The following is a 56,380-nucleotide window of genomic DNA, read 5'->3' as shown; positions in this document are numbered from 1 at the left end:
ACGGCACCGGGGGTTGACCCGGGAGAACGTCGACTCCCTCGGCCTCGTCTCGCAGGAGCGGGCCGCCGTGGCCTGGGCCGAGGAGCGGTTCAAGCGCGAGACGTTCGCCGTGCAGGTGCCGACCACCGAGGACGAGCAGCGGGCGGGCCAGGGCATGTGGCGGCTCGTGGACCGGGACGAGGGGCTGCGCGACACGTCCATGGAGGCGCTGGCGAGGCTGAAGCCGGTCATGCCCACGGCCGTTCACACGGCGGGCAACTCGTCCCAGATCAGCGACGGGGCGGCGGCCATCATGTGGGCCTCGAAACGGATGGCGCGAGCGCTGAAGCTACGGCCCCGGGCGCGGATCGTGGCGCAGGCGCTGGTGGGCTCCGACCCGCACTTCCACCTGGACGGGCCGATCGACGCGACCAAGACGGTGCTGGGCAAGGCCGGGATGTCCCTGAAGGACATCGACCTGGTCGAGATCAACGAGGCCTTCGCATCCGTCGTGCTGAGCTGGACCCAGGTCTTCGAGCAGAGCCTGGAGAAGGTCAACGTCAACGGCGGTGGTATCGCACTCGGACACCCGGTGGGGGCCACCGGGGCCCGGCTCATCACGACGGCGCTGCATGAACTGGAGCGCGCGGACAAGGAGTTCGCGCTGGTGACCATGTGCGCCGGGGGCGGACTGGCCACCGGCACGATCATTCAGCGGTTGTAGTCGACGTCCAGTTGATGAAGGTGGTGAAGGCGGCGGGGTCGAGGGTGAGGATCGGTCCCGCCGGGGTCTTGGAGTCGCGGATGGCGACGGTGGTGGCGCCTTCGGCGATCTCGACGCAATCGCCGCCCTGGTCACCGCTGTAGCTCGACTTACGCCAGTTGCTCTCCATAGCGGTCCTCCATTACGCGCCGGATCAACTCCGCCGAGTCCTTGAGGGAGAGCGCGGCGGCTTGAAGATGATCGTAACGGAGTGAGCAGTCCCTGACGGTGTCCGGGTTGGCGGTCGGATGCCCACTGCCGTAACCCTCGGTGTAGACGATGGTCGGATCGCTGGGGAAGCGGTAGACGTTGAACGAGCCTTGGAGCCCCGCGTGCGCGCCCGCCGTGAACGGCAGCACCTGGATGTTGATCCGCGGGTTGTTCTCGAAGGAGACCAGGTGGGCGAGTTGGTCCCGCATGACCTCGTGGCTGCCGACCTGCTGGTGCAGCGCGGCCTCGCTGAGGATCATCCACAGGACCGGCGGCTCCTCCTTCTCGAAGATGCGCTGGCGGGCCAGTCGTACCGCGGTGCGGTCGTCGAGGTTGGTCTCGTCGAGGACGCCGAGAACTGCGCGGACGTAGCCCTCGGTCTGGAGGAGGCCGTGGATCATGTGGGTCTGGAAGGTGCAGATCTCCGTCGCCCGCGCCTCCAGCTCGGCCACCTGCTGGAACCAGGCCGGAAGTTGACTGCGCATCACCAGCGCGACCAGGCGGGACAGTAAACCGCCGGTGTCCAGGGCCGCGTCCGCGCGTTGGCTGAACTCGACCGTGGGGAGCTTGCGGGCGGTCTCGATCTGCCCCACGAGGGAGCCGGTGTAGTTGAGGACCTCGCCCAACTGGCGCTGAGTGAGGCCGGCGGCCTCGCGGTACCGGCGGAGTTCGAAGCCGTAGTAGTCGAGAGGCGAGGCTCCCGGATCCAGCACGTTGATGTTCGTCACGAACTGCCTCCACACACACTTGAACGCGTTGTGTTCGCCCCATGGCAAACGGTAGTAGCGCGAGGTCAGGCTCGTACCGTGAACGAATACATTCCCCCCGGGTACTCCATGAACATCACGGTCGGCGAGCACTCGGCGCGGCACATCCGCCGGATCGTCCGCTCGCTGCTCACCGACTGGGAGGTGCCCGAACTGTATGACTCGGTCGCGCTCGGCATGACCGAATTGGTGGCGAACGTCGTACGCCATGTCCCGGACCGGCGCTGCCGGTTGCTGGTGCTGCGGCAGGAGACGGGGGTCCGGGTGGAGGTGGCGGACGGGTGTGCCGAAGTCCCGTGCATGGACGGCGGGTTGCCGCTGGACTCGGAGGGCGGCCGGGGGCTCGTGCTGCTCAGTGAGGTGGCCGACAAGTGGGGGGTCGACCGGCGGAGCGGGGGTGGGAAGACGGTGTGGTTCGAGTGCGGCGAGCGGTCGCCGTGAGGAGGAAGGCGAGCAGGTCGGCGAGGGCGAGGGCGCCCTCGGGGTCGTCGGCTCGGCGGGCGATCCGGCGGAGGGGGCCGACCTGGTCGAGGGTGACGCCGGCGCGGGCGAGGACGTAGGTGAGGGTCAGGAAGGCGCTGCGGGCGTTGCCGTCGTCGAAGGGGTGGAAGAAGCAGACGTCGAGGTAGGCGCGGGCGGCACGGGCGGGGAGGGGGAGGTCGTCGGCCTCCGCTTCTCCGAGGCAGGCGTCGAGGCGGGCGGGGAGGTCCGCGCCGGTGCCGTAGCGCTCGCGGCCTGCCTTGGCGTAGGCGGGGTGGGTGCGGAAGGGGGCCTCGGGGACGTTTAGGACCAGGCGTTGCCAGGAGCTGAGGCGCGCGAAGGTGAGGGGGGTGCCGGAGGCGGTGTCGGCGGCGTCGGCGCGGGTGCGGTCGAGGGCGGCGAGGAGGGCGGCGGCGCGGCGGGGGTCGCGGGCGTGGTCGTGGGTGCGGATGTCGTGGGCGGGGCCGTCGCGGAGGGGGGCGCCGGTGGGGAGTTCGGGGGTGCGGGCCTGGTGCCAGGGGACTTCGGAGCGGAGGGTGAGCCAGGTGCGCAGGTGGTCGGGGGTGGGCTCGGTCATTCGTCGAGGTAGGAGTGGAGGCGGGAGGAGGTGTAGGTGTAGCGGGGCTTGTTGATCGTGCCCGGTGGTGCGAGGGCGGCGGCGAGGCGTTCGGACACCTCGGACACCTCGGTGGTCTCCGGTGCGCTCCAGCTCTTGAAGTCGCCGCCGATCGCCTCCCTGACGAGGTTCCAGGCGGTGTCCCGGTCCACGTTCCAGCGGGTGAGGAACCAGGTCAGGACGTGGGCGGCGTGCGCGTACCAGGCGTCTCCCGAGCCTGTGCGGTCGAGGGAGTGCAGGATCAGCTGCTGGGTGGCGCGCTCCCAGATCTCGACGCGGTCCTCGTCGGTCTCGGCGGTGTCGAGGGGGTAGCGGTCGAAGCACTCGGCGAGGAACTCCAGCCAGTCCCGCCACTCGCAGAGCGCTCTGGCGACCCGCTCCAGGGTTTCCTCGGGGGTGGAGATGGAGTGATTGGCGCAGCACCAGGCGCCGACGGGTCCGCCGCTGAGGTCACCCTCGTCGTGCGACCAGCGCCACCCGGAGCTCCACGCCCCGTACCGCTCGACGAGGGCCTCGGTGATTTCCCTCGTCCACGCCCAGCCCTCCGAGTGGGCCCAGCGGACTTGCTTGGTGTACTCGGCGGAGGCCTCGTCCGGGTGGGAGGTCTTCTTCCGCTCCGGCCGGATCGGAACGCGTGCGGCGGGCTCCAGACTCCGGATGACAGCGAGGGCCTCGGCGCTGTCGAAGGGGTGCGCGGCGGGGTCGAGCTCGGGCCAGGTGAGGTCGTAGGGGTCCGGTTCCAAGGAGGTCATCGGACGGATGTTCCCATGGGGTGGGGGTGCGCGCGCAACGGAAAAAGGACCGCACTGTGTGCGGTCCTTTCGCTGCTCGCCGGGAGCTGGTGGCTCGGCTCAGTACCAGCCGTTGGCCTGCCAGAAGTTCCAGGCGCCGCAGGGGCTGCCGTAGCGGTCCTTCATGTAGTCCACGCCCCACTCGATCTGGGTGGCGGCGTTGGTCTTCCAGTCGGAGCCGGCGGAGGACATCTTCGAGGCCGGGAGGGCCTGGACGAGACCGTAGGCGCCGGAGGAGGCGTTGGTGGCGTTCACGTCCCAACCGCTCTCGTGCTCGACGATCTTGGAGAAGCACTGGTACTGGGCCGAGTCGCCGATCATCTTCTTGGCGGTCGCCTGAGCGGAGGCCCCGGTCGTGGCGGCCTGTGCGGGCGCCGCGGCGAAAATCGCACCGGCGGCGGCAGCGGCCACGGCGGTACCGGCGAGAGCCTTCTTCGGAGTGGCGATGCTGCGGATGAAAGAAGCGGCGGACAAGGCGGTGACCTTTCGTCGGGGACGTGGCGGTCGCGGCGAGTCGGAACCACGCGATGCGCGGCGGTGACATGCGGCGGCGCCGAGGCCCGGGGGGGCTCGTCGGCGCCGTGCGACGTCATCCAGAGAAACAGGCCCGGCAGGCGTCCGCAATGACCGGTTTTGCTAGTTGTGGTCGTATGTGGGGTACATGCTTCTCGTGTGACGTGGCTCTCAATGTGCAGGTCAGGGCGGCTTTTGGCGTGGGCATGGCGTCCGATATGCACCACTAGGTCGGGTCGTAGGTGATGTGGGTCATGTGGGGTGCTTCACCGTGGACCTGACGGGCGGTTCGCAGGGGGCTACGGAGTGGTGTCCTTCACGGGGTCCTCGAATGTGATCGGGGCCTCGAAAGCGGCCCTGCGGGTGGCCCGGCGGAGGGACTTGAGGATCGCCGGGCCGAGGGTCAGGGTCAGGACGACCGTCGTGATGGCTCGGCCGAGGTCCCAGCCGAGGGAGGTGGCCAGGCAGTACGTGATGAAGCGGGCCAGGTTCTCCGGGGCGGGGGCGTGCGGGTCGAAGGCGATGTTCGAGGCGAGCTGGTCGATGAAGGGCCAGCCGGCGAGGTTGGTGGCGGTGCCGTAGGCGAAGGCGGCGAGGAATCCGTAGGCCGCGATCATCAGGCGTTCCCTGGTGCCACGGATGCTCTCCGGGCCGGGGAGGAGGCCCGCGCCCATCGTGAACCAGCCCATCGACAGCATCTGGAACGGCATCCAGGGGCCGACCCCGCCGGTGAGCAGGGCGGACGCGAACAGGCTGAGCGCGCCGAGGACGAATCCGAAGCCCGGACCGAGGACGCGACCGCTGAGCAGCATCAGGAAGAACATCGGCTCGATGCCCGCGGTGCCGCCGCCGAGCGGGCGCAGGGCGGCGCCGGTCGCCGCGAGCACGCCGAGCATGGCCACGGCCTTCGGGCCGAGGCCCGACTCCGAGATCGTCGCCGCGACGACGGCGATGAGGAGGACGAGGAGTCCCGCGAAGAGCCAGGGGGCGTCCTGGGCGTGCTCGGTCGCCTGAGAGGTGGGCGGCGAGAAGAAGGGCCAGGTCAGGGCGGCGAGGCCGATGGCGCTGACGAGGGTGAGGGTGAGGAGGGAACGGGGGCCCAGGCGGATGGGGCGGGCCGTGTCCTTGACTGCGGGACGGCTCATCGCAGGGCCTGCCTGACCTCGGTGACCGTGAGCCAGTGCTGGGGCGCCAGGATCTTGGTGACCTGGGGGGCGAAGGAGGGGGAGGAGACGACCACGTCCGCCGTCGGGCCGTCGGCGATGATCTCGCCCTCGGCCAGGAGGATCACCCGGTGGGCCAGCTCGGCGGCCAGTTCCACGTCATGGGTGGCCAGGACGATGGCGTGGCCTTCCGCCGCGAGGTCTCTCAGGACCGTGACCAGACGGGCCTTCGCCGCGTAGTCCAGGCCTCTGGTCGGTTCGTCGAGGAGGAGCAGGGGCGGGCGGGCCGTGAGGATGACGGCGAGCGCGAGGGCGAGGCGCTGGCCCTCGGAGAGGTCTCTCGGGTGGGTGTCGTCCTGGACACCGGGGAGCAGGTCGTGCACGAGGGCGCGGCAGGTGCCGGGTTCCGCTCCGGCGTCGGCGTCCGCGGCCGTGCATTCGGCGGCGACCGTGTCGGCGTAGAGGAGGTCCAGGGGTTGCTGGGGGACCAGGCCCACGTGGCGGATCAGGTCGCGGGGGCGGGTGCGGTGGGGGGTGACGCCGTCGACCTCCACGGTGCCGGAGGTGGGGGTGAGCAGGCCTACGAGGGTGTTGAGGAGGGTGGACTTTCCGGCGCCGTTGCGGCCCATGAGGGCGATGGTTTCGCCGGGGGTGATGGTGAGGGTCGCGTTGTGGAGGGCGCGGATGTGGTCTCGGGTGACGGTCAGGCGGTTCGTTTCGCCCAGTAGCTCGGAGGGTGCGGAGCGTCGGCGGGTGCGGGGTGTCTGTGCCTGGTCGCGCCCCGCGGCGGAGCCGCACGTAGACGCAGACCCGCGCCCCTGGGCGGCGCTGCTGTCCCGTGCGCTGAGTCGCTCCCTGAGATCTGCGGCTCGGCGCCGTGCGTCTCGGACCGTCAGTGGCAGAGGTGACCAGCCCGCCAGGCGGCCCAGGTCCACCACCGGTGGGGTGACCGGGGAGATGGCCATCATCTCGGACGGGGGGCCCAGTAGCGGGGTGGCGCCCGGGGCGCTGAGCAGGGCTACCTGGTCCGCGTACTGGATGACGCGCTCCAGGCGGTGCTCGGCCATCAGGACCGTCGTGCCCAGGTCGTGGACCAGGCGCTGGAGGACCGCCAGGACCTCCTCGGCCGCTGCGGGGTCCAGGGCGGACGTCGGCTCGTCGAGGATCAGGACGCTGGGGTGGGGGGTGAGGACCGAGCCGATGGCCACTCGTTGCTGTTGGCCGCCGGAGAGGGTGGCGATCGGGCGGTCGCGCAGGGGGGCCAGGCCCAGGAGGTCGAGGGTTTCCTCCACTCGGCGGCGCATGACGTCCGGTGCCAGGCCCAGGGACTCCATGCCGTACGCGAGTTCGTCCTCCACCGTGTCCGTCACGAAGTGGGACAGCGGGTCCTGGCCCACCGTGCCGACCACGTCGGCCAGTTCCCGGGGCTTGTGGGTCCGGGTGTCCCGGCCCGCCACCGTGACGCGGCCGCGCAGGGTGCCGCCCGTGAAGTGGGGGACCAGGCCGCTCACCGCGTTGAGGATCGTGGACTTGCCCACGCCGGACGGGCCGACCAGGAGGACGAGTTCGCCTTCCGGAACCTCGAAGTCGACGTTCTGGACGGTCGGTTCGGTGCGGCCGTCGTAGGTGACCGAGACGTTCTCGAAGCGGATCACGACGGGTCCTTCGGGGTCGGGCTTGTGGGGCTCTTCGGGGTCTTCGGGCTTGTCGGGTTCTTCGGGCTTTTCGGGGTGGGGGCGAGGACGCTGGGGAGCAGGCCCAGCAGGATCGCCGCGGCCGGCCAGAGGGGGAGGGCCGGGGCCGTCAGGGGGATCACGCCCGGTTCCAGCGCCGCCGGGACCTGGGCCGCGGCCACGAACATCAGCGCCGCGACCGCCACACCGGAGGCCGTGACCAGCCACGCCTTCGCGTCCCAGGGGTCCGGACGGTAGCGCGTGCGGGCGGCTCGGCGGCCACCCAGGCGCAGGCCCACGAGGGCGGTGGCGAGACCGGCGAGGAGGACGGGCAGGCCATAGGCGCCGCCTTCCGCCGTGAGGACTCCGTACGTTCCGGCGCAGACGCCGAGCAGGCCGCCGACGGTGAGCGCGGCGGTGGTACGGCGTACGGCGGGCGGGACGTCGGCGGTACGGCCGTAGCCGCGGGCGTCCATGGCGGCGGCGAGGGCGACGGAGCGTTCGAGGGCGCCTTCCAGTACGGGGAGGGCGACTTGGAGGAGGCCGCGGATGCCGTTGTCCGGGCGGCCTCGGAGGCGGCGGGCGGAGCGCAGGCGTTGGACGTCCGCGATGAGGTTCGGGGCGAAGGTGAGGGCGACGACCACCGCGACGCCCATCTCGTACAGGGCGCCCGGGAGGCATTTGAGGAGGCGGGTGGGGTTGGCGAGGGCGTTCGCGGCGCCTACGCAGATGAGCAGCGTGGCGAGTCTGAGGGCGTCGTAGAACGCGAAGACGAGGCCTTCCGCGTGCACCCTTCCGCCGAGGCGGATGCCCTGGGCCCAGGAGGGGAGGGGGATCTCGGGGAGGGTGACGAGGGTGTGCGTGCCGGGGATGGGGGAGCCGAGGAAGGTCGTGAAGGCGAGGCGGATGAGGAGTACGGCGAGGGCGAGCTTGAGGAAGGCGGAGTAGGAGCGGGACCAGGGGGTGTTCTGGCGGCAGGTCGCCACGACGTACGCGGACGTCGCTATGAGGAGGGTGAGGAGGAGGGGGTTGGTGGTGCGGGTCGCGGCGGTGCCGAGGGCCAGGGCCCAGAGCCACCAGGCGCCGGGGTGCAGTTGTGCGCGGCGCGGGGGCTGGACCGGGATGGGTTCCGCTTGCCCGCGCCGGCGGGGTGCCGCCTTCGTTGGTTGCGGGGGCCGCCCCAGCGGCACGACTGCCCGCAGGCCGCGCGAGCTACGCATTCCGGCGTCGGCGTGCTTGCCAGACTGCCGCCGCTCCCAGTACCGCTACTCCCGCCGCCCCTGCCCACAGGCCCACGGACGGGTTGTCGTCGTCGTTCGTGTTCTTGTTGGCCGGCTTGGTGATCTCGTCGCCGCAGCCCGCGCTCGGGTAGCCGCCGATCGCGCACAGGAGGGCGTTGGAGTCGTAGCGCAGGGGCTTGGCCACCTTCGCCAGGGCCTCGGCCGTCGTGGCGTCCTCGGGCACGCTGACGCAGGCCGTGCGCTGCTGGGGCGGGGTTTCCGAGGACGGGGCGTCCGACTTCGTGCCGAAGTCGATGACCAGGGCCACTCGCTTGTTGCCCTTCTGCTCCGGCGTCCTCGCGCAGATCGTGCCGAAGGTCGCCGTGCCGCGCGGCTGGGCCGCCTCCGACGAGTCCTCGCTCACGGTGAAGCGGAAGCCCTGGACGTCGCCGTCCGAGGGGACGCTCGTGGAGGGGCCCTGGGTGGCGTAGATCCACGACGAGCCCTGCCGGTCCCAGAAGGACCAGTACCGGTAGGTCGCCGCCTGCGCCGGGGGCGCCGCGCACAGTGCCAGGGCCGCGAGCAGGAGTGCGGCGCAGACCCGCCGTATCACAGCTGCTGCCCCTTGTTGCGGCCGCTGATCAGGAAGCCGACGCCGATGCCCGCGACCAGGCCGACGCCGATGATCCACCAGACGCTGACGCCACCGTCCTCGTCCTTCTCCTGGTCCTTGTCGGCGGCGGCCGTCGTCCGGGTCTGCGGCTCCGGGCCGGTCTCGTTCAGCAGCTTCACCAGGTCCGTGCCGCCGAAGTCACGCGGGTCGGCGCCCGCCGCGTCCGCCGCGAGGATCAGCTGGGCGTAGGCGGCCGGGCCGTTCTGCTTCGCCCAGTCCGCGGAGTTCTTCTCCAGCCAGGTCAGCGGCTGCTGCGCCGCCTTCGGGCCGCCCGTGACGGCCAGCGCGACGACCGCGTCGGCCGTGTTGCCGTAGTCGGGCTGGTCCTCGGCGCCGGCGAGGGCGGACATGAGGTGGCCGTCCTTCTTCATGGTCTCGGCGAGGTAGGACGCGCCGTTGGCGGCGGACTGGTCCGGGTCGGGCTTGGCGGTGTCGGCGCAGGAGAGGTCCGTGTCGGCGGCGGCCTTCACCGACGCCATGCTCATGCCCTTCATACCGAGCACGGCCGCGGCGGTCGCGTCCGCGTTGGCGGCCAGCTTGCCCTTCTTGTCGGGCTGGTAGGCGAAGGCGCCGTCCTCGGAGCAGGGGAGGGCGAGGTCGCGCAGGGCGTCGTAGGGGGACTTGCCGCCGACCACCACGGTGTCGGGGTCCTGGCCGACGGCGTTGAGCGCGCCGATGACGACCGAGGTGGAGTTGGCGTCGCTCGGGCCGCCGGGCATGTAGCCCCAGCCGCCGTCCTTGTTCTGCACGCTCTTCAGCCACTTGACGGCCTTGAGGGCGTCGTCCATGTGGTCGCCGTCGCCGGCCAGCGACAGGGCCTGGGCCGCGGCGGCCGTGCTGTTGCTGTCGACCATGACCTTGGCGTCGCAGGCCTTGGCGGGCTCGGCGCGGAAGGCCGCGAAGGCGCCGTTCGCGCACTGCTGGCCGAGCAGCCAGTCGACGGCCTTGTCGGCGGGCACGACGTCCGACTTGCTCTGGGCGATCAGCGCGAGGGACTGACGCCAGACGCCGTCGTACGTCGGGTCGTGGTCGCCGTAGAGGCCGGAGGGGATCGCCACGGACGGCGAGGGGGACGGAGACGCGGCCACGGCGGGCGTGGCCAGGCCGATCACGGCGGTGGCGGCAAGGACCGCGGCGCTGCGGCGGACGTTCATGATCGGCGGGTGCCTCTCCCTGAAGGGAGCCGGGCAGCACGGGACGACCCCGGGCGGCTCGGCTCCGTAGACCTCGACGGTGCCGTACGCCGACGGCTGCCGGCGCGCGTGAGCCGTTCACTTGCCGTGCGGGGCAGTCCGGCTCGCGGCTTGTTCGGCCGCTTACGGTTGCGGGTCAGCGCCGGATTTGCACCGGCTTCCCCCCGTACGGGTGTGATGACGACGCCGCCACTCTACCGGCCCGTAGCGGAAGGGCTGAGGGGAGGCTGTGGGCGCGGGTGGCTTCGGCCCACGACGATCTTGGGGAGGCCGGCCCGGCTGATCGGCTCGGGGCGGGCGTCGGATGTGCACGAGCTGGGCGAGGGGTGGGTGCTGCGCCGGGACCGGGAGGGGTACGAGGACGGGGTGGCGGAGGCCGCCCTGATGGAACGGCTGCACGGGCCGACGATGCTGGAGGCCTTCGGGGTGGGCCGGATCGGTCCGAGGGAGGCCGGGGAGACATTGACCCGCCTGCTACGGCAGTTGCACGCCGTCCCCGGGCGCGTGATCCACCTGGACCTCCACGCCGACAACGTCATGTTCACCCCGCGCGGCCCCTACGTCATCGACTGGACGAACGCCGAGGAAGGCGACCCGGGCCTGGACTGGGGCATGTCCCGCGTTGGGCGCGGGGGCATGGGTCAGGCGTGGGGGGGTCGGTCCGGCGAAGGCCAGGTGCAGGGTGCGGGAGAAGAGGAGCCAGGAGCCGTCGGGTTGCCTGCGGAACCTGTCCTCGTAGGGGCCCACCTGCACCGGCGGGCCCGGCGGGACCAGGCCGCCCGCGTAGCCGTCGACCCGGTACGTCGTGAAGTACGAGGTCGCCTTCGCCGTGTCCGGAGTCGTCACCGTGACGAGGATGTTGGACATCAGGCGGCGCGAGAGACGGTCGGCGGGGCGGGCGCCGAAGTACTCCCGCAGTGCCTCGCGGCCCTTGATGAGGCGGTCGCCCGCGGGCCACTGCCAGAAGCCGTCCTCGGTGAACAGCTCGGCCACGGAGGACGGTTCGCCGAGATCGAGGCGGTGGACGAAGTCGATGACGAGACGCTCGCAGGCGCGCTCGGCGACGGGGTGGGGTTCGAGGTCGGGAGAGGTTTCCATGATCCCCGACCGTACTCACACCGCCACGTACGTCACCGGATCGCTCCCCGGCACCGCCTCCGCCCTGCCCAGCTTCACCAGGCGGCGCAGGTGGGACTCGGCCTCGGAGACCGCGATGTTCCGCGAGCCGTAGGGGATTTGGGGCCAGGGGCGGTTCCACTCCATCCGCTCGGCCAGTTGCCAGGGGGTGAGGGGGGTGGAGAGGAGGGTGAGGAGGCCGGTCAGGCGGTTCTCGTGGTGGGTCAGCAAGTCGGCCACGCGCGCCGGGGCGTTCGTGAACGCGTGCTGGTGGGCCGGGAGGATCTCGGCGGGGGACAGCCGGGCCACTCGTTCCAGGGAGTCCAGGTAGTCGCCCAGGGGGTCGGTGACCGTGGCGTCGTCGGGGTCCTCGTACAGGCCGATGTGGGGGGTGATCTCCGGGAGCACGTGGTCGCCGGAGAACAGGCGGCCGTTGCCCTCCAGTCCCGCCGGGTGGGTCTCCTCCAGGTGCAGGCAGACGTGGCCCGGGGTGTGGCCCGGCGTCCAGATCGCGCGCAGGCGGCGGCCGGGGAGGGGGAGCGGTTCGCCGGGGACGATCTCCCGGTCCGGCAGGGCCGGGGTCAGGCCGGGGAGGGTGCGGCGGCGGGCGGTGCGCAGGGGTGCCACGTGGTCCTCGGGGGCGCCGGCCGCCGTCAGCTTCGCCGCCATGTACGTGAACCAGCGCTCCGGTTCGGCCGACCGTGTGCGGCGCACGATCGCCGCGTCCGCCTCGTGCATCGCGATCCAGGCGCCGGAGGACTCGCGGACCTTGCCGGACAGGCCGTGGTGGTCGGGGTGGTGGTGGGTCACGACCACGCCGTGGATCTCGGAGGGCGCGGTGCCGCAGCCTCGTAGGCCCTCCGACAGGGTGTCCCAGGACTCGGGGTCGTCCCAGCCCGTGTCGATCAGCACCGGGCCCCGGTCGGTGTCGACGACGTACACCAGGGTGTGGCCGAGGGGGTTGTCCGGGATGGGCACCTTCAGGGACCGGACGCCGCCGCCATGGTCGTACACCTGCGTCATGGGCTCCCCCAATCACCGCACCCGCCACCGGCCTCGGCCACTATAACTAGAACGAGTTCCGATGGGAGCCCGAGTCATCGATCCGGGGTCGTCGGGCCGGGGCGCCGGTCCGTGGTGCCGTGCTCGACGGCAGGTGCGATCGCGGGCGCGAATGGTGTGCGTGCCGTGGACTCCCCAGGGTGGAACTGGTATCAGTTCCGTGTATCTGATGGTTCGTCAGAGTTGCGCTCCGGGGAGGCAGTCGGCCATGACCGAGCTCGTGGAACACGGACAGCTGATCATCGGCGGGGAGTTGACCGACCCCCTCGGCAAGGACGTCATCGAAGTGATCTCGCCGCACACGGAGGAGGTCATCGGGCGGGTGCCGCACGCGTCCAACGGGGATGTCGACCGGGCCGTCGCCGTCGCGCGGAAGGCCTTCGACGAGGGTCCCTGGCCCCGGACCTCCCTCGATGAGCGGATCGCCGTCGTCTCCCGGATCAAGGACGCCATCGCCGTGCGGCACGAGGAGATCGCCCGGGTCATCTCCTCCGAGAACGGCTCGCCCTACTCCTGGAGCGTCCTCGCCCAGGCCCTCGGCGCGATGATGGTGTGGGACTCGGCGATCACCGTCGCGCGGAACTTCACCTACGAGGAACAGCGGGACGGCGTGCTCGGGAAGATCCTCGTCCGGCGCGAGCCCGTCGGGGTCGTGGCGGCCGTGGTCCCCTGGAACGTGCCGCAGTTCGTCGCCGCCGCCAAGCTCGCGCCCGCGCTGCTCACCGGCTGCACGGTCATCCTCAAGCCCTCGCCCGAGTCGCCCCTCGACGCCTATCTCCTCGCGGACATAGCGCGCGAGGCCGGTCTTCCCGAAGGCGTGCTGTCCATCCTGCCCGCCGACCGGGAGGTCAGCGAGTACCTCGTCGGGCATCCCGGCGTCGACAAGGTCTCCTTCACGGGGTCCGTCGCCGCGGGCAAGCGGGTCATGGAGGTCGCCGCCCGCCATCTCACCCGCGTGACGCTCGAGTTGGGCGGCAAGTCGGCGGCCGTCGTCCTGCCCGACGCCGATGTCGACGCGGCCGTCGCGGGCATCGTCCCCGCGGCCTGGATGAACAACGGACAGGCCTGCGTGGCCCAGACCCGCATCCTCCTGCCCCGCTCCCGCTACGACGAGTTCGCCGAGGCCCTCGCCGCCGCCGCGAACGCCCTCGTCGTCGGCGACCCGCTGGACCCGGCGACCCAGGTCGGCCCCCTCGTCGCGCGCCGCCAGCAGCAGCGCAACCTCGACTACATCCGCATCGGCCAGGAGGAGGGCGCCAAGATCCTCGCCGGCGGCGGGCGTCCGCACGGCATCGACCGGGGGTGGTACGTCGAGCCGACCCTCTTCGGCGACGTCGACAACTCCATGCGCATCGCGCGCGAGGAGATCTTCGGGCCGGTCATCTGCCTGCTGCCCTACGGCGACGAGGCCGAGGCCGTGAAGATCGCCAACGACTCGGACTACGGGCTCAGCGGCAGCGTCTGGACCGCCGACGTCGAGCGCGGGATCGAGGTCGCCCGGCATGTCCGTACCGGCACCTACTCCGTCAACACCTTCAGCCTCGACATGCTCGGCCCCTTCGGCGGCTACAAGAACTCCGGTCTGGGGCGGGAGTTCGGGCCCGAGGGGTACGGGGAGTACCTCGAGCACAAGATGATCCATCTTCCGGCCGGCTGGGAGGCGTAGGGAGGATGGGAGACCGCTGGCACGTCGAGGTCGACCGGTCGGTGTGCATCGGCTCGGCCCAGTGCGTCCACCGCGCCCCCGACGGCTTCCGCCTCGACACCGCCCGCCAGTCCCACCCGGTCGACGCCGACATGGACGCGGGCGAGGGTGTGCTCGCGGCGGCGGAGAACTGCCCCGTGGAGGCGATCTCGATCACGCTGCTGGGGAGCGGGGAGCCCGTGTTCCCGCCCGAGGAATAGGCGCGGAATGGGGGTGTATGCCCCTTTTCATCCACGTACGGGCGTTCTATTATGGGAGGTGGCCTACGGGACGAGCAGTCAGCACCGACTCCCAACCGGAGTAGCCGACTCAGGCGAGACCCCAGATGGGTGTGGGATCCGCCGGAGCCGACGTCGACGGTCGGAATCGGAGTCCGTCTCGTAGGTCCTTCATGTGTCCTTGAGTGCCCTGAGTGCCCTGAGTGCCCTGAGTGCCCTGAGTGCCTTGCGTGCCCTGGGGTGCCTCAGGTGTCCTTGGGTGCCGTGAGGTCGATCAGGCGGCAGACCGTCTCGATGTCGATCTTCACCTGGGCGATCGAGGCCCGGCCGGACAGCCAGGTGATCAGCGCCGAGTGCCAGGTGTGCTCGATGACCCGCACCGCGGACAACTGCTCCGGCGTCGGGTTCTCCTGGCCCATCGCGTCCAGGATGATCACGGTCGTCTGCCGGGACACCTGGTCCACCTCGGGAGACACGCTGCGGTCCGCGAAGGTCAGCGCCCGGACCATGGCGTCGGCCAGATGCGGCTCGCGCTGGAGGGCGCGGAAGGCGCGCATCAGCGTCTCGGCGACCCGCTCCGCGGCCGTGTCGCCCGCGGGCGGCTTCTTCCGCAGGGTCCCGTGCATGTGCTCCAACTGGTCCTGCATCGTGGCGACCAGCAGATGGATCTTGGACGGGAAGTAGCGGTACAGGGTGCCGAGGGCCACCTGGGAGGACTCGGCGACCTCCCGCATCTGTACGGCGTCGAAACCGCCCCGGCTGGCGAGCTGCGCGCTGGCGTGCAGGATGCGACGGCGACGGGCCTCCTGGCGCTCGGTGAGCGGCGGCGAGGCGGGGCTTGCGCTACTGGCTTCCGCGGGCATGGATCCCGTTCCGTGACAGTCGGTGAGGAGAGGTGATCGGACAGAGCATGCCAGCTCGCCGGCCGTGGCGTGAATCACCTGATCCACCGCTCACAGGGGCGCTACCTGCCGGTAGATTCGGAGCCTCTTGAACGATCAAGTCTGTAACTTGTTCTAGATTAGCGTCCCGGCGTAATCTCGCGGGACAGTGCAGGCAGAAGGGGGCCCCGGAGTGACCGCTGAGGCCAGTCGGACGGGTTCCCCCACGGAGCCCGCCGCGGACGGCGGGCGACCGCTCGACATCGCGCTCCTCACCTACAAAGGGAACCCGTTCTGCGGCGGCCAGGGCGTCTACGTCCGGCACCTCTCCCGCGAACTGGCCCGCCTCGGCCACCGCGTCGAGGTCATCGGCGCCCAGCCGTACCCGGTGCTCGACGAGGGCGTCACGCTGACCGAGCTGCCCAGCCTCGACCTGTACCGCCAGCCCGACCCCTTTCGCACGCCCGGGCGCGGCGAGTACCGCGACTGGATCGACGCGCTGGAAGTGGGCACCATGTGGACCGGCGGCTTTCCCGAGCCGCTGACCTTCTCCCTGCGCGCCCGCCGCCATCTGCGGGCCAGGCGCGGGCAGTTCGACGTCGTCCACGACAACCAGACGCTCGGCTACGGCCTGCTGGGCGACGTGGGCGCGCCCCTGGTCACCACCATCCACCACCCCATCACCGTGGACCGGCAGTTGGAGCTGGACGCGGCCGAGGGCTGGCAGCGGCGGTACTCGGTGCGCCGCTGGTACGCCTTCACCCGGATGCAGAAGCGGGTCGCGCGCCGGCTCCCGTCCGTCCTCACCGTCTCCGGCACCTCCCGCGCCGAGATCGTCGAGCACCTCGGCGTGCGCGAGGAGCGGGTCCACGTCGTGCACATCGGCGCCGACACCGACCTGTTCAAGCCGGATCCGTCCGTGCCGGTCGTACCGGGACGGATCGTCACGACCTCCAGCGCCGACGTCCCCCTCAAGGGCCTCGTCTTCCTCGTCGAGGCGCTCGCGAAGGTGCGCACCGAGCACCTGGACGCCCATCTCGTCGTCGTCGGCAAGAAACCCGGCGAGGGCCCGGTCGCGAGCGCGATCGAGCGGTACGGCCTCGAAGGCGCCGTCGAGTTCGTCAAGGGCATCTCCGACGCGGAACTGGTCGACCTGGTCCGCTCGGCGCAGGTCGCCTGTGTGCCGTCCCTGTACGAGGGGTTCTCCCTCCCGGCGGCCGAGGCCATGGCGACCGGCACGCCCCTGCTCGCCACGACGGGCGGCGCGATTCCCGAGGTCGCCGGCCGGGACGGGGAGACCTGTCTGGCCGTGCCCCCGGGGGATCCGGGGGCACTGGCGGCCGGTCTGAGCCGACTTCTGGGTGACGCCGGGCTGAGAGCACGGCTGGGGCACGCCGGACGTGAGCGGGTACTGGCCAAGTTCACCTGGGCCCGGGCGGCAGAGGGCACGGTGGCCCACTACCGACAGGCCCTGACCGGCACCGCGCCCTCCCTCGCCGCCGCACCCCTCACCGTGAACGACGCCCATCTCAACCCCGAAAGCAGGGCCACGTGCTGACCGTCGACTTCTCCCGGTTCCCGCTCGCCCCGGGCGACCGTGTGCTGGATCTCGGCTGCGGTGCCGGCCGGCACGCCTTCGAGTGCTACCGGCGCGGCGCCCAGGTCGTCGCGCTGGACCAGAACGCCGAGGAGATCCGCGAGGTCGCGAAGTGGTTCGCGGCGATGAAGGAGGCGGGCGAGGCGCCGGAGGGGGCCACCGCGACCGCGATGGAGGGCGACGCCCTGGCGCTGCCCTTCCCCGACGAGTCCTTCGACGTCGTCATCATCTCCGAGGTCATGGAGCACATCCCGGACGACAAGGGCGTCCTCGCCGAGATGGTCCGGGTCCTCAGGCCCGGTGGCCGGATCGCCATCACCGTCCCGCGCTACGGCCCCGAGAAGGTCTGCTGGGCGCTGTCCGACGCCTACCACGAGGTCGAGGGCGGCCACATCCGCATCTACAAGGCGGACGAACTGCTCGCGAAGATACGCGAGGCGGGCCTCAAGCCGTACGGCACCCATCACGCGCACGCGCTGCACGCGCCGTACTGGTGGCTGAAGTGCGCGTTCGGCGTCGACAACGACAAGGCGCTGCCGGTGCGGGCGTACCACAAGCTGCTGGTCTGGGACATCATGAAGAAGCCGCTGGCGACGCGGGTCGCCGAGCAGGCCCTGAACCCGCTGATCGGCAAGAGCTTCGTGGCGTACGCGACCAAGCCCCACCTCCCCCAGGTGGCCGGCTCGTGACCACGCCCCGGACAGAACACCTCGTCCTGCCCGGGGTCCTCACCGCCGAGCAGGCCGCCGCGACCGTCGCCGGACTGCTCGCCGTACAGCGGGAGGACGGCGCCATCCCGTGGTTCCGGGGCCACCACCTGGACCCCTGGGACCACGTCGAGGCCGCGATGGGCCTGGACGCGGCGGGTGAGCACGACGCGGCCGAGCGGGCGTACGAGTGGCTCGCCCGGCACCAGAACGAGGACGGTTCCTGGTACGCCGCGTACCAGGACGGAGCGTTCGACGAGGTCACCGACCGCGGCCGGGAGACCAACTTCGTCGCCTACATAGCCGTGGGTGTGTGGCACCACTACCTCTCCACGGGCGACGACACGTTCCTGGACCGCATGTGGCCGAGCGTGTACGCGGCGACGGAGTTCGTGCTGCGGCTGCAGCAGCCGGGCGGACAGATCGGGTGGCGGCGGGACGACGACGGCACTCCTACGACGGACGCGCTGCTGACCGGGTCCTCGTCGATCCACCACGCGCTGCGCTGCGCGCTCGCCATCGCCGAGCAGCGCGAAGAGCCCCAGCCCGACTGGGAGTTGGCGGTGGGAGCCCTGCGGCACGCGATCCGCCGGCACCCCGAGCGGTTCCTGGACAAGGACCGCTACTCGATGGACTGGTACTACCCGGTGCTGGGTGGCGCGCTGACCGGCACGGAGGCCAAGGCCCGCATCGAGGAGTCCTGGGAGCGGTTCGTCGTGCCCGGCCTCGGTGTGCGGTGCGTGGTCCCCAACCCCTGGGTGACGGGCGGGGAATCGGCCGAACTCGCCCTGGCCCTGTGGGCGATGGGCGAGTCCGACCGGGCGCTGGACATCCTGCAGTCGATCCAGCATCTGCGCGATGACGAGACGGGCCTGTACTGGACGGGTTACGTCTTCGACGAGGGCGCGATCTGGCCGAGGGAACTGACCACGTGGACGGCGGGGTCGCTGCTGCTCGCGGTGGCCGCGCTGGGGGGACACGAGGCCACCTGCCAGGTGTTCGGCGGCGAGCAGCTGCCTACCGGCCTGGACCCCGACTGCTGCGGCTGAACCTCAGTGGCGGTGGACGCGGTTCGCGATGGCGTGTCCGACGAACAGGTAGACCACCGCCGCGAGACCGTACCCCGCCACGACCCTGGCCCACTGCTCGTCGAACGTGAACAGGTCGTGGGACCAGCCGGCCAGCCAGCGGGCGACGTCGTGCACGAACTGCACGAAGTCGTTGCCGGGGTTGGCGTCCAGCAGGTACATCAGGATCCACAGGCCGAGGATGAAGGCCATGACATCGGCGACGATCGCTATGACCGTGCCGGCCTGATTGGCACCGTTGCGATATCGAGGGGACATGACCCACGGGTTGCCCCTCAAACGCGTCCGAAACCCGCCCAGGAGTCGAAGCCTAGGAGTTCAACTCGGCGAGCACGCGCAGGGACTCCGGGTCGGGGGCGAGGGCCAGCAGGTCGGTGACCGGGCCCTTGCGCCACAACTCCAGGCGCTCGGCGATGCGTTCGCGGGGGCCGACGAGGGAGATCTCGTCGGCGAAGGCGTCGGGGACGGCCAGGACGGCTTCCTCGCGGTGGCCTTCGAGGAACAGCCGCTGGATTCTGCGGGCCTCCTCCTCGTACCCCATGCGGGCCATGAGGTCCGCGTGGAAGTTGCGGCGCGCGTGGCCCATCCCGCCGATGTAGAAGCCGAGCATCGCCTTCACGGGGAGCAGGCCTTCGGTGACGTCGTCGCAGACCTTCACCCGGGCCATGGGGGCGATGCGGAAGCCGTCCGGGAGTTCGGCGGGGAGCGCATAGGCCTGGGGGCGGGTCGGCGACCAGTACAGGGGGAGCCAGCCGTCGGCTATGCGGGTCGTCTGGGCCACGTTCTTCGGGCCCTCGGCGCCCAGGAGGACGGGGAGGCCGGGGCGCAGGGGGTGCGTGATGGGTTTGAGGGGCTTGCCCAGGCCGGTGGCGTCCGCGTGCCGGTAGGGGAGGGGGTGATAGCGGCCGTCCAGTTCCACGGGGGCCTCGCGCCTGAGGACCTGCCGTACGACATCGACGTACTCCCTCGTCGCCGTCAGCGGCGACTTCGGGAACGGGCGGCCGTACCAGCCCTCCACCACCTGCGGGCCGGACAGGCCGAGGCCGAGCATCATGCGGCCGCCGGAGAGGTGGTCGAGGGTGAGGGCGTGCATGGCGGTGGTGGTGGGGGAGCGGGCGGCCATCTGGGCAATCGCCGTACCCAGCTTGATGGTTGTGGTCCGCGCGGCGATCCAGGTGAGGGGGGTGAAGGCGTCCGAGCCCCAGCTCTCCGCCGTCCAGACCGAGTCGTATCCCAGACGTTCGGCCTCCCGCGCCAGCGGGACGTGGGCCGGGGAGGGGCCGCGGCCCCAGTAGCCGAGCGCCAGACCTAGCCGCATACCTGCCTCCTGACGGTGCGTCAGCCGAGGGTGGCGACTGTACGACAACGGCCCCTCACCGGGAAGGGTGAGGGGCCGTCGTACGGCTGTTGCCGATTGATCAGCCGCGCTGGATGCCGCTGGTGTCCTGGAGGACGCCTCGACGGCCGTCCTGCGTCTGCGCGATCAGGGACGGGCCGCGCTGCTCCACCGCCAGGTACCAGGTGCCGGGGGCCAGTTCGGCGATCGGCGTGGGCGAACCGTCCTCCGCGAACAGCGGGCGGGCCACCGGAACGGCGAACCAGAACGGGGAGAAGTCCCCGGCCGGCTGCGGCGCGGGCGGCTGACCCTGCTGCGGGCCCGGGCCGCCGAAGGGCTGCCCCGCCTGCGGCTGGCCGGGCTGCGGCTGACCGCCGAACGGCTGGCCCGGCTGCGGCTGCGGCTGCTGGGCGCCGGGGTAGCCGTAACCACCCTGCGGCTGACCGCCGTAGGGCTGCGGGGTGGCGGGACGGGGGGCCGGGATCAGGGCGCCCTGGAGGGCGGGGACGAGCGGGCCCGCGACCGCGCCGGCGGCCAGCAGGAGGGCGGCGATCAGGCCGAGGATCAGGCCGGCTCCGGCGCCCACGTCGGCGGCGCCGAAGGTGTCGCTGAACGCGCCCAGCGGGTCGAAGATCGTCCAGAGCGCGGTCCACGCCGAGAAGATCGTGAGCGCGACGCCCAGCGGGCCGAGGTCGAGTCCGCCGACCTTGCGCGGCTGCGGCAGCGCACGGGCGACAACGATCAGGACCGCACCGATGATGCCGCCGACATACATGCTCATCACCAGGCCGAGGTTGTCCCAGGCGTTGGGGATGTCATCGCCGTCGCCGTCGAACGTGGCGAGGAACGACGCGACGAAGAGCAACACCGCTGCTCCGATCACCACGCCGTCGCCTCGAGTGAGGGAGCGGATATTCACTTCAGGTCCTTCGTAGGTCGTCTCGTCGTCGGTAGAGGCGTCGCTGTCACCATGTCGCCGTCAGGCCCCGGTGTGAAGCGCGGGGGTGGCCCCTCATCGTAAGGACGACCTTATCGTCCACACGATCAGGCTGTCCGCCGGGATCAGCGCGCTGATCACTACCCGCGCAGGAAACTCACGATTCCGCCAGAGATCCCTTGCGCCGCCTTCTGTCGCCAGGCACCGCTGGTCAGCTGTGCCGCGTCCTTGCTATCGCGCATGTTGCCGCACTCGATGAACACCTTGGGAACCGTTGACAGATTGAGACCGCCCAGGTCCTCACGCGTGACGAGACCGGAGCCGTCGCCCACGTAGTTGGAGGGCGCGCTGCCGGTGGCGCGGACGAAGTTGCCCGCGATGCGCTCGCCGAGGTCGCGGGAGGGGGCGACGATCGGACGGGTGTCGGCGGCCCCGGAGTTCACCGAGCCGGGGAGGATGACGTGGAAGCCGCGGTTGCCGGTTCCGGCGCCGTCCGCGTGGATCGACACCACCGCGTCGGCCTCGGCCTTGTTGCCGATGCGCGCCCGCTCGTCGATGCACGGGCCGTACTTCCGGTCCCCGTCCTGCGTCAGCTTCACCGTGGCGCCCTGCTGTTCCAGCAGCGTGCGCAGCCGGTGGGCGACGTCGAGAGTGAACTCGGCCTCGGTGTAGCCGGAGTTGGTGGCCGTGCCGGTGGTGTCGCACTCCTTGTACCCGCTGCCGATGTCCACCTTGCGGTTGATCTCGGCGGTGTGCTGGAAGTTGCTCGGGTTGTGGCCGGGGTCGATGACGACGACCTTGCCCTCGAGGGTGGCGGCCGTGGAGTCCGCGGTGGGGCTCGGGCTCGGGCTCGGCTTCTCGTCGTCCGCGGGCGAGTCGGTGACGGAGGCCGTCGGCGTCGCCGCCGCGGTACGGTCCGCGCCGCCGCCTCCGTCGCCCGCGGGGCCCACCGCCTCGTACACCACCCATCCGAGCAGCGCGCCGGGGACGAGCGCGGCGAGCGCGACCGTCAGGGGGCTTCGGCGGGGGCGGCGGGGCTGGGGATCGAATTCAGGGCCTGCGTACGACACGTCTGCGACTCTAACCGTGCCCTCAGATCCCCGCCCCCACTCGCCGCAGCACCCGCAGCGAGTCGGTCGCCGAGACCTCGGTGAAGGCGCCGGAGGCCAGGGCCCTGAGATAGACGCGGTACGGGGCCTGGCCGGTGAACTCGTCCACCGGGTCCGGGAAGACGTCGTGGATCACCAGGAGGCCGCCCTCGGCCACATGGGGGGCCCAGCCCTCGTAGTCGGCCGTGGCGTGCTCGTCGGTGTGGCCGCCGTCGATGAAGACCAGGCCGAGGGGGGTGCCCCAGACCTTCGCCACCTGCGGGGAACGGCCGACCAGGGCGATCACGTGGTCCTCCAGGCCCGCCTTGTGCAGGGTGCGGCGGAAGGTCGGCAGCGTGTCCATCAGGCCGATCTCGGGGTCGACCGTCTCGGGGTCGTGGTAGTCCCAGCCGGGCTGCTGCTCCTCGCTGCCGCGGTGGTGGTCGACCGTGAGGGCCGTCACTCCGGCGGCGCGGGCCGCGTCGGCGAGGAGGATCGTGGAGCGTCCGCAGTACGTGCCGACCTCCAGGAGCGGCAGGCCCAGCGCGCCCGCCTCCCGGGCCGCCGCGTACAGGGCCAGGCCCTCGCCCGCGGGCATGAACCCCTTCGCCGCCTCGAACGCGGCCAGGATCTCGGGCTTGGGCTCCGGGGGCATGAGGCACCTGGCCTTTCGGTCGTACGACGGTCTTGGTGGTCTTGGTGGTCTTGGTGGTTCCGGCGATCGGCGATCTCGGTGGTCTCGGCGCCCCATGCTGCCGTACCCCCCGGTGGGGGAGCTACCGGGGGGTACGGCGGGGTGGATCAAGACGTGGCTCGGGCTCGAGGTGCGGCTCGGTCGCCTGGATGGGGGAGACGGACACGCTCGACGCGCCCGCGGCGGAGGTCGGCGAACGCGAGCGCCAGGAGCAGGAGTGCCTCAGCCAAATCGGTCGGCGTGGTGCGGTACATCTGTCGGTCAAGTTGCCCTGACGTTCGCACTCGGCAGCGCCAGGTCCACGGCCACCTCGCCGTCGTCGCCCGCGTGGGTCGCCGACGAGGCGTGCGGGCCGTGGCCGTCGGCCTTCGCGGCGAGGACGTACGCGCCCTGCGCCGGGACCGTGAGCGCGTAACTGCCGTCCTCCGCCGAGAGGGTGGCGCCCGCCTGGCGGCCCCGGCGGTCGATCAGCGTCACCTTGGCGCGGGCGACCGGGGTTCCGGCGGCGTCCAGGACCCGGCCGCGGAAGCCGCGCAGCGCCTCCTCGGCACGGGCCAGGTTGGCCTCCTCCTCGCTGCTGGCGCGCAGTTGGGGCGCCCGGTTCGGCTTCGGCAGGAACAGGGCGAGGAGCAGTCCGATCGCCACCGCGCCGGTCGCGATCAGGAAGGAGACCCGGAAGCCGTGCATGGTCGGGACCTCGACGCCGTTCACGGTGTTCGCCGTGTTGGCCAGCACCATGCCGATGACGGCGCTGGAGACGGACGTACCGATGGACCGCATCAGGGTGTTGAGACCGTTGGCCGCGCCCGTCTCCGAGGCCGGGACCGCGCCGACGATCAGCGCGGGCAGCGAGGAGTAGGCGAGGCCGATGCCCGCGCCGAGCAGGACCGCGATGACGAGGGACTGCCAGGCGGCGCTCATCAGGCCGAGGCCGGCGCCGTAGCCGATCGCGATGATCAACAGGCCGAGGATCAGGGTGAACTTGGGGCCGTGCTGTGCCGAGAGGCGGGCGTAGACGGGTGCCGTGAACATCATCGTCAGGCCCAGCGGGGCGACCAGCAGGCCCGCGACGACCATCGACTGGCCGAGGCCGTAGCCGGTGCTGGTGGGGAGCTGGAGGAGTTGGGGGAGGACCAGGGAGACGACGTAGAAGGAGACGCCGACCATGATCGAGGCGAGGTTGGTGAACAGCACGGCCGGGCGGGCGGTGGTGCGCAGGTCCACGAGGGGGGCCTTGGTGCGCAGCTCGTAGACGCCCCACAGGAGGAGGACGACCGCCGAGGCGGCGAACAGGCCGAGCGTGGTGGTGGAGGTCCAGCCCCAGTCGCTGCCCTTGGTGATCGGCAGCAGGAAGAGCACGAGTCCGGCGGACAGGCCCAGCGCGCCGGGCAGGTCGAAGGAGCCCTCGGCGCGCATCGGGGACTCCGGTACGACGAGGAGGGTGAGGGCGATGGCGAGGACGCCGAGGCCGGCGGCGCCGTAGAAGAGGGCGTGCCAGTCGCTGTTCTGGGCGACCAGGGCGGCGGCAGGCAGCGCGAGTCCGCCTCCGACGCCGATGGAGGAGCTCATCAGGGCCATCGCCGAGCCGAGCTTCTCGCGGGGCAGCATGTCGCGCATCAGGCCGATGCCGAGCGGGATGGCGCCCATCGCGAAGCCCTGGAGGGTACGGCCGACGATCATCGGGACGAGGGCGCTGGTGACGGCGCTGACCAGGGCGCCGACCACCATGACGGCGAGGCTGAGCACCAGCATCCGCCGCTTGCCGTACAGGTCACCGAGGCGGCCCATGATCGGCGTGGCCACGGCGCCGGACAGCAGGGTGGAGGTGAGGACCCAGGTGGCGTTGCTGGGGGAGGTGTCCAGCAGCAGCGGCAGGTCCTTGATGACCGGCACGAGCAGTGTCTGCATCACCGCGACCACGATGCCCGCGAAGGCGAGGACGGGGACGAGGGTTCCCTTGGCTGTTCTTCCGGTGGGCTGCTCGTTCGGCGTGCGTGTCATGTGTAGCTTGAACTCGGTGCGCCGGGGCAACTATTCCGATGCTTTGGCTCACTAACAAAACCTTGACCTTCTCTTGGGAAACCCTGATCTTCAGGGCGGTGGCGCCACGTACGCTCGGCCCGGCGTACGCACGGTCATGGCGGTCGAAGGGGAGCGGTGACATGCCGAGGACGGTTGTGGTGAGCGGCGGGGCCACGGGCATCGGACGGGCGGTCTGCGCCGCCTTCGCGTCGGAGGGTGCCGAGGTCGTCGCCGTCGGCAGGCGAGCCGAGCTGCTGGAGCGCACCGCGGCCGAACTCACGGCCGACTGCGCCGACGCCGGGGGCCGGGTCCACGCCTGCCCCGCCGACCTCAGCTCCCCTGCGGAGGCGGAGCGGATCAAGGACCACCTCGTCGAGCGGTACGGCACCGTGGACGTCCTGGTGAACGCCGCCGGCGGCAACGTGCTCATCGGCGCGGACGACAAGGAGGGGACCGAGGCGGAACGCGCCGCCTGGCACTGGACGGAGAACTTCCGCTCCAACGTGCTGACCGCCGTGGTCCTGACCGAGGCGCTCCGCGACCATCTGACCTCCCCGTCCGGCCGGGTGATCATGATCAGCTCGATCGCCGCCTACCGCGGCTCCGGCGCGGGTTCGTACGCCGGCGCCAAGGCGGCCCTGCACCCGTACGTCTTCGACCTGGCCGCCCAGCTCGGCCCGCGCGGAATCACGGTGAACGCGGTGGCGCCGGGCTACGTCGAGGACACCGAGTTCTTCGGCGCCACCGGCCCCGCCCCCGACCGCCGCGCGACCCTGATCGCCCAGACCGCCACGGGCCGCGCGAGCAGGCCCGAGGACGTCGCCTCCCTGGTCCGCTGGCTGGCCTCGCCCGAGGCCGCGCAGATCACGGCGCAGATCGTCCAGATCAATGGCGGGGCGGAGAAGGGGCGGTGAGGGGTGTCTGAGGCCTGGGGTGCTGAGCGGTGTCTTCGTGCTCGGGCGGTGAGGGGTGTCTGAGTCCCCGGGCACTGTGCGGTGCCTACGTCCCGGGGCCTAGGTCCAGTGGCCGAGCGGGGTAGCTGCCAAATCCTGATGCCAGGGGCGTAACCGGGTTGAGAGCATGGCACCCATGCTCGATGCCGCCGAAGTCACCCACGCACCCCGCCGTACCGCGCCGCCCGCCTGGCTGGTGGTCGCGCTCGCCTGCGCGGGGCAGTTCCTGGTCGTGCTCGACGTGTCCGTGGTGAACACCGCGCTGCCGTCGATGCGGACCGGGCTCGGGCTGAGCGAGCAAGGCCTGCAGTGGGTGGTGAACGCCTACGCCATCGCCTTCGCCGGGTTCATGCTGCTCGGCGGCCGGGCCGGGGACCTGTACGGGCGCAAGCGGATGTTCCTGGTCGGGCTCGGCCTGTTCACGCTGGCCTCGCTCGGCGGCGGGCTCGCCCAGGACGACTGGCAGCTGCTGCTCGCGCGGGCGGTGCAGGGCCTCGGCGCGGCCGTACTCGCGCCCTCCACCCTGACCATCCTCACCTCTGCCGTGCCGGAGGGCCCGGCGCGGGCGCGGGCCATAGCCACCTGGACCGCGGTGGGCGCGGGCGGCGGCGCGGCGGGTGGACTGGTCGGCGGGCTGCTGGTCGAGGTGCTGTCCTGGCGGTGGGTGCTGCTGATCAACGTGCCGATCGGCGCGGTCGTGCTGTTCGGGGCCGCCCGCTACCTGGCCGAGAGCCGCGCGGGGGACCGGCGCCGGCTCGATCTGCCGGGCGCGGTGCTGGTGACGGCGGGGCTGGCGACGCTCGCGTACGGGATCTCGCAGACCGAGGCGGACGGGTGGACGGCGAGCGCGACGCTGGTGCCGCTGATCGCCGGGCTCGTCATGATCGGGCTCTTCCTCGTCGTGGAGGCGCGGACGGCGGCGCCGCTGATGCCGCTCGGGCTGATCGCGCGGCGCTCGGTGTCCTCGGCGAACGTGTCGATGTTCCTGTGCGGCTCCGCGATGTTCTGCATGTGGTTCTTCATGACGCTGTACCTGCAGAACGTCCTGGGCTACTCCCCGCTGGAGGCGGGCCTCGCGCTCGTGCCCAGCTCGCTGGCGGTGGTCGTCGGCTCCAAGCTCGCGCCCCGCTTCATGCCGGGGCTCGGGGCGCGGAACGTGGCGGCGCTGGGGACGGTGGTGGCGGCGGTCGGGTTCGGGTGGCAGTCGCTGATGGACGTGGACAGTCCGTACGTCACGGCGATCATGTTCCCCGGGATCCTGATGATGCTGGGCGCGGGCCTGACGGCGACGCCGCTGGCGTCCCTGGCCATCTCGGGGGCGCCGGCGCAGGAGGCGGGGCTGGTGTCGGGACTGGTCAACACCTCGCGGGTGATGGGCGGTTCGCTGGGGCTCGCGGTGATGTCGACGATCGCGGCGGCCCGGACGGAGGGCAGCTCCGGCTCTACGGCCCATGCGCTGACGGAGGGGTACGCGCTGGTGTTCCGGACGGGGACCGCGGTGCTGGCGGCGGGGGCGCTGCTGATGCTGGTGTGGCTGCCGCGCAAAATCTCGGCGGAGTGAGGCAACGCTTTTCGGGGCTCATGGACTCCTTTGTTCATCAAGGAGGTGCCCATGGGGGAACGGACACGGGCTCGGGACGAGGAGTTCCAGAGCTTCGTCACCGGCCGCTGGCCGCGGCTGATGCGTACGGCATTTCTCCTCACGGGGGAGCAGCACGCCGCGGAGGACCTGGTCCAGACGACGCTCGAACAGGTCTACGTGGCCTGGCGCAAGGTCGGCACGGCCGACGAACCGGACGCGTATGTACGGCGCGTGATGGTCAACGCCCACGCGCGCAAGCACCGCAGAAGGCTCCGGGAGTTCCTGGCGCCGAAGGACGACTCGGGCCTGGTGCGCGAGGTCCCGGACACCGGTGACCGCATCGCCCAGGCCGACGACCGCAACGCCCTGCTCACCGCGCTGGCTCAACTCCCGCCCCGGCAGCGGGAGGCGGTCGTGCTGCGCTACTGGGAGGACCTGACCGAGGTCCAGACGGCGGAGGCGATGGGCTGTTCCGTCGGCGCGGTGAAGAGCAACGCGGCCAAGGGGATCGCGAAGCTGCGCGCCATACCGGGACTGGCGGAGACGGTGGCGTACGGAGGGCGGACGTGATGAGCGCGGACCGGGAGAGGAACGTCGACATGACACACAGGGACATCGCCCTCCTGCTGGCGGAGGCGGCGGACGGGGTGGAGGTCGGCACAGCGCCCACGCAGTCCGTGATCAGGGGCGGGCGTCGGCGCAGGGCGCGGCGGTGGACGGTGGCGGCGGTCGCGGCGGTGGTGCTCGGCGGGGGCACGGGGGCGCTCGCGGTCACGGGACTGCCGGGCGGCGGCGGGGACCGGGGCGGGGTGGTGGCGACGACGCCGACTGAGGCCGCGCTGCTGAAGATACTGACACCGCAGTCGACCTCGCTCGCGGCCGGCCGGGAGGACGGCAAGCCGTGGAGCGTGACCGTGGACGTGTGGGCGGCACCGCGGGACGAGGTCCAGGCGCAGGCGCAGCTGCAGGCGATGCATGAGTACGGGGTGCGGCCCAACGGCGTCGACTCGCCGTCCGAACTGATCGGCAAGAGCTCGTACTTCGTGGGCCGGTCCTACGGATCCACCTACTCGGAGATCATGCAGAACGCCTTCGACGACCAATCGTCGAAGTGGGGTGCCGCCACCGCGGCGGTTCCCCTGAAGCCGGACTCGGACGGGCCCGAGCGGCTGGTGGTTGGTCAGGTCGCCAAGACCGCCTCGATGGTCACCTGCAACTGGAAGGACGGCACGAGCACGGACGTCCACCGCGAGTCCTACGAGGAGCCGTCCGCCACCGACCAGGCCACGCTCACCCACGTCCCGGGCTCTCCTGTGGACTGGTTCGTGTGCCTGGCACCGAAGGGGACGGAGTTTCAGGAGTCGGGGGCCAAGGTGCCGCCGCTGCCGGAGGACGCCTGGAAGTCCTAGCGACGGCGGTCGGCCGTACCCGGCGCCTGCCATGGACCAGTGCCAGGCATCAGGCCTTGGTCTCAGACCCGTCAGCGAGCGCCGGATCGATCACCGTCTCCCCGGTCAGCACCCGGCGGATCGCGGCGGCCAGCTCCCGCACCGGGCCGTCCTTGACCAGGAAGCCCGCCGCTCCCGCGGCCAGGGCCTGCCGCAGATACCCCGGGCGGGCGGAGGTGGCCAGGATCAGCACCCGGCAGTCCGGGACCTGTTCGCGGAGTTCGGCGGCCGCTTCCAGTCCGCTCAGGCCGGGCAGGTCGACGTCGAGCAGCGCGACATCGGGCCGGTACATGAGCGCCGCGTCCACAACGGCGTCCCCCCGTCCCACCTGGGCCACGACCACCAGGTCCGGCTCCATCCCGAGCAACACCGCCAGCGCGCCCCGCACGGTCCCCCGGTCCTCCGCGAGCAGCACCCTGATGGACTTGGCGGGGCGGTGGTCGCGGGGCATCTCGTTCACGGCCCAAGGGTAGGGCGGACGGGCGGAATCGGCGCGCCGGGGGAGCTGACGCGGCGTCAGGAGTCTTCACAAGTTCGGGGGGCTCGGCTATAACGAGGGCGCCGGACTGGAACGCGTTCTAGGCCCTGCCGTCACATTGCCCGTCCGGCGGCGACAGGATCCTGGTCCGCCCATGCGCGACCTCGGCGCGGCCGACGGTGCGGACGACCGCGCCGAGGTCTCAGACCCGTCAGGAGCCCCATGCCCATCGACGCAGCGAAGGCCCTAGCAGCCGAGCCCCGGTCCGGGGAGATCTCCTGGACCACCAAGGACGTGCAGCTGTACCACCTCGGGATCGGCGCCGGCGTCCCGGCCACCGACCCCGGCGAGCTGCGCTACACCCTGGAGTCCCGGTTGCAGGTGCTGCCCAGCTTCGCCACCGTCGCCGGCTCCGGCGCCCCCGGTGTGATCAGCGGTCTGTCCATGCCGGGCGTCGAGGTCGAACTGGCCCGCGTCCTGCACGGCGGGCAGAGCCTGGAGATCCACCGCCCCCTGCCAGTCGAGGGCACCGCGATCACCACCTCGCGGATCGCCGCCGTGTACGACAAGGGCAAGGCGGCCGTCCTCGTCCTGCGCACCGAAGTGTCCGACGCGGACGGGCCGTTGTGGACCAACGACTCGCAGATCTTCATCAAGGGCGAAGGCGGCTTCGGCGGCGACCGGGGACCCTCCGCACGGCTCGAGCCGCCCTCCGGTGAGCCCGACAAGGTCGTCGAGCGCACCCTGCGCGAGGACCAGGCGCTGCTCTACCGCCTCTCCGGCGACTGGAACCCCCTGCACGCCGACCCCGACTTCGCCGCGAAGGCCGGATTCGAGCGGCCCATCCTGCACGGCCTGTGCACCTACGGCGTCACCCTCAAGGCCGTCGTCGACACCCTGCTCGGCGGCGACGCGAGCCGCGTGCGGTCCTACGCCACCCGCTTCGCCGGGGTCGTGTACCCGGGGGAGACCCTGCGCATCCGGATGTGGGACCAGGGCGAGACCGTCCGGGTCGAAGTGACCGCCGTCGAACGGGACGATGCCTCCGCCCTCACCGACACCGTCGTCCGCCACTCCTGAGCCCAGCCCATTGTTCGAGGGGAGCCGCACCATGCGCGCAGCCGTACTGCACGAGACCGGCCAGGACAAGCTGGAGGTCCTCGACGACGTCGAGGCGGTGGGCTTCGGCCCCGGCCGGGTGAGGATCCGGATCCGCGCCACCGGGCTGTGCCACTCCGACCTGTCCGCGATGAACGGCGTCCTGCCCCAGCCGGTCCCGTTCGTGCCCGGTCACGAGGGCGCGGGGGAGATCGTCGAGGTCGGCGAGGGCGTCACGAGCCTGAAGCCCGGCGACCGGGTCGTCGTCTGCTGGCTGCCCGCCTGCGGAGCCTGCCCCGCCTGCAAGCGCGGCCAGACCGAGCTGTGCCTGGCCGGGTTCATGAACGCCGGCACGCCCAACTTCAAGCGCCCCGGCGGCGATGTCTTCGGCTTCGCCGGCACCGGAACCTTCGCCGAGGAGGTCGTCGTGGACGCCGGCTGCGCGGTGCCGATGCCGGAGGACGTGCCCTTCGACATAGCCGCCCTCATCGGCTGCGGGGTCACCACGGGTCTCGGCGCCGCGATCAACACCGCCGAGGTGGAGGCCGGTTCCTCGGTCGCCGTTATCGGCTGCGGCGGCGTCGGCATCTCCGCGATCCAGGGCGCCCGGCTCCAGGGCGCCGCCGAGATCGTCGCCGTCGACCCGGTCGCCAGCCGCCGCGAGGCCGCGCTGAAGTTCGGCGCCACACAGGCCGTCTCGCCCGACGAACTCCCCGACGCCAAACAGCGCGTCACCGCGGGCGAGGGCTTCGACTACGTCTTCGAGGTCGTCGGCAAGTCCGCCACCGCCCGCACCGCCTACGAGAACACCCGGCGCGGCGGCACCCTCGTGATCGTCGGGGCGGGCGCCATGGACGACTTCCTCCAGCTCAACATGTTCGAGCTGTTCTTCGACGAGAAGCGGATCCTGCCGTCCCTGTACGGCGGCGGCGACGTGCTGCGCTCCTACGAGCGGACCATCGCCCTGTGGCGGGCGGGCCGGGTCGACCTGGCCGGACTGATCACCCACCGGGTGCCGCTGGCGGAGATCAACGAGGCGCTGGACCAGATGCGCACGGGCAGCGCGCTGCGCACCTGCATAGAGCTGTGATGGACAGGCCGATGGACAGGCCCGTGGACAGGCCGATGGACAGGCCCCTGGAAGGGCTTACCGCGATCGTCACCGGTGCGGGCCGCGGCCTGGGCCGCGCCGAGGCGCTGGAACTGGCCCGGCTCGGGGCGGCCGTCGTCGTCAACGACTACGGTCGGCCCGGCCGGGACGGCTCCGGCGCGTCCTCCGCCGGGCCCGCGGAGGAGACGGCCGCCGAGATCCGCGCGGCGGGCGGCCGGGCGCTGGCGCACGCCGGGGACGTCGCCGACTTCCAACAGGCGGCCCGGTTGGTGGGGTTGGCGGTGCAGGAGTTCGGCAGGCTGGACATCCTCGTCAACAACGCGGGCATCCTGCGCGACCGTATGGTCTTCTCGATGACCGAGGACGAGTGGGACTCGGTGATCCGGGTCCATCTCAAGGGCCACTTCAACACCACCCGTTTCGCGGCGGCGCACTGGCGGGAGCGGTCCAAGGCCGGGGGCGGGCCGGTGTACGGGCGGATCGTGAACACCTCCTCGGAGGCGTTCCTGGCCGGATCGGCCGGGCAGCCCAACTACGCGGCCGCCAAGGGCGGGATCGTCGGGCTGACCACCTCCACGGCCCTCGCGCTCGCCAAGTACGGCGTCACCGCGAACGCCATCTGCCCGCGCGCCCGCACCCGCATGACCGAGGACGTGTTCGGCGAGGCGACCGCCGACGGCCTCGACCCGCTCGCGCCCGAGCATGTCTCCCCGCTCGTCGGCTATCTGGCCTCACCCGCCGCCGCCCGGATCAACGGCCAGCTGCTCGTCGTGCACGGTGGCATGGTCGCGGTGGTGGAACGGCCCCGGGTGCGGGCGCAGTTCGACAGCAAGCAGGAGACCTTCAGCTACGACGAGCTGGACGCCGTACTCACTCCGCACTACGCGGACCGGCCGCCGGGGGAGTCGTTCGCGGCAGCGGAGGTGCTGGGGCTGAAGCGGGCGTAGACACGGAACAGCCCCGCCTCCTTGTGAGGGGCGGGGCTGTTGTCGTCGGTTCAGGCCGCCGTTCCGGTCTGCTCCACCGGCTTGCGGTGACGGCCGCGGGGGGCCGCCTCGCCTTCGTGGGACGAGACCGGACCTCGGTGCTTGCCGTGACCTGAGTCGTCCTGGGTCTCGGCGTGCGGCTGGGTCATAGTGGCGTCGCTCATCGGAAGAAATTCACCCCGTCAACATGATCTTTCAGACAGCCGGGCGAGTTTAACCGGCACACCTCGGGCCGAATCCAGCCGCACACGCCAACCGCCACTACTTCGTTACAAGACGCCCCAACGGCGCCTGTTGCAACGGCACCGGACGGGCCACGACAGGCTCCGGGGGATCCGTGTCCGACGGCGCGTCAGGGGGCGGCGAGGCCTCCTCCGACGCAGCCGCACCGTCGCGGACCGGATCCCCCGAAGCGGTCTCACCCGGGGGCCGGGCCGGATCCCCCGAAGCGGTCTGTCCCAGGGGTCCGACCGGTTCCCCCGGAGCGGTCTCACCCGCGGGCAGGTGCAGCACGCCGCAGGGAGTCTCGGCGGTGGAGTACGGCAGGCGCAGCTCCCCGTCCAGCGTCCACAGCCCGGCGCCCGCCAACCACCCTTCCGGCGCCGGTAGGTGACGCATCTGCTTCTGCGCGGGCCGCCACACCCCGACCCAGCCGCCGAGCGGACCGTCCACCCGCAGCGCCACCCCGCAGGCCTCCGGCATCAGCACCTGCCCCGGCTGGATGGCGAACGGCGTCACCGTGCAGTCCGCGACCCGGAGGCACTCCGGGAACCGCACCGGCAGCGTGCTGCCCAGCACCCCCCACCCCAGCCGCGGCGGCTGCCCCGGCGCCGGCGCGTCCGAGCCGATCAGGAGCAGCCCGCTGTCCGGGTCGGCGAGCAGCAGCCGGTCGTCGCTCTCCGCCGCGATCTGCAGCAGCGGGGACACCTCACCGCCCCGTTCCAGGTCCACCACGATCGCCTTGGTCCGCCCGCCGACCTCCCGGTCCAGCGCCAGCATCCGCCCGGTGCGGTCCAGCCACACCCCGCCCGAGCAGCGCCCCGGCAGCTCGGCGACGTGCTCGGGCCCGAAGGCGCCGCCCGCCACCAGCCAGATGTCGCTGGTGTGCCGGCCGACGGCGAGGGCGTACGCCTTGAGTCCGCACGGCGCCGGGGGCAGCAGCCGCAGCCGGGTGTCGGCGTCGGGGCACTCCACCGCGCCGATCAGCAGCTCGCCGGTGCCGGGGCCGGTCGGGTACAGCAGCGTGAAGACATGCCGTCCGTCGGTGGGCCGGCAGATCAGGACCCGTCCGTCGCTCATCGGCTGCACCTCGGTACCCGGCTCCTCGGGCTGGTTGCCGGGCAGCGGCACGGCGTACGGCTCGGGTCCGGACAGCGTCCAGCGCTCCGGGAACCAGCAGTCGCCGTTCAGCGCGAGGCGGGCGCCGTAGGCGCCGTCCGCCGTGATCGCGCACGCGGCCCGCGGCGCCTCGGAGTCGGCGGCGGGGGGTTCGATGGCACAGGCCGTCATCGTCTGGTCACCTCCGGCGACGAAGCTAGTTTTCGTACGCACAGACGTGGGACCGGCATGCACCCGCTTCACACAAAGGGGTGGCCCAGGAACGATTCGCCTGAGGAAACGGGGACGGGTGTGCTGCACGGGAGCCGTGACGCCCCACGGGCCCCCGCGACGGTTCCACGGCACAGACCAGGGGCGCTTGCATGGCACGGCACAGGGACGGTTCTACGGCGCAGAACAGGCAGGTAGCCTTTTCCCCGTGCCCCGTCTGTCTGAAGTCATCGCCGCGCTGGAGACCCTGTGGCCCGCCGAGCGGGCCGAGTCCTGGGACGCGGTCGGCACCGTGGTGGGCGACCCCGACCAGGAGGTCGCCCGGGTCCTGTTCGCGGTCGACCCGGTCCAGGAGATCGTCGACGAGGCCGTGAAGCTGGACGCCGACCTGCTCGTCACCCACCACCCGCTCTATCTGCGCGGTACGACGACGGTCGCGGCCTCGCACTTCAAGGGCCGCGTCGTGCACACGCTGATCAAGAACGACATCGCGCTGCACGTCGCCCACACCAACGCCGACACCGCCGACCCCGGGGTGAGCGACGCCCTCGCCGGCGCGCTGGACCTCAGGGTCGTGGGGCCGCTGGTGCCGGACGCGAGCGACTCGACCGGACGCCGCGGCCTCGGCCGTATCTGCGAACTCGACCACCCGGTGACCGTCCGCGAGCTGGCCGACCGCGCCGCAGCCCGGCTGCCCGCCACCGCGCAGGGCATCCGCGTCGCCGGCGACCCCGACGCGACCGTCCGCAGGATCGCCGTGAGCGGTGGCTCCGGCGACAGCCTGTTCGACGTCGTGCGCGCCGCTGGCGTCGACGCCTTCCTCACCGCGGACCTGCGCCACCACCCGGCCTCCGAGGCCGTCGCCCAAACACCTCTCGCGCTGCTCGATGCGGCGCACTGGGCCACCGAGTGGCCCTGGTGCGAGCTGGCCGCCGCCCAGCTCGACGAGATTTCCGACCGCCATGGCTGGGACCTTCGCGTCCACGTCTCGAAGACGGTCACCGACCCCTGGACCAGTCACTCCCCTTCACCTGGAGCCCCCAACTGAACGCCGCGCCCGCCGACCAGATCCGACTTCTCGACGTCCAGGCCCTCGACGTCCGCCTCCAGCAGCTCGCGCACAAGCGCAAGTCGCTGCCCGAGCACGCCGAGATCGAGTCGCTGAGCAAGGACCTCACGCAGCTGCGCGACCTGCTGGTGGCCGCGCAGACCGAGGAGAGCGACACCGCCCGCGAGCAGACCAAGGCCGAGCAGGACGTCGACCAGGTCCGCCAGCGCGCCGTCCGCGACCAGCAGCGCCTCGACTCCGGCGCCATCACCTCCCCGAAGGACCTGGAGAACCTCCAGCGCGAGATCGCCTCCCTCGCCAAGCGCCAGGGCGACCTGGAGGACGTGGTCCTGGAGGTCATGGAGCGCCGTGAGTCCGCGCAGGAGCGGGTCGCCGAGCTGACCGAGCGGGTCGGCTCGGTGCAGGGCAGGATCGACGACGCGACCGCCCGCCGGGACGCGTCGTTCGAGTCCCTGGACTCCGAAGCGGCCACGGTCACGAAGGAGCGCGAGGTCATCGCGGGTGCCATCCCGGCCGACCTCCTCAAGCTCTACGACAAGCTGCGCGGGCAGCAGGGCGGCATCGGGGCGGCGAAGCTGTACCAGCGCACCTGCCAGGGCTGCCGCCAGGAGCTGTCGATCACCGACATCAACGAGATCCGCGCGGCGGCGCCCGACACCGTGGTGCGCTGCGAGAACTGCCGACGCATCCTGGTGCGTACGTCCGAGTCGGGCCTGTAGGAGCTTTTCCGGTGCGGGAGTTCATCGTCGAGGCGGACGGCGGGTCACGGGGCAACCCGGGGCCTGCGGGCTACGGAGCGGTGGTCTGCGACGCCGCGACGGGGGAGACCCTGGCGGAACGCTCCGAGTTCCTGGGCGTGGTCACGAACAACGTGGCCGAGTACCGAGGACTGGTCGCGGGCCTGCGCGCGGCCCACGAACTGGACCCCACGGCCAAGGTCCACGTCCGCATGGACTCCAAGCTGGTGGTCGAGCAGATGTCGGGTCGCTGGAAGATCAAACACCCCGACATGAAGCCGCTGGCGATGGAGGCTTCCCGGGTGTTCCCGGCGGAGCGGGTGACGTACGAGTGGATTCCCCGGGAGCAGAACAAGCGGGCGGATCGGCTGGCGAATGTGGCGATGGACGCGGGCACCGCTGGAACGCCGGCGGCTGTGACGGCCGAGGCTGAGGTGGGGGCCACGAGGGCCGAGGACGCTGATGTGCGGGCCGCGAAGACCGAGGTCGATGTCCGGGCCGCCAAGGCCAACGCCGATGTGCGGGCCGCGAAGGCCGTCGCCGCCCCCGGTTGGGCTCCCGCCGACATGGGGGCGCCCGCCACCTTCGTACTGCTGCGGCACGGGGAGACCGCGCTCACCCCGCAGAAGCGGTTCTCGGGAAGCGGGGGCAGCGATCCGGCCCTGTCCGAGGTGGGCCGGGACCAGGCAGAGCGGGTCGCTGTCGCGCTCGCCAGGCGGGGGACCGTACAGGCAATCGTGGCGTCCCCCCTCGCTCGTACCCGGCAGACCGCCCAGGCCGTAGCCGACCGCCTTGGCCTCGAGGTGACCCTCGAAGAGGGCCTGCGGGAGACGGACTTCGGTGCCTGGGAGGGCCTCACCTTCGGCGAGGTCCGCGACCGCTACCCGGACGACCTCAACGCCTGGCTGGCCGACCCCGAGGCCCGCCCCACCGGCCAGGGCGAAAGCTTCGCCGAGACCGCCACCCGCATCGCCGCCACCCGCGACAAGCTGGTCGCCGCCTACGCGGGCCGCACGGTCCTCCTGGTCAGCCACGTCACACCGATCAAGACCTTCCTACGGCTGGCCCTGGGCGCCCCGCCCGAGTCCCTGTTCCGCATGGAACTCTCGGCGGCCTCTCTGTCGGCGGTGGCGTACTACGCCGACGGCAACGCGAGCGTACGGCTCTTCAACGACACCTCGCACCTGCGCTGAGCCCCGCCGCCGCCCGGGCCAGCGCCTCGACACGCGCCCAGTCCCGCGCGGCGACGGCGTCCGCGGGAAGCATCCAACTCCCGCCGACGCAGCCGACGTTGGGCAGGGCCAGATACTCCGACGCGGAATCGGGCCCGATCCCCCCGGTAGGACAGAACCGCGCCTGCGGCAGGGGCCCGGCCAGCGACTTCAGGTAGGCGGTCCCACCGGCGGCCTGCGCCGGGAAGAACTTCATCTCCCGCACCCCACGCTCCAACAGCGCGACAACCTCGGACGTAGTGGAAACCCCCGGCAGGAAGGGCACCCCGGACGCCCGCATCGCCTCCAGCAGTACGTCCGTCCAGCCCGGGCTGACGAGGAACCGCGCCCCGGCCCCGACCGCCGCAGCCACCTGCTCCGGCGTGATGACGGTCCCCGCGCCGACGACGGCGTCCGGCACTTCGCCGCTGATGGCCCGTATCGCGTCGAGCGCTCCCGGCGTCCGCAGGGTCACCTCGATCGCGGGCAACCCCCCGGCGACGAGCGCCCGCGCGAGGGGTACGGCGTCGGCGGGGTCCTCGATCACGACGACGGGCACGACGGGGGCAAGGTCAAGCACGGAGGTCATGCGGACATCCTGCCGCTGCGATGCAAGGTGCGCAAAGACCGTTGCACATCTTGCAATAACCCGGCTTTGGACTCAGTGGATCTCGTCCACCAGGACATCCAGCGACCAGGCGGTACCCGACTTCTTAGGGGCCTCGGCCTCCACCACGTACCCGAGATCCCGCAACGCCTCCACCAGCTCGGCGGGCCCGCCCGGCCGCACCCCGCCCGCCAGCAGACTCCGTACGATCCGCCCCTTGGTCGCCTTGTTGAAGTGGCTGACGACCTTGCGGGTCGGCGCGTGCAGCACCCGCACGCTCGCCGTTCGCCCGGCAACCTCACCCTTGGGCTTCCAGGCAGCCGCGTAAGCCGCAGACCGCAGATCGAGCACCAGGCCGTCCCCCGCGACCTCGGGAAGCGTCGCCGCCATGGCCGTACGCCAATGAGCACCCAGCGCACCAAGCCCCGGCAGCTTCACGCCCATCGAGCAGCGATATGAGGGAATCTTGTCGTTGACGTGGACCGCACCCCACAGTCCGGAGAAGACGAGCAGCGACCGAGCGGCCCGCTTCTTCGCGGCGGCGTCGAGGGAGGAGAGCCCGAGGGCGTCGTAGAGGACACCGGTGTAAATCTCCCCGGCAGGCCGCGCCCCGGCGGTTCGGAGCCCGCCATTCTTGGCGACCTCTCCCCGCAGCCCCTCACTCAGCCCGAGCACCTCGCGCGCCTTCTCCTCGTCCCCGAGGCACAGCTCGACGAGCTCGTCGAGGACGGCCGCACGCGCCTCGGTGAGCCCCGGCAGCGACAACGACTCCAGCTTCAGCGGTGCGCCACGGCCGGAGGACGCCTTGCCTTCGGAGGGCGGCAGCAGGACAAGCACGGGTGGATCTCCTTCTGTAGAGCTCGGCCACAGCGTACGGCGTGCCACCCGAGGCCCCCCGCCCTACGCTCGCTGTATGCCCCGCCGCCACATCCGCGTGACCGGCGCCCCCGAAGCCCCCCTCCGGGCCGCCCTCACCGCGCTGCGCACCGAACTCGACATCGCCGAGACCTTCCCACCGGAGGCCCTGGCGGAGGCCGAACGCACAGCGAGGGACCCCTCCCTCCCCCTGGACGACGCGACGGACGTCCCTCTCTTCACGATCGACCCACCCACCTCCACGGACCTCGACCAGGCGATGCACCTGTCCCGGAAGGGCACGGGCTACCGGATCCGGTACGCCATCGCGGACGTAGCGGCCTTCGTAGTACCGGGCTCCTCACTGGACGCGGAGACCCACCGCCGAGTACTGACCCTGTACTTCCCGGACACCCGCATCCCGCTCCACCCGGCCCTGCTGAGCGAGGGCGCGGCGAGCCTGCTGCCAGGCCAGACGCGCCCGGCGGTGCTATGGACTCTCGACCTGGACGCGGAGGGCCGCCCGCTCGCCGTGGACGTCCGTCGCTCCCTGGTCCGCAGCCGCGCGAAGCTCGACTACGCGGGCGTACAGAAGGAGATTGACGACGGTACGGCGGAGGAGCCGCTGGCGCTGCTGGCGGAGGTCGGCCGGCTGAGGGAGGGCCTGGAGGTGGCGAGGGGCGGAATCTCTCTCAACGTCCCCGAGCAGGAGGTGGTGGAGCGGAACGGCGGCTACGAACTGAGCTTCCGCGCCCCGCTCCCCACGGAGGGCTGGAACGCCCAGATCTCCCTCCTGACGGGAATGGCGGCGGCGGACCTGATGCTCGGCTACGGCACGGGAGTGCTGCGCACGCTCCCGGCGGCCCCGGACGGAGCGGTGGGCCGCCTGCGCCGTACCGCGACGGCCCTGCACATCGACTGGCCGCACCACGTGTCGTACGCGGCACTGGTCCGCTCACTGGACCCGGCGGTCCCGCACCACGCCGCGTTCCTGCAGGAGTGCACGACGCTGCTGAGGGGCGCGGGCTACACGGTCTTCCGAGACGGGGACATTCCGGAGATCGCCACGCACTCGGCGGTAGCGGCCCCGTACACCCACTGCACGGCCCCCCTCCGCCGCCTGGCCGACCGCTACGCGACGGAGCTGTGCCTGGCGGCGGCGACGGGTTCGTCGGCCCCGGACTGGGTCCTGGCGGCGCTGGAGGCGCTGCCGAAGGAGATGGCGGACGGTTCGCGGAGGGCGGGGACGGTGGAACGCGCATGCGTGGACACGGTCGAGGCGGCCCTACTCCAGGACAGGGTGGGAGAGACCTTCGACGCGTACGTGGTGGACGTGACGGAACGCGACCCGAACGTGGGCACGGTCCAGCTGAGATCCCCGGCGGTGATCGCGAGGGTGGAGGGGAAGGCCCCTCTGCCGCTGGGCGAACCCCTCCGCGTACGCCTCACCCGGGCGGACCCGACGACGGCGAAGGTCCTGTTCGCTCCTGTGTGAGCATGCGAATGGTCCGCCGGATGGCTTCGGCCTGGGCGGGGGCGAAGTCGGCGTAGAGGGCACGGAGGAAGCTGCTGTCGTGATCGACGGGAGCCTCGGGAACGAGCTCACCGGGCAGACAGTCGACGAGGGCGCGGGCGGCCTGGTCGACCCGAGGATCATCGATGGAGGCGTCGGCGAGCTCATCAAGCAGCGAGTAGGCGGCGCGGGCGCGCTCGATGCCGTCGGGGGTGGTGAAGCTGCTGCTGAGGAGGGAGCTGAGCCGGGCTCGATCGTCGGGATCGGCGGTGGTCTCGATGAGGGCGAGGATCTCGCGATCCTTGAGTGCCATAGGGGAGTGGGAGAGATGCTCGGTCGTACGAAAAAGGTCGGCAAGCTCGGCGGAGACGGGCCCTTCTGAACTCACCCCACCCTCGATGAGCCCCCGCAACCGCGCGCGCCGCTCCTGCAGGGCAGCCTCCTGCTGAGCGAGATCTTCATCAAGCTCGGCAAGGACCTCGAGGAGATCTTTCCCGACGTCATCGGCAAGCACATCGCGCACTTCCCCGAGCCCGAGCCCCAGCTCGGTGAGCCGCCGAATCCGCGCGAGCAGGACGGCATGCCGGAGTGTGTAGTCGCGATACCCATTGCCGAGCCGCTGCGGCTCTGGCAACAGCCCCAGGTGGTGATAGTGCCGGACGGTGCGCGTGGTTACGCCCACGGCTTCGGCGAGCTCTCCGATGCGCATGGGACCAGTAGAAACCTTGACGTGGCGGGAGGGTCAAGCGGAGGGCTCTCGTAGGAGTGATCTTGCGGGGTTCGGTTCGTGGGGGCGGCGCGCTTGGTCCCGTATGGGATGCCATGACGACCACCCAGGACCCGATCACCCAGAAGATCCTGCTGGACTGGATTGCCGAGCTGGAGACCCCGGAGGGTCTCAGGGCGGAGCTCATCGAGGGAGAGGTCGTGGTGACGCCGGTGCCGGACGGACACCACGAGCACTGCATCAGCCGGATCGTGGGGCAGGTGTACGAGCGCTCCGCGACGGAGATGCAGTTCTCCGCCAACAAGGGCCTGAGACTGGGAAGCGCGGAGGGCTACCCGCAGGATCACGTGATCCCGGACGGCACGTTCGCCCCGAAGGACCTTCGTCTGTACCGAGGAGCGGATCCGTGGATGCCGTGCGAGGGCGTGGCAATGGTGCTGGAGGTGACGTCCGGGAAACCGTGGCCGCAGACGGACCGAGAGATCAAGCGCCGCTGCTATGCCCGACCCGGCATCCCCGTGTACCTCTTGGTGGACCGAGAGACCGGCTGGACCACAGTGTTCTGGTCTCCCGCAGACTCGGCGGACTACCAGGAACTCCGCGCCGCAGCCTTCGGCAAGCCCTTGCCCCTCCCGGAGCCGCTGGCTTTCGACCTGGAGACCACGGACTTTCTCTGACCCGGCGCCCGGTACCATGGTCGACACGGCAGACGAGCCGGGCGGGCGGCCGCGTGGAGTCCCTTAGGGGGCTTCCCGAGGAACGTCCGGGCTCCACAGGGCAGGGTGGTGGCTAACGGCCACCCGGGGTGACCCGCGGGACAGTGCCACAGAAAGCAAACCGCCGGGGACCGAAAGGCCCTCGGTAAGGGTGAAACGGTGGTGTAAGAGACCACCAGTGCCCAGGGTGACCTGGGCAGCTAGGTAAACCCCACCCGGAGCAAGGTCAAGAGGAGCGCCGTAAGAAGCGCTCTGCGCGGACGTTCGAGGGCTGCCCGCCCGAGTCCGCGGGTAGACCGCACGAGACCGGTGGCAACACCGGTCCTAGATGGATGGCCGTCACTCCGACGTCCGCGAGGACCCGGAGAACAGAACCCGGCGTACAGCCCGACTCGTCTGCCGCTAAGCGGTTCTGGCCGGCGGATCTGCGGGGCCGAAGTCCTTTCCCCTCGCGTTCAGGGCTGGGACCACCCCGCTCCGCGCCGGTTCAGGCGGGGGGCGCCGAACGGCGGCTTCGGTTTCTGACCTGTAGGGAAGCGACCTCTGTCAGAAACCGGGCGGTCCCGATGCGACGGTTGATGAATCTGCGAAACCCTGGCTGGTCGGCCTGGACCCTTCGCGCAGCCGTGCCCATTACCGCGCGGAGGCGGGCGGCTGAGCTATTCGATCCGTCACCACGCCGACCGCGTCGGTACGCCCGCGCTGGCTCCGACCAAGTCACCTCACCGCCTGTCACTCTTGGGCATGGAGCAAGCCGGGCGCCGCCTGCGAGGCATTCCGCGCCGAGCGGGGGATCTGTTGTGCTGAGGGGAGCACGAGCGTGATCCACGAGGCCCTGCACGGCGACCCGCGCACCGTGACGATCAGCAGGTCAGGTCGCCAGTGAGGCCCGGTTCGTTCTTGTCGGTCGAGAGCAGGATCTGCTTGATCTTTCCGGTGTAGGCGCCCACGGCGCCGTCGGAGGTCGCGCCGTCGGAATAATAGATGGCGCTGGCCCATGGTTCGGCGTCCTTCTTGAGTTCGGCCACGACGTCCTTGAGCCGGTCCGACCTGAAGTTGATGTTCAGGCACGCGCCTTCCAGGTAGGACCAGTCGGCGTTGCTGCCCTCGGTCTCCTCGTCCGGCGAGGCATCCGAGGGGAGAAGGGTGAGCACGACGTCCCGGGCCCGAGTCTCGCCGACCGGAGCGGCGAACACGATGTTCATGCTGATGAGGTGCTTCTTGAGGCTCTTGGCTGGTGGCACTGTGGCGCATACGACCGCGTCCTCGGCAATCCGGTAGGCCAGCGGGTCACCAAACGACTGTCCCGTCTGGCGTGCGCAGGCCTTGGACCAGGAGACACGCGGATAACGCGCGTCCCACCATGACAGCGGGGAGGCCAACCCTCGGCCACCGTGGGCGTCCTGGGCGGCTCCGCCTAGGCTCTGCTTCGGCAGCACGGCCTCCTTGTACGGGGCGACATGCGGGCAGAACTCGGTCCGCAGGAAGTCCGCCATCGCGGCAGCTTGCTCCTCGGAGGCCCCGGCGCTCATGTCCGAGGCCTGAATACCTTCCCAAGTACGGTGCCCTACCGTCACGTTGCGGCACGTCTCGACCTGCGTGGTCGCCAGCCGCCGCCGGGACCCTAGGTCCGTCGCCACGTCCTCGCCGAGACCGTAACCGTTGGCATCGCCGACCTCGCCGAGCTGGTTCACCAGGTCGTCACCGACACCGGCAGCACGCAGGAAGTCGACGACCGACGTGTCGTCCTCCGCAGTCCCGGCGGATGCCGCATCGTTTACCGCGGACGGCTGCGCGCTTGCCGCCGCGGCGGTCGACGAGGGGGCCGCTGCAGCGGAGTCGTCATCGCTTCCGCAGCCGACGAGCGCGAGTGCCGAGAGGGTCAGTAGTGAGGTGGCGACGGCGCGACGAACAGGGCGCACTGGCTGGACTCCGCGAGAGGGGCACATGGTAGGGAATCAGGTACGGCAGACAGAAGAGCCGGAGGCCTGCGTCAGGCTTCACCGAGGCGCTGAACGGCCGCCTTGATCGAGGCGAGTTCGTTCATGAGCCGGTCGACGGCGGTGTCCAGGAGCAATATGGGGTCGTGGGCGGACCAGAAGCGGACGAGCTCGGCCAGTTCGCTGTCCCAGTACGTGTCTGGATCGTTCACCGGGAGGTTTAGATCCCGGGCCAGTTCCACGAAGCCCGGACCGGGCACGCGGGAGTCCTGCGACACGACCAGGGCGGACAGCATGGGTCGGCCATGCTCCACCTCGTACCTGCTGACGCGCCCCAGCGCGGGGAACAGCGTGCGGAAAGGCGGCCGACTCATCCCGGTGTTGAAACCCTCGGGGTCAATCAGCAGCCCCAACTCCTTGTACGTCAGACACGCCTCGCGCGGTATTGCCGCGTCGGCCTCACGCGCGCGGGCGCTGAGGACACGGCGGATGTCGCATTCGGTCGGTGTCAGGGTGATCACGACTACTCCAGGAGTGCAACGGCCTGTCGGGCGTGCGTTCGTAAACGATGGCCCGTGGGCTGCGGTAAATGTACGGCACCGGGCATTCCTGCGGAAGTAGTTCTATTTCATGGGACGTTCCGCTGGTCAGTGTGCATGAGGCGGGCGCCGGTCAGTGCGGGAAGTCGAGGGCCTCCTGGCCGGCCCCAGGGGTGCGCCGAGACTGCCGGGGCGGCTTCGGTTCCTTGGTCGCGTAGGTGGGTACGGGCAGGACGCCCTCGTGACGGAGATCGTCGGTGGTAATGAGCGGGCCGCTGCTCACGACATCCAGGAGCCGGGCCTGCCGGGGTTCAAGAGCTACGAGGAGCCCGAGCGCGTTGATGAGTTCCAGCAGGTCAACAGTCCACCGACCAGGCCAGGTCAGGGGCAGGATGTCGTTCAACGGGGTCTGCCGTTCCACATCCGGTTTGAGCTTGCGGAAGCTGAACCACTTGCGGATCACCTGCACGCCGCCGATCCGGTACTCCCAGGCTTCAGGAGCCACATTGCGTACGACGCCGGTGCCGACGGTGAGCGTTCGTGTCGTCGCGTCGTAGGAGATGCTGTCCGGCAGCCCGGCGTCCTCTCCGATCTCGCCGTCACATTCGGGTCGCTCCGCCGAGGGGAGTCTCGGGGCCGAACCGGGCGGGCTGTCGCGGTGGTGAGAAGCGAAACGCCGGCCGTAGGTGTGGATCCATATCGTGCGTCTACCGACTTCCACCACCTCTGCCCATAACGCCGAGTCACGCGTCAGGGGGATGCGGGCGCCTCGCTCGGCCAGGTGCGTGGCGAAGCGGCGGGTATAGCCGCTGTGGCCGGCTATCCCCGCGATGTACGCGAGGAGGTCTTCGGCGGTGACCGTCACGCCGTGCGTTCTGGTGAGCAGTTGAAGCAGCCCGGGTGTCACGTTCGGTTCGGGTAGGTGGGGGTGGCGGTAGAGGGGAGCGACGCGGCCGCCTTCGGTGCCTTTGAAGTGATGGACGTCGGGCAGAAGGGCAGTGAAGGTCACTGCCGGGCCGGGGCGAACCGACTCTGTGTGGAGTTCGGAAAGGTAGATCTGACGCTCGTCGTTGTGGGCGAACCACAAGGACGGTCGCGGTCGGTCGATCACTCGCCGGTCCGCGATGATGTACTGCCGGTCGAGAGTCATCCGTCCGTATCGGACGATGACCGGTGCTGTCTCCCTCTCCTCGGCGAGAGTGCCGTGCTCCGGCCGTCCGGGTAAAGGCGGTTCCAGCTTGTCCGGGCGACGGTCTCTGGTGCTCTTCATCAGCGCCGCTTTGGCCTCTGCTGGCGCCTGAACGAGCCTGCGCCAGCGCCGTTCCAGGACCTCCTCGCTGGGTGAGACCGGCCAACTGCGGTTGTTCGTGTTACCGGTGCTCGTCCAGGGAAGCAGGGCGTTCACTGGCGGCATGGCTGACCACTCGGAACCGGACATGATGTGAAAAGGGGCAGTCCACTGCGTGGGGCAGAGTTGCCAGGAAGTCCCGTTCCGATGACCCTCGATGCCGAGCCCGTCCAGCCAGCCGAACTTCTCTTCGCGCGTCCCTGCGGGGACGTCGAGTCGCCATACCTGTGCCGGGTTCTTCGGATCAGGGGAACCCCGGCGGACAAAGACAGCGATGCAGACCTCGCGTTTCACGTCCTGAAAGACACGGGTGCGTGTGTCGGAATAGGGACCCTCGGGGGAGAGGCCGATGACCCAGCCCTCGTCGGCCGCCTCGCGTAAGTAGTGGCGCATGCCGGCCGCGCCCTCACTGTCCAGGAACCCGGAGTTGGTGATGAGAGCGACGATTCCGCTCGGCGCTTTCGGCGTGCCCGAAGCTGTCACCTGGTCGAAGACTTTCCAGGTGGACCAGGCCCAGAAATACACATAGAGGTTGTCCAGGGCGTAGCCGATGCGGCCGTTGTCCTCCGGGTGGAAGCGCGCGAGGATCGGGCCTTGGTCGTTCGGATTGCCTTCGGTGACCCAGCGGCCGACCCCTGACTGCTTCGCGCCGCGCAAGTAGGGAGGGTTGCCGATGACCACCATGACTTTCTCCTCCGCTTTGACCTTGTTGGCCATGCGGCGGTGTCGGGCGATCGCTTCGTACATCAGGCCCAGATGATGCTCGACGGATGGATCGTCGAGCGTGTCGGCCACGAGAAGCCGTGGTGGGTGACGCGTCACGTCGGTCTCATGGGCCTGGAACGCATGGTGCATACGGAGTTCGGCAACCGCATACGGCCCGGTCTGCTTCTCCAGTCCGACGAGCCGCTTCGAGAGTTCCCGCAGGAGGCCGGGTTTGAGGTGCCTGCCGTGCTTCAGCGCGAAGTACTTGGCTACGTGGTCAATAATGTTGATGAGGAAGGTCCCGGTACCCATGGCCGGGTCGACGACGGTCACCTCCTGGCTTCCGTACCCGTCTTCCTGGCCGAGCCGGTCGCGCAGCACCTCATCGGTGAACCTCACCATGAAGCGGACGGCCTCGCCGGGTGTGTAGTACGTCCCTGTCCGTCGGCGCAGTTCCGGGTCGTAGGCGCTCAGAAAGCCCTCGTACAAGTGGAGGTAGGTGTCTCCCGACTCGTCCTTGAACACCTTGGGGTCGACGGCGGACATCACGTCGATCAGCGGATCGATGATCCCTCGCAGGTCATCGAGGGCTTCGTCCGTGAGTACCGCCAGCGCCTTGCCCATCAGGGAGTGGCGTCTACCCAATCGGGTCGCGACCTCGGGGAGAGACAGTTTGTCCAGATCGATGTGGTGGAGACGGGCCAGCAGCACGGCAAAGGTGAGCGTCTGGCTGTAGTGGTCCGCGAACTCTTCCGGACGGGCATCGGGAAAGAGCAGATCCTTCCAGTTGGCGGCCAGGATCGAGAACGCCGCATCGGCCTCCCCGCTCTCCTCGCGGGTGAGACGCTCAGTGACCTCGTCGCGCAGGAGGGCACAGATTCCCGCGATGCGTTTGACCAGTTCGTCGATGCTGCCGTGGATGATGGGTGCCGGTAAGAAGAAGTGTGTGAGGGCACGCTCGAACCCGGATTCTGCAACGACGAGTTGCCCGCCCCCGGCCTCCAGATCGCCGATGAGGTGCCCGACAGGGCCGACTTGCTCGCCGAATCGGTAGACCGCCCACTGATATCCGTCGGTATACAGGACGTTGTGGAGGGACTTGATCTTCTCCCATTGCTTCCGGTCGTGGCTTTTCGTAGGCCACTTCTCCGGGTCGACTCCTTTGCCCGGCTGCTTCAGCTCGACGTGCCCGATCGTCCTGCCGCCGCAGCTGATCGCGAAGTCAGGGCGAATCCTGAGCTGCTTGACGCGACTCTGACCGTGGGCGATGAGTTTGAGCCGTTGCCGCAAGGCCATACCGCGCAGCAGATGCTCCACCGGTGCGGTGAGGCTCTCCTCTTTGCCGCTGTCTGCCCCGGCAGGACCTCGCCGCTTCGCTCTGACCTCCTGCCCGAACTGCGCGACGAGGTCTGCGACCGATCTGGTGGTGCCCTTTCCCGTCGAGACGTCCCCTCGTGACATCGGCCCCCCAAGGCTGCACCCACGCAGGTGATCAGACCCATACAGAATGCCCATGACGTGGCAACTGGCAAACACAGGACAAGTGTTGTGAAGGGGGCATGTGTGAAGCCTCGCCGATCTGTTGGCCCGCACATGCCTACCGGCAGGAACTCACCGGCGGAGTGTCGCTGAACGGCGTTTCGGCATTGGCGACTTCGCCAACTACTCGTCACCTCCGGAAACCTGCCGGGAGGCCGTCGTCCAGGCCGAGACACAGCTTTCCGGCACGTCGGGCGTAACCCGTGCTGTCGCCCTCGTCGTCGGCCCCATCCAACTAGCCTTGCAAGGTTCCCTGTTGCCAGGTAAACGAGCCCACCAAGCCGCCCCCGTCGTGCTGCGCCGACACGACCGCGGCGGCCTGCGAGGTGGGCCCAGCGAGTCGAGATGTTCCACACGGAGGACCGCATGGACCGCATCCACGAACTGACCTGCGGCTGACCCCTCCTGGTTGACCGGCCCCACCGTTTGCACAGCGAACTGAGCGACCCTGACCTGGTGTTGCACCGCATGGCTGGCCTGCGCACAGACAGTGCCGAGGCACGTTCCTTCGCCGAAGCGACCGGCAAGTACGCGGACCTGATGCTCGCCACGGGCTACCAGGCCCTCGCCGCCGAGTTCACCAGAGGACCCGTTCGACGTGGAGAGCGCGGTGACCGCCGCCATGACCGCGGCCGGATCGAGGACGCGGACGAGGCCCGGTGGATCATCACCTGCCTCGACGCGCTTCAGGTCAGGAAAAGCCGACCCCGACCACACCTGCGACCACCAAGGCCCGACCATCGTCACGATGCGACAACGCCCCTGACATCTGGGCTGACATCCCCGCCCACCCACCCCGCGACAGTCGCCGTAGCCTTCCGCGCCGCGGATGGCGTATCCGCAGGTCACCAAGGCATCCATCGCCAGGTGGCCAGCCCGACATCCCCCTCTGCACACCCCCACACTCGCCCCAGAACAAAAAGAAAGGCAGGGGACGGCGGGCGAACGGGCGGGCGCGTGCCGCCGGGGGATCGGGGTGCCCGTTTCCCCTGTCGCGCGCCGGCGGTCGCCGACGCGCTCGTGCACCGCATCCCGGCGCACGCCCGGCAGACAGCGCTGCCCGGCGTCACCGCCGCCAGCGCAGGCTTCAGCGCCGCCCGTGCAGGCCTCAGCCGTATTCGCCCTGGCCACCGACGTGTGCGTATCACCCGCCCGGTCCAGCCGGAATTCCTCGAACCCGCTCCGGAGTGTCAGTGCCGGTCCGTACGCTCGAGAGCATGGTGGGGGACGAACTGCACGAAGAACCACACGAGGAGCGGTCCGGCGATGCGAGCGCCGGCGAGACCTGGCAGCGGCTGAGCGCCTACGCCTACCTCAGTGCTCCCGAGCGGCTCGAGTACGTCGCGGTGATGCGGGTCTTTTGCGGCACCCTGCTCGCGGACCTCGCCGTCCCCGATGTGGTCGGCAAGCTGGCGCAGGCCGGGCATCCGGCGGCTGCGCTGGGCGCGGAGACCTTGACCGCCCGCCTCGAACAGCTCGTGCGGTGGGGCAATCTGCTGCGCAGCACGCACACGGTTACGGCGAGCAGCATTGCCGAGTATCAACGCTCCCGGTCCCGCTACCAGTTGTCCAAGCTGGGTGAGCGCGTGCAGCGCGACGCCGACGAGGTGCTGGCGGCGGGGGACGCCGCGCGTGAGGTCAGTAGTGAGTTGCTCACCCTCGTCGACCGAGGGCTTCAGGAAATCGCCGCGCTGGCCGCCGCACCTGGGGGCACGGACCCGCAGCAGGCACTGGAGAAGATCAGCACCCTCTTCGCGCAGTTCGCCGAATTCGCGGAATCGGTCCGGGACTTCTACGCCTACCTCGGCCAGGTCCTCGCCCGCTACGACCTCGACGGCGCCGAGTACCAGGGGTTCAAGGAGCTGCTGCTCGACTACGTGGAAGCGATCACCGAGGATGTGTCCTTCCGCGCCCCGCGCATCGCCGCCCACCTGCGGGCCATCTGGCCGCACCTGCCAGCCTTGTTGAGCCGCATCGATGCCCATGCCACAGGGCTCGGTGCACTCTCCGACGCTATGCCCGAGACGCGGGTCCAGCGCAGCCGGGGGCGGGAACTGGCCGACTGGGAAGGGTTGCGCGACTGGTTCGCGAACAGCGACGGGCACGGCAGCCAGGTGGACCAGCTTCGGGACGCGACCCTGCGCGCCCTGCAGTCGCTGCTCGCCAACGCCAAACGGATGCTGCGCTCGGCGTCGGGGGAGATGTCCCGCCGCAAGGACCTCCTCCGCCTTGCCGCATGGTTCGATGCCGCTGAGCCCGAGGAGGCCCACGACATCGCGGTCGCCGCCTTCGGACTGTACGGGGCACGGCATCTGGGTGTGGCGCCGGATCCCGATCAGTCCGTACCGGCGTATGTGAGCTGGTGGACCGGGCCTGTCGTGGATGTTCCGGTGGCTTTGCGCGAGCGGGGCAGTCGCGCCCCGCGCGGGCGGTCGGCGGCGGTGGAGGATCACGGCGAGCAGAAGCGTCGGCTTGTCGAGGAAGCGCGCGAGCAGGTCGCCGCCCGTCAGGCCGCCGCCGCCGAGCTGCGCAGTGCGTCCGGCCGATTCGATCAGGTCCGGCTTGGTTCCGCGGCCATGCGGTTCCTGCTTGAGCTTCTCACCGCCGCTCTCGGCAACGCCCAGCTAAAGAAGGAAGCAGATCACTTGCACCTCTATGGCGCGCAGGCGGGCGATGCGGATCTGGGCATCCGGTTGACGGCGTGGCGAACCCCTGGCCGGCACACCCTCCTGCGCTCCGTGGACGGTGATCTGACCGTGGACGACCTCACCCTGGCCGTCGAGAGCGCCTCCGTACCCGCTTCGGCCGAGGAGGCGAGCGCCTGATGGCCCTGCCCTCCACCCTCGACGTGGCACTCGCCGCCGAACGCCGAGCCGCCGCCCGCCTGCTCTTGGCCCACCCCCTGGTCACCAGCACCGGCCCGCACAGTGACACCTTCCCGCTGATCCGCCGGCACGCCGACTGGCTCGCCCAGCGCTTCCAGCAGGTGTTCGGCTACCGGCTCCTCGTCGAGGCGTCGTACGCCCGACTGTTCAAGGCAGGCCTCGGCCCCGGCTCCGGCCACCGCCTGGAGCGGCCCTCCACGGGCACGCCGTTCACGCCACGGACGTACGCCTGCCTGACCCTCGCCCTGTCCGTCCTCGTCACTGCCCCCGAGCAGCTCCTGCTCTCCCAGCTCGTCGCCGACCTGCGGGCCGCAGCCGTGGACGCCGGGATCGAGATCAGCGACGCCGGGCGCCAGGCGGAGCGGCGCACGCTCGCCGCCGCGCTGCGGCAGCTTGTCGACTGGGGCGTGCTGACGGAGACCGAAGGCCACGTCTCGGCCGTCGCCGAGGAGCGGGGCGGCGAGGCGCTGCTGACCGTGGACCGTGAGATCGCCCGCGCGGTCGTCGCCGGACCACTGGCACAGAGCCGCGACGGCGCGGACCTCGTCCGGCGCGCCGCCGACCCCGGCTTCGGCGGCCCCCGTACCTACGTGCGCAGACGTCTCGTCGAAACCCCCGCCGTCCACCTCGACGACCTTACCGGCGCCGAGCGGGAGTGGCTGCGGACCCGACAGCGGCGGGAGTCCCAGGCCTTCTCCGAACTGCTGGGCCTGGAGGCCGAGATCCGTGCCGAGGGCATTGCCCTCGTCGATCCGGACGGTGACCTCACCGACGTGCACCTGCCCGGCACCGGCACCGTCGCCCAGGCAGCATTGCTGCTGGTGGGACGCCTGGTCGAGCGGCTGCGTCCCGAGGATCCCGGCCACCCCGCGGTCGGCGGCCGGCTGGTCATCGGCGTTCCCGTCCCGGACGGGCTCCTGGCTGAGCTCCTCAATGAGCTCGTCGAGGAGTACGGCCGACGCAGCAACTGGCAGCGGGGACTCGTCGAAGACCGGGGCGGGCTGCTGGCCGCCGTAGTCGACCTGCTGGTCCGCATGCGCCTGATGGCACCCGCCGGTCCGGTGCGCGCCGACGGCCACGGCCTGCCCGAGGGGTACGAGGACGCAGCGCTGGACGGCCGGTCCGTCACCGACGTCTCCGGCGCCCGCGGACAGCACAGCGCGGACGGCTGGGTGCTGCTCGCCGCGGCCGCCCGGTTCGCCACCACCGTGGCCGTCGCCACCCGTCCCGAACCCCCGCAAGCAGACCGGTCCGCCACCACGGTGGCCGTCACCACCCGTCCCGAACCCCCGCAAGCAGACCGGTCCGCCACCACGATGGCCACCACCTCCCGTCCCGAACCCCCGCACGCAGACGACGTCTCCCAGAACCCCGAGGAGCCGACCCGGTGAACCGCCCCCCTTCCCCGCACCGCTACCGTCTGCACCGCGCCGGCATCCGCAACGTCTGGCAGTACGACGAGCAGGAGTTCGCCTTCGGCGACGGCCGCCTGCTGCTGCGCGGCAAGAACGGCGCCGGCAAGTCCAAGGCCCTGGAGATGCTGCTGCCCTACCTGCTCGACGGCGACGCCCGCGCCCTGGACGCGACCGGCACCGGGCGCACCACCCTCCTCTGGCTCATGCTGGACGGATTCGAGCAGACCAATCGGCTGGGCTACCTGTGGGTGGAGTTCGCGCGCACCGACGAGGACGGCAACGCCCACCACCTCACCATCGGAGCGGCCATCCGCGCCTCCCAGTCGACCAGGACAGCCAAGCCGCTCTTCTTCGTCACCCCGCTGCGAGTGGGCGAGGAGCTGCACCTGGCCCCCGCCGGTCAGCCGCTGCCGTTCGACCAACTCAAGTCGCTCGTCGGCCCGGACAACGTCACCGACCGTGCCGTGGAGCACCGGGCCCGGGTCGCCCGCCACCTGTTCGGCCTCACCGATCCCGCCCGCTACCGCAACCTGCTGCACCTCCTGCACCGCCTGCGCCGGCCCACCATCGGCGACCGCATCGACGCGGGCGGTCTGGTCTCCGTCCTCGCCGAGACGCTGCCCGCGCTCGACGACGAGGTCGTGGAGAAGGTGGCCCGCAACCTCGACGACCTGGAGACCGTACGGACCGACCTCGGGCGCCTGGAGCGCACCGACGAGGCCCTGCAGACCTTCCTGACCAGCTACCGCGGCTACCTCCACGGCACCCTGCGCCGCCGGACCGACGAGGTGGGCGGCGAGCTGGAACGGCTCGCGGAGCATCGGCGTCTGGCGGGCGAGGCCGTCAAGCAGGTGGCGAAGCTCCGAGCGAGCGAGGACGAACTCACCGCCCGCCTCGACCTCCTCAAGGCGGAAGCGGACGCCGCCGAGACGGACCTCGCCGCCCTGCACGCCAGCGCCGCCTACCGCAGCCTGCAAGAACTCGGCGAGAAACGCGCCACGGTGACCGCCCTGCACAGCGCGGCGGCGGCCGCCTTCAAAGCGCTGCGTCAGGCCCACAGCGCCCAAGAGGAGACAGGACGGCGTCTCACCGAGGAAGCTGGAAGGCTCGGCGCGGACCTGGCCGAACTCGGCACGGCATACGGCGAGTTGCGGCGCGAGGCGGAGCGGTCCGGGCTCGACCCCGTGCACCTGGGTGAACCCTGGGCCGTCACCACCATGCCGGTCGCGGGTGCGGCGATGGCCGAACTGACCTCCCCGGACGGCGACTTCCATCTCGTACGGCACAGCGAGGTCCTCGGCGTCGACACTGAGGCCTGCACGGGCGCGCTGCACGCCTGGGACACCCAGCTGGAAGCCGCGGGACCGGTGATCAGGAACCGCGCCCGAGCCGTGACCGAACTGACCGCGCTCATCGACAAGGCACGTCGGGCCCAGGCAGCGGCGCACCAGGCCGATGTGGCCCGGGAGAGCCTGGAGGAGCAGGCGGACGGGGCCCGTGCGCAGGCCGCAGACCGACGGGAGGAGACAGCACGCGAAGGGGAGGCGTACGCGGAAGCGGTACGCACCTGGACCGAGCGGCTGCGGAGCCTGACCGGCGTATCCCTCGACGCCGTCGACGCCCTGACCGCCCACGACGCGGCGGAAGGCCCGCTGCCCGCCCATGCCCCCGATGAGGTGGCCGACACAGCCCGCTCGGCCGTCGAGCCGTGGCTTGCGGAACTGGGCGAACAACGCGACACACGTGCGCTGGCGATCCGCGAGCTGACCACCGCACAGGACCGCCTGCAGCGTGAGCGCAGCGACTGGGAAGCCCGCACCGACCCCGAGCCCCCGCCCCCGCCCTACCGCTCGGCACCGCGCACCCCCGGCACCGGCGCCCCCCTGTACCGGCTCGTGGACTTCGCCGATGACCTGGAGGCCGCGGCCCGGGCGGGACTGGAAGCCGCACTCGAAGCCAGCGGCCTGCTCGACGCCTGGGTGTGCGCCGACGGCACCGTCGTGGACCCGGCCACGCGGGACACCCTCCTCACCCCCGGCACACGGCCCGTAGGACCGGTGGTTGCCCAGGTGCTGCGCCCGGTCCCCGCACCGGACAGCGGTGTGACGACCGAACAGGTCGAGCGCGTACTTCACACGGTGGCTCTAGTCACCGACGGATCCGCCGGCTCGACTGCAGAGTCCGCCATCGGCACCGACGGCTTCTGGAAGCTGGGTGTCGCCCGCGGTCGTCACACCAAGCAGACCGCCCAATACGTCGGCGCGGAGGTACGTGCCGAGACCCGCCGCCGTGCCCTTGCCGAACTCGACCGGCAACTCGGCGCCACACAGGCGGAGTTGGCGCGGCAACAGCATGACCTGCGGATCCTCACGGAGCACCGCGCACAAGTCACCGACGTCCTGAGCCACCCGCCCACGGCACGCCCCCTGACCGACGCCTGGGCCCGGACCGCCGAGGCCGAGCGCACCGCCCAGGTGTTGGCCGGCAAGGCGTCCACCGCCGCCCGCGAGGCGGAACAGGCACGCGGCCGCGCGGTCGCCGCCCGCCGCGAGGCCGAGGCGACCGCGAGCGCCAACGACCTCCCGGTCGACCCGGCCGCGCTCGACGCCGTACGCCTCTGCCTGGACCGCCTCGGCGCGGGCACCCACCAACTGCGCAGGCGGCTGCGCGCGGTCATTTCCTCCGCCGACACCCATAGCCAGGGTCGCGCAGACTACGCGCGGGCGCTGACATCCACCCGGGAAGCGGAATCCGATTACGCCGAGCCCCTCGCGCGCCTGGACGCTGCCCGTCGCACGGTAAAGGCTCTGGAGGAGGCGCTCGGCGCGTCGGAACAGGAGATCCTCGCCCGCGAGGACGAGGCGAAGCGACGGCTGGAGGCCGTCGGGCGCCAACTTCCCGGCGCTGAGCGCGACCTGAACGCCGTCCATGACGAACGTGTGCTCGCGGAAGGCGACGAGAGGGTCAGGAGAGAGGCACTGGCCACGCAGGAGGCAGAGGCGGTCGCCAGCGGCAGGAGACTGCGTACGGCGCTGTCCCTGCCGGGCGTGACCAGGGGCGCGGGCCTCGACCTGCCTACGGAGGCGAAGGCGGAGGCAGAGGCGGAGGCAGAGCCGGAGGGAGATGAGATCCGCTCCTCCGAGGACGCCGAGAAGCGCACGACCGAGGACGGCGACCCGTACCCATTCCGCGAGGGCGCACACGAGCGCATCACATCCCTGCGCCTGCTCGTCGACGCCGTACGACACCGCCTGGACCCCGAGCGGCGCGACGTCTCCGACACCACGATCCTCAACCGCCACACGGACCTGCGCGACAAGCTCTCCGGAGGCTACGACGCCACCCTGGAGGAACACGACGGCATCAAGATCTGCCGTCTCGTCGACGACCACGGCCTGCACGACATCGCCACGGTCGGTCAGCGCATCGCCGCCCAGGCGACCGAGGCCCGCGAACGGCTGACGGAGCGGGAGCGGGAGGTCTTCCAGCGCTTCCTCACCGGAGAGCTCGGCGACCATCTCTCCGCCCAGGTCCTGTCCGCGGGCGCCCTGGTAGCCGCTCTGAACGGCACCCTGTCCACGGTCCGTACGTCACACGGTCTGGGCGTCACGCTCGACTGGAAACTGGCGGACGGCGTGGAGGCCGACGTCAAAGCGGCGGTCGACCTCCTGCGCAGCCCGTCCGGCCTGCGCACCCACGAACAGTCCGACCAGCTCCGAGACGTACTCCAGCGTCGTATCGAGGACGCCCGCCGCGCCGACCCCGGCACAGGCTACGCGGCCCACCTGCGCACGGCCCTCGACTACCGGGACTGGTTCACCTTCACGCCCTGGGTGGTCAACGACGCCGCCCCCGGCAGCCGCCGCAAACTCTCCGGCCGCACCGGACTCAGCCAGGGCGAACAGCGAGTCCTGTCCTACCTGGTCCTCTTCGCCGCCGCGGCCGCCCACTTCACCAGCCTCGCCGAGACAGCTCCCGACGCGCCGCGGCTGATCCTGCTGGACGACGCGTTCGCCAAGGTCGACGAACCCACCCATGCGCGCCTTGGCCGCATCCTGGTCGACCTGGACCTCGACTTCGTCCTCACCAGCGAACGCCTGATCGGCAACTGGCCCGATGTGCCGTCCCTGCACATCTACGAGTGCCTGCGTGATCCCCATGTCAGAGGTGTGGCGACCCTCCACTACATGTGGAACGGGCGGCAAAGGCGGCTGGTGTCGGTATGACAAGCCCCCGAGCGCTGCTGGTGTCGGTATGACGAGCCCTCGAGCGCTGGACAGGACACCCCTGAACGCCGAGACACTGGCCTTCATCAACCGGCCCGGCCTCGCCCGCCTCTGGACGGCCGCCCGCACCCGCCTCGAGCGCAACGGCCTGCAGCCAACCGGCACCATCAAACTCCAGAACCTCGACGCACCCGAACGCGAGGCCCTCTCCCTCCTGCTGGGCAGAGCACTCACCGTCTCCACCGCCACGATCCGCCTGCCTGACCTGGACGCCCGCCTGCGCGCCAGCGCGGCCGGCCGCGGCCTGGCCGAGACGCTGGCGGCACTGGGCCCGGCCCTCACCGACCGCCGAGCCGCCCGGGACGCCGCCGCGGCACAGCGGGCCGGAGTGTGGTCCGGCGCGGAGACGGCTATCGCGAACACATCGCTGGCCACCCAGCCCTGGACGGCCCGATGGCTTGAGGAGATACGACGCGCGGGCACCGTCACCCGCCAGGACGGCCCCACCGCGACCACGATCCTCGACCAGGCGATCCGGACGCTGGCCATGCTCTTCCCCGGCACGAACGCGGAACCGACCCCCGCCGTCTGGGGCCGCGGCGAACTGGCCACCCGCGCCACCGGCTCGGCCCACGGCCTGGACGACGGCACC

At 70.9% G+C, this 56,380-nt stretch carries 49 protein-coding genes, 1 other RNA gene, 2 pseudogenes and 1 riboswitch (2 of these 53 only partly in view); of the genes and pseudogenes, 24 read left to right on the top strand and 28 right to left on the bottom strand.

Annotated elements, in window-relative coordinates:
• On the top strand, positions 1 to 703 hold the 3' portion of the coding sequence (locus AC068Z_RS28295; RefSeq protein WP_478561444.1) for a steroid 3-ketoacyl-CoA thiolase. It extends 467 nt beyond the left edge of the window; 703 of the gene's 1,170 nt are visible here — the last part of the coding sequence; its start codon lies beyond the left edge, outside the window; the stop codon is at positions 701 to 703.
• Here AC068Z_RS28295 and AC068Z_RS28290 read toward each other — a convergent pair.
• On the bottom strand, positions 687 to 872 hold the full coding sequence (locus AC068Z_RS28290; protein ID WP_478561441.1) for a DUF397 domain-containing protein: 186 nt from the start codon (positions 870 to 872) through the stop codon (positions 687 to 689). The two genes, AC068Z_RS28295 and AC068Z_RS28290, sit on opposite strands and share 17 nt — an antisense overlap.
• Positions 853 to 1,680 (bottom strand): helix-turn-helix domain-containing protein, encoded by an 828-nt coding sequence (locus tag AC068Z_RS28285; protein ID WP_478561438.1) that lies wholly within the window; start codon positions 1,678 to 1,680, stop codon positions 853 to 855. Before AC068Z_RS28285 ends, AC068Z_RS28290 begins: the two co-directional genes overlap by 20 nt.
• 78 nt (positions 1,681 to 1,758) lie before the next feature.
• Between AC068Z_RS28285 and AC068Z_RS28280 the strand changes: the two genes are divergently transcribed.
• Positions 1,759 to 2,160, top strand: coding sequence for an ATP-binding protein (locus AC068Z_RS28280; protein ID WP_478561435.1), 402 nt, complete (start codon positions 1,759 to 1,761; stop codon positions 2,158 to 2,160).
• Here AC068Z_RS28280 and AC068Z_RS28275 read toward each other — a convergent pair.
• The 10 genes and pseudogenes from AC068Z_RS28275 to AC068Z_RS28230 all read right to left on the bottom strand — a co-directional run bounded on the left by AC068Z_RS28275 (position 2,072) and on the right by AC068Z_RS28230 (position 12,180).
• On the bottom strand, positions 2,072 to 2,776 hold the full coding sequence (locus AC068Z_RS28275) for a Fic family protein (RefSeq protein ID WP_478561432.1): 705 nt from the start codon (positions 2,774 to 2,776) through the stop codon (positions 2,072 to 2,074). The two genes, AC068Z_RS28280 and AC068Z_RS28275, sit on opposite strands and share 89 nt — an antisense overlap.
• Entirely contained in the window at positions 2,773 to 3,567 is a 795-nt protein-coding gene (locus AC068Z_RS28270; protein WP_478561429.1) for a hypothetical protein, read from the bottom strand. Before AC068Z_RS28270 ends, AC068Z_RS28275 begins: the two co-directional genes overlap by 4 nt.
• Before the next feature lie 99 nt (positions 3,568 to 3,666).
• Positions 3,667 to 4,080 carry an aggregation-promoting factor C-terminal-like domain-containing protein gene (locus tag AC068Z_RS28265; RefSeq protein ID WP_451721266.1) on the bottom strand — a complete coding sequence of 138 codons (414 nt, stop codon included), beginning with the start codon at positions 4,078 to 4,080 and terminating at the stop codon, positions 3,667 to 3,669.
• A 338-nt stretch (positions 4,081 to 4,418) separates the two neighbouring features.
• Positions 4,419 to 5,264, bottom strand: a complete 846-nt coding sequence (locus tag AC068Z_RS28260) for an ECF transporter S component (RefSeq protein WP_478561425.1) — start codon at positions 5,262 to 5,264, stop codon at positions 4,419 to 4,421.
• Positions 5,261 to 6,937 carry an ABC transporter ATP-binding protein gene (locus AC068Z_RS28255; RefSeq protein WP_478561422.1) on the bottom strand — a complete coding sequence of 559 codons (1,677 nt, stop codon included), beginning with the start codon at positions 6,935 to 6,937 and terminating at the stop codon, positions 5,261 to 5,263. The genes AC068Z_RS28260 and AC068Z_RS28255 overlap by 4 nt, the downstream gene beginning before the upstream one ends.
• Positions 6,934 to 8,175: an energy-coupling factor transporter transmembrane component T gene (locus AC068Z_RS28250; protein ID WP_478561419.1), complete on the bottom strand. Its 1,242-nt coding sequence runs from the start codon at positions 8,173 to 8,175 to the stop codon at positions 6,934 to 6,936. The genes AC068Z_RS28255 and AC068Z_RS28250 overlap by 4 nt, the downstream gene beginning before the upstream one ends.
• A complete protein-coding gene (locus tag AC068Z_RS28245) occupies positions 8,168 to 8,788 on the bottom strand; it encodes an SCO2322 family protein (RefSeq protein ID WP_478561416.1) in 621 nt (206 codons plus the stop codon). The genes AC068Z_RS28250 and AC068Z_RS28245 overlap by 8 nt, the downstream gene beginning before the upstream one ends.
• The gene (locus AC068Z_RS28240) at positions 8,785 to 10,002 is read right to left on the bottom strand and encodes a prenyltransferase/squalene oxidase repeat-containing protein (RefSeq protein WP_478561413.1); all 1,218 of its coding nucleotides are present in this window, start codon (positions 10,000 to 10,002) and stop codon (positions 8,785 to 8,787) included. Before AC068Z_RS28240 ends, AC068Z_RS28245 begins: the two co-directional genes overlap by 4 nt.
• A gap of 131 nt (positions 10,003 to 10,133) precedes the next feature.
• A riboswitch (cobalamin riboswitch) is annotated at positions 10,134 to 10,205 on the bottom strand.
• Positions 10,206 to 10,692: 487 nt separating this feature from the next.
• Positions 10,693 to 11,139 (bottom strand): annotated as a pseudogene (locus tag AC068Z_RS28235) (nuclear transport factor 2 family protein); the annotation flags it as partial.
• Positions 11,140 to 11,154: 15 nt separating this feature from the next.
• The gene (locus tag AC068Z_RS28230) at positions 11,155 to 12,180 is read right to left on the bottom strand and encodes an MBL fold metallo-hydrolase (protein ID WP_478561411.1); all 1,026 of its coding nucleotides are present in this window, start codon (positions 12,178 to 12,180) and stop codon (positions 11,155 to 11,157) included.
• A gap of 247 nt (positions 12,181 to 12,427) precedes the next feature.
• Here AC068Z_RS28230 and AC068Z_RS28225 point away from each other — a divergent pair, with 247 nt between their 5' ends.
• Positions 12,428 to 13,885, top strand: coding sequence for an aldehyde dehydrogenase (locus tag AC068Z_RS28225; RefSeq protein WP_478561408.1), 1,458 nt, complete (start codon positions 12,428 to 12,430; stop codon positions 13,883 to 13,885).
• Positions 13,886 to 13,890: 5 nt separating this feature from the next.
• Positions 13,891 to 14,124, top strand: coding sequence for a ferredoxin (locus AC068Z_RS28220; RefSeq protein ID WP_451721286.1), 234 nt, complete (start codon positions 13,891 to 13,893; stop codon positions 14,122 to 14,124).
• 263 nt (positions 14,125 to 14,387) lie between these two features.
• Here AC068Z_RS28220 and AC068Z_RS28215 read toward each other — a convergent pair whose 3' ends face one another.
• Positions 14,388 to 15,005, bottom strand: a complete 618-nt coding sequence (locus AC068Z_RS28215; RefSeq protein ID WP_478561405.1) for a TetR family transcriptional regulator — start codon at positions 15,003 to 15,005, stop codon at positions 14,388 to 14,390.
• 211 nt (positions 15,006 to 15,216) lie between these two features.
• Here AC068Z_RS28215 and AC068Z_RS28210 point away from each other — a divergent pair, with 211 nt between their 5' ends.
• Genes AC068Z_RS28210 through AC068Z_RS28200 form a run of 3 tightly spaced genes read left to right on the top strand, consistent with a single transcriptional unit; the run spans position 15,217 to position 18,376 of the window.
• Complete coding sequence (locus AC068Z_RS28210; protein ID WP_478561402.1) at positions 15,217 to 16,581, top strand: glycosyltransferase family 4 protein; 1,365 nt, start codon at positions 15,217 to 15,219, stop codon at positions 16,579 to 16,581.
• The gene (locus tag AC068Z_RS28205; protein ID WP_478561399.1) at positions 16,575 to 17,309 is read left to right on the top strand and encodes a class I SAM-dependent methyltransferase; all 735 of its coding nucleotides are present in this window, start codon (positions 16,575 to 16,577) and stop codon (positions 17,307 to 17,309) included. The genes AC068Z_RS28210 and AC068Z_RS28205 overlap by 7 nt, the downstream gene beginning before the upstream one ends.
• A complete protein-coding gene (locus tag AC068Z_RS28200) occupies positions 17,306 to 18,376 on the top strand; it encodes a prenyltransferase/squalene oxidase repeat-containing protein (protein ID WP_478561396.1) in 1,071 nt (356 codons plus the stop codon). Before AC068Z_RS28205 ends, AC068Z_RS28200 begins: the two co-directional genes overlap by 4 nt.
• Positions 18,377 to 18,379: 3 nt before the next feature.
• Here AC068Z_RS28200 and AC068Z_RS28195 read toward each other — a convergent pair whose 3' ends face one another.
• The 6 genes from AC068Z_RS28195 to AC068Z_RS28170 all read right to left on the bottom strand — a co-directional run bounded on the left by AC068Z_RS28195 (position 18,380) and on the right by AC068Z_RS28170 (position 24,471).
• Complete coding sequence (locus tag AC068Z_RS28195) at positions 18,380 to 18,673, bottom strand: hypothetical protein (protein ID WP_451721296.1); 294 nt, start codon at positions 18,671 to 18,673, stop codon at positions 18,380 to 18,382.
• Positions 18,674 to 18,725: 52 nt separating this feature from the next.
• Positions 18,726 to 19,733: an LLM class F420-dependent oxidoreductase gene (locus AC068Z_RS28190; RefSeq protein WP_478561392.1), complete on the bottom strand. Its 1,008-nt coding sequence runs from the start codon at positions 19,731 to 19,733 to the stop codon at positions 18,726 to 18,728.
• 100 nt (positions 19,734 to 19,833) lie between these two features.
• Positions 19,834 to 20,670, bottom strand: coding sequence for a hypothetical protein (locus AC068Z_RS28185; protein WP_478561389.1), 837 nt, complete (start codon positions 20,668 to 20,670; stop codon positions 19,834 to 19,836).
• A 158-nt stretch (positions 20,671 to 20,828) separates the two neighbouring features.
• Positions 20,829 to 21,758: an N-acetylmuramoyl-L-alanine amidase gene (locus tag AC068Z_RS28180; protein WP_478561386.1), complete on the bottom strand. Its 930-nt coding sequence runs from the start codon at positions 21,756 to 21,758 to the stop codon at positions 20,829 to 20,831.
• A gap of 22 nt (positions 21,759 to 21,780) precedes the next feature.
• Positions 21,781 to 22,431 (bottom strand): class I SAM-dependent methyltransferase, encoded by a 651-nt coding sequence (locus tag AC068Z_RS28175; protein ID WP_478561383.1) that lies wholly within the window; start codon positions 22,429 to 22,431, stop codon positions 21,781 to 21,783.
• Between the two features lie 300 nt (positions 22,432 to 22,731).
• Complete coding sequence (locus tag AC068Z_RS28170) at positions 22,732 to 24,471, bottom strand: MFS transporter (RefSeq protein WP_478561380.1); 1,740 nt, start codon at positions 24,469 to 24,471, stop codon at positions 22,732 to 22,734.
• Between the two features lie 161 nt (positions 24,472 to 24,632).
• Between AC068Z_RS28170 and AC068Z_RS28165 the strand changes: the two genes are divergently transcribed.
• From AC068Z_RS28165 to AC068Z_RS28150, 4 genes are all read left to right on the top strand, one after another.
• Positions 24,633 to 25,406: an SDR family NAD(P)-dependent oxidoreductase gene (locus AC068Z_RS28165; protein ID WP_478561377.1), complete on the top strand. Its 774-nt coding sequence runs from the start codon at positions 24,633 to 24,635 to the stop codon at positions 25,404 to 25,406.
• A gap of 166 nt (positions 25,407 to 25,572) precedes the next feature.
• On the top strand, positions 25,573 to 27,006 hold the full coding sequence (locus AC068Z_RS28160) for an MFS transporter (protein WP_478561374.1): 1,434 nt from the start codon (positions 25,573 to 25,575) through the stop codon (positions 27,004 to 27,006).
• A 51-nt stretch (positions 27,007 to 27,057) separates the two neighbouring features.
• Positions 27,058 to 27,597 carry a SigE family RNA polymerase sigma factor gene (locus AC068Z_RS28155; protein ID WP_478561371.1) on the top strand — a complete coding sequence of 180 codons (540 nt, stop codon included), beginning with the start codon at positions 27,058 to 27,060 and terminating at the stop codon, positions 27,595 to 27,597.
• Between the two features lie 29 nt (positions 27,598 to 27,626).
• Positions 27,627 to 28,436 (top strand): hypothetical protein, encoded by an 810-nt coding sequence (locus AC068Z_RS28150; protein ID WP_478561368.1) that lies wholly within the window; start codon positions 27,627 to 27,629, stop codon positions 28,434 to 28,436.
• A gap of 73 nt (positions 28,437 to 28,509) precedes the next feature.
• Here the strand turns inward: AC068Z_RS28150 and AC068Z_RS28145 are convergent.
• Positions 28,510 to 28,926, bottom strand: a pseudogene (locus AC068Z_RS28145) (response regulator); the annotation flags it as partial.
• 249 nt (positions 28,927 to 29,175) lie between these two features.
• On the opposite strand from AC068Z_RS28145, the gene AC068Z_RS28140 reads away from it, so the two are divergent.
• Genes AC068Z_RS28140 through AC068Z_RS28130 form a run of 3 tightly spaced genes read left to right on the top strand, consistent with a single transcriptional unit; the run spans position 29,176 to position 32,109 of the window.
• Complete coding sequence (locus tag AC068Z_RS28140) at positions 29,176 to 30,033, top strand: MaoC/PaaZ C-terminal domain-containing protein (RefSeq protein WP_478561365.1); 858 nt, start codon at positions 29,176 to 29,178, stop codon at positions 30,031 to 30,033.
• Between the two features lie 31 nt (positions 30,034 to 30,064).
• Complete coding sequence (locus AC068Z_RS28135) at positions 30,065 to 31,141, top strand: Zn-dependent alcohol dehydrogenase (protein ID WP_478561362.1); 1,077 nt, start codon at positions 30,065 to 30,067, stop codon at positions 31,139 to 31,141.
• Between the two features lie 35 nt (positions 31,142 to 31,176).
• Positions 31,177 to 32,109 carry a 3-oxoacyl-ACP reductase gene (locus tag AC068Z_RS28130; RefSeq protein ID WP_478561359.1) on the top strand — a complete coding sequence of 311 codons (933 nt, stop codon included), beginning with the start codon at positions 31,177 to 31,179 and terminating at the stop codon, positions 32,107 to 32,109.
• Positions 32,110 to 32,159: 50 nt separating this feature from the next.
• Here AC068Z_RS28130 and AC068Z_RS28125 read toward each other — a convergent pair whose 3' ends face one another.
• Together AC068Z_RS28125 and AC068Z_RS28120 are read right to left on the bottom strand one after the other, a co-directional pair.
• Positions 32,160 to 32,312, bottom strand: coding sequence for a hypothetical protein (locus AC068Z_RS28125; protein ID WP_478561356.1), 153 nt, complete (start codon positions 32,310 to 32,312; stop codon positions 32,160 to 32,162).
• 97 nt (positions 32,313 to 32,409) lie between these two features.
• Positions 32,410 to 33,657: a hypothetical protein gene (locus AC068Z_RS28120; RefSeq protein ID WP_478561353.1), complete on the bottom strand. Its 1,248-nt coding sequence runs from the start codon at positions 33,655 to 33,657 to the stop codon at positions 32,410 to 32,412.
• Between the two features lie 247 nt (positions 33,658 to 33,904).
• Between AC068Z_RS28120 and AC068Z_RS28115 the strand changes: the two genes are divergently transcribed.
• From AC068Z_RS28115 to AC068Z_RS28105, 3 genes are read left to right on the top strand one after another with little or no spacing between them, the layout of a single operon-like run.
• A complete protein-coding gene (locus AC068Z_RS28115) occupies positions 33,905 to 34,744 on the top strand; it encodes a Nif3-like dinuclear metal center hexameric protein (protein WP_478561350.1) in 840 nt (279 codons plus the stop codon).
• On the top strand, positions 34,741 to 35,484 hold the full coding sequence (locus tag AC068Z_RS28110; RefSeq protein ID WP_478562072.1) for a zinc ribbon domain-containing protein: 744 nt from the start codon (positions 34,741 to 34,743) through the stop codon (positions 35,482 to 35,484). Before AC068Z_RS28115 ends, AC068Z_RS28110 begins: the two co-directional genes overlap by 4 nt.
• Positions 35,485 to 35,495: 11 nt before the next feature.
• Entirely contained in the window at positions 35,496 to 36,695 is a 1,200-nt protein-coding gene (locus AC068Z_RS28105; protein ID WP_478561347.1) for a bifunctional RNase H/acid phosphatase, read from the top strand.
• Here the strand turns inward: AC068Z_RS28105 and eda are convergent.
• Positions 36,670 to 37,302, bottom strand: a complete 633-nt coding sequence (eda, locus tag AC068Z_RS28100; protein ID WP_478561344.1) for a bifunctional 4-hydroxy-2-oxoglutarate aldolase/2-dehydro-3-deoxy-phosphogluconate aldolase — start codon at positions 37,300 to 37,302, stop codon at positions 36,670 to 36,672. The two genes, AC068Z_RS28105 and eda, sit on opposite strands and share 26 nt — an antisense overlap.
• Before the next feature lie 72 nt (positions 37,303 to 37,374).
• Positions 37,375 to 38,157 (bottom strand): peroxide stress protein YaaA, encoded by a 783-nt coding sequence (yaaA, locus tag AC068Z_RS28095; RefSeq protein WP_478561341.1) that lies wholly within the window; start codon positions 38,155 to 38,157, stop codon positions 37,375 to 37,377.
• Between the two features lie 76 nt (positions 38,158 to 38,233).
• Here yaaA and AC068Z_RS28090 point away from each other — a divergent pair, with 76 nt between their 5' ends.
• Positions 38,234 to 39,670, top strand: a complete 1,437-nt coding sequence (locus AC068Z_RS28090) for an RNB domain-containing ribonuclease (RefSeq protein WP_478561338.1) — start codon at positions 38,234 to 38,236, stop codon at positions 39,668 to 39,670.
• On the opposite strand, the gene AC068Z_RS28085 is transcribed toward AC068Z_RS28090, so the two are convergent.
• Positions 39,621 to 40,397 (bottom strand): MerR family transcriptional regulator, encoded by a 777-nt coding sequence (locus AC068Z_RS28085; RefSeq protein ID WP_478561335.1) that lies wholly within the window; start codon positions 40,395 to 40,397, stop codon positions 39,621 to 39,623. The genes AC068Z_RS28090 and AC068Z_RS28085 overlap by 50 nt on opposite strands.
• A gap of 113 nt (positions 40,398 to 40,510) precedes the next feature.
• Between AC068Z_RS28085 and AC068Z_RS28080 the strand changes: the two genes are divergently transcribed.
• Positions 40,511 to 41,092 (top strand): Uma2 family endonuclease, encoded by a 582-nt coding sequence (locus AC068Z_RS28080; protein WP_478561332.1) that lies wholly within the window; start codon positions 40,511 to 40,513, stop codon positions 41,090 to 41,092.
• A 33-nt stretch (positions 41,093 to 41,125) separates the two neighbouring features.
• Positions 41,126 to 41,530: RNase P RNA component class A (gene rnpB / locus AC068Z_RS28075), an RNA gene on the top strand.
• Positions 41,531 to 41,994: 464 nt separating this feature from the next.
• Here rnpB and AC068Z_RS28070 read toward each other — a convergent pair.
• From AC068Z_RS28070 to AC068Z_RS28060, 3 genes are all read right to left on the bottom strand, one after another.
• A complete protein-coding gene (locus tag AC068Z_RS28070) occupies positions 41,995 to 43,053 on the bottom strand; it encodes a hypothetical protein (protein WP_478561329.1) in 1,059 nt (352 codons plus the stop codon).
• Positions 43,054 to 43,124: 71 nt separating this feature from the next.
• Positions 43,125 to 43,592, bottom strand: coding sequence for a hypothetical protein (locus tag AC068Z_RS28065; protein WP_478561326.1), 468 nt, complete (start codon positions 43,590 to 43,592; stop codon positions 43,125 to 43,127).
• A gap of 151 nt (positions 43,593 to 43,743) precedes the next feature.
• The gene (locus AC068Z_RS28060; protein ID WP_478561323.1) at positions 43,744 to 46,980 is read right to left on the bottom strand and encodes a type ISP restriction/modification enzyme; all 3,237 of its coding nucleotides are present in this window, start codon (positions 46,978 to 46,980) and stop codon (positions 43,744 to 43,746) included.
• Positions 46,981 to 48,419: 1,439 nt separating this feature from the next.
• On the opposite strand from AC068Z_RS28060, the gene AC068Z_RS28055 reads away from it, so the two are divergent.
• The 4 genes in view from AC068Z_RS28055 to AC068Z_RS28040 are tightly spaced (at most 28 nt apart) and all read left to right on the top strand, a layout consistent with a single transcriptional unit that may run on beyond the window.
• On the top strand, positions 48,420 to 50,027 hold the full coding sequence (locus AC068Z_RS28055; RefSeq protein WP_478561320.1) for a TIGR02677 family protein: 1,608 nt from the start codon (positions 48,420 to 48,422) through the stop codon (positions 50,025 to 50,027).
• On the top strand, positions 50,027 to 51,478 hold the full coding sequence (locus tag AC068Z_RS28050; RefSeq protein ID WP_478561317.1) for a TIGR02678 family protein: 1,452 nt from the start codon (positions 50,027 to 50,029) through the stop codon (positions 51,476 to 51,478). The genes AC068Z_RS28055 and AC068Z_RS28050 overlap by 1 nt, the downstream gene beginning before the upstream one ends.
• Positions 51,475 to 55,728: a TIGR02680 family protein gene (locus tag AC068Z_RS28045; protein WP_478561314.1), complete on the top strand. Its 4,254-nt coding sequence runs from the start codon at positions 51,475 to 51,477 to the stop codon at positions 55,726 to 55,728. Before AC068Z_RS28050 ends, AC068Z_RS28045 begins: the two co-directional genes overlap by 4 nt.
• A 28-nt stretch (positions 55,729 to 55,756) precedes the next feature.
• A protein-coding gene (locus tag AC068Z_RS28040) for a TIGR02679 family protein (RefSeq protein WP_478561311.1) crosses the window boundary here: on the top strand, positions 55,757 to 56,380 show its beginning. It continues 675 nt past the right edge of the window; only the first 624 of its 1,299 coding nucleotides appear in the window; it begins with the start codon at positions 55,757 to 55,759; its stop codon lies beyond the right edge, outside the window.

It is taken from the genome of Streptomyces sp. NPDC043726, from assembly GCF_056436565.1.
This window is presented reverse-complemented; position numbering and strand designations above follow the sequence as displayed.

Excerpts from the sequence above, each read along its gene's own strand:
- AC068Z_RS28120 (WP_478561353.1), bottom strand. The coding sequence starts at position 33,657 with ATGACGGCCTGTGCCATCGAACCCCCCGCCGCCGACTCCGAGGCGCCG.
- AC068Z_RS28190 (WP_478561392.1), bottom strand. The coding sequence starts at position 19,733 with ATGCGGCTAGGTCTGGCGCTCGGCTACTGGGGCCGCGGCCCCTCCCCG.
- AC068Z_RS28220 (WP_451721286.1), top strand. The coding sequence starts at position 13,891 with ATGGGAGACCGCTGGCACGTCGAGGTCGACCGGTCGGTGTGCATCGGC.
- AC068Z_RS28195 (WP_451721296.1), bottom strand. The coding sequence starts at position 18,673 with ATGTCCCCTCGATATCGCAACGGTGCCAATCAGGCCGGCACGGTCATA.
- AC068Z_RS28270 (WP_478561429.1), bottom strand. The coding sequence starts at position 3,567 with ATGACCTCCTTGGAACCGGACCCCTACGACCTCACCTGGCCCGAGCTC.
- AC068Z_RS28290 (WP_478561441.1), bottom strand. The coding sequence starts at position 872 with ATGGAGAGCAACTGGCGTAAGTCGAGCTACAGCGGTGACCAGGGCGGC.
- AC068Z_RS28215 (WP_478561405.1), bottom strand. The coding sequence starts at position 15,005 with ATGCCCGCGGAAGCCAGTAGCGCAAGCCCCGCCTCGCCGCCGCTCACC.
- AC068Z_RS28125 (WP_478561356.1), bottom strand. The coding sequence starts at position 32,312 with ATGAGCGACGCCACTATGACCCAGCCGCACGCCGAGACCCAGGACGAC.
- AC068Z_RS28230 (WP_478561411.1), bottom strand. The coding sequence starts at position 12,180 with ATGACGCAGGTGTACGACCATGGCGGCGGCGTCCGGTCCCTGAAGGTG.
- AC068Z_RS28225 (WP_478561408.1), top strand. The coding sequence starts at position 12,428 with ATGACCGAGCTCGTGGAACACGGACAGCTGATCATCGGCGGGGAGTTG.
- AC068Z_RS28275 (WP_478561432.1), bottom strand. The coding sequence starts at position 2,776 with ATGACCGAGCCCACCCCCGACCACCTGCGCACCTGGCTCACCCTCCGC.
- AC068Z_RS28150 (WP_478561368.1), top strand. The coding sequence starts at position 27,627 with ATGACACACAGGGACATCGCCCTCCTGCTGGCGGAGGCGGCGGACGGG.
- AC068Z_RS28055 (WP_478561320.1), top strand. The coding sequence starts at position 48,420 with ATGGTGGGGGACGAACTGCACGAAGAACCACACGAGGAGCGGTCCGGC.
- AC068Z_RS28050 (WP_478561317.1), top strand. The coding sequence starts at position 50,027 with ATGGCCCTGCCCTCCACCCTCGACGTGGCACTCGCCGCCGAACGCCGA.
- AC068Z_RS28090 (WP_478561338.1), top strand. The coding sequence starts at position 38,234 with ATGCCCCGCCGCCACATCCGCGTGACCGGCGCCCCCGAAGCCCCCCTC.
- eda (WP_478561344.1), bottom strand. The coding sequence starts at position 37,302 with ATGACCTCCGTGCTTGACCTTGCCCCCGTCGTGCCCGTCGTCGTGATC.
- AC068Z_RS28135 (WP_478561362.1), top strand. The coding sequence starts at position 30,065 with ATGCGCGCAGCCGTACTGCACGAGACCGGCCAGGACAAGCTGGAGGTC.
- AC068Z_RS28130 (WP_478561359.1), top strand. The coding sequence starts at position 31,177 with ATGGACAGGCCCCTGGAAGGGCTTACCGCGATCGTCACCGGTGCGGGC.
- AC068Z_RS28260 (WP_478561425.1), bottom strand. The coding sequence starts at position 5,264 with ATGAGCCGTCCCGCAGTCAAGGACACGGCCCGCCCCATCCGCCTGGGC.
- AC068Z_RS28140 (WP_478561365.1), top strand. The coding sequence starts at position 29,176 with ATGCCCATCGACGCAGCGAAGGCCCTAGCAGCCGAGCCCCGGTCCGGG.
- AC068Z_RS28085 (WP_478561335.1), bottom strand. The coding sequence starts at position 40,397 with ATGCGCATCGGAGAGCTCGCCGAAGCCGTGGGCGTAACCACGCGCACC.
- AC068Z_RS28155 (WP_478561371.1), top strand. The coding sequence starts at position 27,058 with ATGGGGGAACGGACACGGGCTCGGGACGAGGAGTTCCAGAGCTTCGTC.
- AC068Z_RS28240 (WP_478561413.1), bottom strand. The coding sequence starts at position 10,002 with ATGAACGTCCGCCGCAGCGCCGCGGTCCTTGCCGCCACCGCCGTGATC.
- AC068Z_RS28160 (WP_478561374.1), top strand. The coding sequence starts at position 25,573 with ATGGCACCCATGCTCGATGCCGCCGAAGTCACCCACGCACCCCGCCGT.
- AC068Z_RS28080 (WP_478561332.1), top strand. The coding sequence starts at position 40,511 with ATGACGACCACCCAGGACCCGATCACCCAGAAGATCCTGCTGGACTGG.
- AC068Z_RS28165 (WP_478561377.1), top strand. The coding sequence starts at position 24,633 with ATGCCGAGGACGGTTGTGGTGAGCGGCGGGGCCACGGGCATCGGACGG.
- AC068Z_RS28250 (WP_478561419.1), bottom strand. The coding sequence starts at position 8,175 with ATGCGTAGCTCGCGCGGCCTGCGGGCAGTCGTGCCGCTGGGGCGGCCC.
- AC068Z_RS28170 (WP_478561380.1), bottom strand. The coding sequence starts at position 24,471 with ATGACACGCACGCCGAACGAGCAGCCCACCGGAAGAACAGCCAAGGGA.
- AC068Z_RS28175 (WP_478561383.1), bottom strand. The coding sequence starts at position 22,431 with ATGCCCCCGGAGCCCAAGCCCGAGATCCTGGCCGCGTTCGAGGCGGCG.